The sequence below is a fragment of the Bradyrhizobium sp. HKCCYLRH3059 genome (genome assembly GCF_051168035.1).
GTDB lineage: Bacteria > Pseudomonadota > Alphaproteobacteria > Rhizobiales > Xanthobacteraceae > Bradyrhizobium.
This window is the reverse complement of the sequence record NZ_JBNPUF010000001.1, coordinates 453,940-509,486: the sequence shown is the minus strand read 5'-3', so window position 1 is coordinate 509,486 and position 55,547 is coordinate 453,940. Positions and strand designations below refer to the sequence as shown.

Here is a 55,547-nt window from a genome sequence, read left to right as displayed (position 1 = left end):
GTCAGGACCCGGTTCTCGACCTGTCCGTCTTCACCGACCAGAACGACGAGCGCGCGCTCGGGCTCGAGCCTGACGAACTCGATGTGCTTCAGGCGGGTGTTGGATTTGGCGGTGAGAACCACGGCAGCGGCACGGGTCAGACCCGACAGCCGGGTCAGCGCTTCGTCCAGCGCCGCTTCGACCGACTGCGCCTGGCCGACGGCCGCGAGCTGGCTCTGGATCGACTGCCGCTCGGCCTCCGTCATGTCACCGACCTGCATCAGGGCGTCGACGAAGAAGCGCAGGCCAGCCTCGGTCGGCAACCGGCCGGCCGAGGTGTGCGGCGCGTAGATCAGGCCGAGCTGCTCGAGATCGGCCATGACGTTGCGCACCGAGGCCGGCGACAGCGGAACCGCGATCAGCCGCGAAATGTTGCGCGAGCCGACCGGTTCGCCGGTCGCCAGATAGCTTTCGACGATCTGCCGGAAGATCTCGCGCGAGCGCTCGTTCAGATGCGCCAGACCGGCCGGCGGTGTCATCAGGTTGATCGGATCGTGGTGGGCCACCAGATGCACTCCTCCCAGCTGCCTATAATGTGTCCATGCGGCGGCTCGGTGGCAAGCCGGTCGGCGCTCGCGGGCGAAGCCATGATAAACCCTTGCCGCTGCCGTTCCCGGCTCCTACAAGGCCGGTCAAAGTCGGTCTTTCGCGCGCTTTCACGGAGAGAATCATGCGGCCGAGCCGCCGTGCACCGGATGAACTGCGGGCCGTGAGCCTGGAACGCGGCGTCGTCAAATACGCCGAGGGCTCCTGCCTGGTGAAGTTCGGCGACACCCATGTCCTGGTCACCGCCACGCTCGAGGACCGGCTGCCGCCCTGGCTGAAGGGCCAGGGACGCGGCTGGATCACCGCCGAATACGGCATGCTGCCGCGCGCCACGCTGGAACGGACCCGGCGCGAGGCCTCCGCCGGCAAGCAGACCGGCCGCACCGTCGAGATCCAGCGCCTGATCGGCCGCTCGCTGCGCACCGCGATCGACCTGGAAGCGCTCGGCGAGCGCCAGATCACGGTCGATTGCGACGTGCTGCAGGCCGATGGCGGCACGCGCACGGCGTCGATCACCGGCGCCTGGGTGGCGCTGGCCGACTGCATCAAGTGGATGAAATCGCGCAACATGATCAAGACCGAGGTGCTGCGCGCCAACGTCGCCGCAATCTCCTGCGGCATCTACAACGGCACGCCGGTGCTGGATCTCGACTACGCCGAGGACTCCGAGGCCGAGACCGACGCCAATTTCGTCATGACCGGCGACGGCCGCATCATCGAGGTGCAGGGCACGGCGGAGAAGACGCCGTTCACCGAGGCCGAATTCCTGGCGCTGATGGCGCTCGCCCGCAAGGGCGTCGCGCGGCTGGTCGACCTGCAGAAGATGGCGGTCGCGTGAGCAGCCCGCACCGCAAGCTCACCGGTCGCATCATCATTGCGACCCACAATCCCGGCAAGCTTGCCGAGATGCGCGAGCTGCTCGCTCCCCATGGCGTCGAGGCGGTGTCGGCCGGCGATCTCGGCCTGGACGAGCCGGATGAGACCGGCGAGACCTTCCAGGCCAACGCCCGCATCAAGGCGGTCGCCGCGGCCAGAGCCGCGCAGCTTCCTGCCTTTGCCGACGATTCCGGCATCGTGGTTCATGCGCTCGATGGGGCGCCGGGGATCTATTCGGCGCGCTGGGCAGGACCGGACAAGGATTTCGCCGGCGCGATGACGCGCATCGAGCGCCTCCTGCAGGAGCGGGACGCGACTGGTGCCGACAAGCGTAGCGCCCATTTCGTCTCGGCGCTGTGCGTGGCGTGGCCGGACGGTCACGTCGAGGAGGTCGAGGCGCGGGTCGACGGCACCCTGGTCTGGCCGCCGCGTGGCACGGCGGGCTTCGGCTACGACCCGATGTTCCTGCCCGAGGGCCACGACCGGACCTTCGGCGAGATGACCAGCATCGAGAAACATGGCCTGCCGCCGCTCGGGCTCGGCCTGTCGCACCGGGCGCGCGCCTTCGTGAAACTCGCGGAGATCTGTCTTGAGCAGCGCTGACAGCGAAGCGTTCGGCGTCTATGTGCACTGGCCGTTCTGCCTGTCGAAATGTCCGTATTGCGACTTCAACAGCCACGTCCGGCATGCCGCCATCGATCAGGACCGCTTCGCCCGCGCCTTTGCGCAGGAGATCGCGACCACGGCCGCCCGCATTGGGCCGCGCACCGTCACGTCGATCTTTCTCGGCGGCGGCACCCCGTCGCTGATGCAGCCGCAGACGGTCGGCGCCATTCTCGACGCGATCGGCCGGCACTGGCACGTCGCTGGCGATGTCGAGGTGTCGCTCGAAGCGAACCCGACCAGCGTCGAGGCGACCCGCTTTGCCGGCTATCGCGCCGCCGGCGTCAACCGGGTCTCGCTCGGCGTCCAGGCGATGGACGATGCGTCGCTCAAGATGCTCGGCCGCCTGCACACCGCTGAAGAGGCGATGAGGGCGGTGGCGATCGCGCGCCATGCATTCGAGCGCTATTCGTTCGATCTGATCTACGCGCGGCCCGACCAGACGCCGCAGATGTGGACCGAAGAGCTGACGCGGGCGATCGGCGAGGCGGCTGAGCATTTGTCGCTGTATCAACTGACCATCGAGGAAGGCACGCCGTTCTTCGGCCTGCACGCCGCAGGCAAGCTGAAGACGCCGGACGAAGGCCTGGCGCGCACCTTGTACGACGTCACGCAGGAGATCTGTGGCCGTCACGGACTGCCGGCCTATGAGATTTCCAATCACGCCCGGCCCGGCGCGGAGTGCCGGCACAACCTCGTCTACTGGCGCGGCCAGGAATATGCCGGCATCGGCCCGGGCGCCCATGGCCGCCTCGACATCGGCGGCATCAGGCACGCGACAGCGACCGACAAGCGGCCGGAAGCCTGGCTGATGCGGGTCGAATCCAACGGTCATGGTGTCATGACCGACGACGAGCTCAACCGCGAGGAGCGCGCCGACGAATTCCTGCTGATGGGGCTGCGACTGGCCGAGGGCATCGACCCGCAGCGCTACGCAAGGATCTCCGGCCGCAGGCTCGATCCGCGCCGCATCGCGCTGCTGCGCGAGGAGGGCGCGATCGCGGTCGATCCGGACGGGCGGCTACGGGTAACCCAGGACGGCTTTCCGGTGCTCGACGCGGTCGTCGCCGACCTCGCCGCCTGAGAAGTGCTGCGACTCACGTCGCGCTGAAGCTCTTCGGCGCGCCGGCGACCGCCTGTCCGCCAGCCGAACCGACGCGCATCACCGCAAGCCCGCGCTCATTGGTGCCGTCGCTGCGGAACCGGAACAGCCCGTCGATGCCGGCGAAGCCGGATGCATTGGTCAGGACATCGGGCGCGAAACGCTGGTTGCCCTGGGTGCGCGCCAGCGCGGCCACGAGCGCCACCGCATCATAAGCGAGGGTCGCCGTACGCACGGGATCGCCGCCGAATCGCGTCCGGTAGCGGCCGGCAAAGGCGCGGAAGCCGGAGGGATCCGGCGCGGCATAGAGGCCGCCCTGCAGGCTGGCGCTGGCATAGACGCGCGGATTGTCCCACAGCCCTGTGCCGAGCAACTGGATGTTGCGCAGATTGGCGCCGGCAGCGGTCAGCGCATCGGCCGTCGCCGCGACCGATTCGCCGTCATCGGCCAGCAGCAGCGCATCGGCGCCGCCGAGCGCCTGCGCCACCGTGCGCGCAGGCCCAGTGCGGTCGCCGGAATATTTCTCGAATGCCACGATGCGTCCGCCGCGGCGGCTGACCGCGGTCTTGAACGCCCCCTCGACGACGGTGCCGTAGGCATTGTCGGGCAGCAGCGCCGCGAACGAGCGTTTGCCGACGCTGGCGGAATATTCGACGATGCGGCTGGCATCGGACTCCGGCAGGAAGCTGAGCAGATAGACGCCGCGCCCCGCCACGCTCGAATCGGTCGAGAAGGCGATGACCGAGATGTTGCGCGCGCGCGCCACCTGGGCCGTCGCCGGCACCGAGCCCGCGAACAGGGGGCCGAGGATGATCTCGGCGCCTTCGTCGCAGGCCTGTTGCGCGCCCTGCTGCGCCCCTTGCGGGCTGCCGGCGTCGTCCTTGATCAGGAGCTGGATGTTGGGGTTCTGAAACTCGGCCAGCGCCATCTCGGCGGCGTTCTTCATCGATTGCGCGGCGACGCCGGCATTGCCCGACGCCGACAGCGGCAGAATCAGCCCGACCTTGACCTGGCCGTTGCCGGCCACCGCCGGCTGCTGCGGCGGTCCCGCCGGCGCGGTCGGCTGCTCGAACGGATTGAAGCCCTGCTGGACGTTGGAGCACGCCGACAGCAGCGGCGCGCCGACGATCAGGCCCAGCGCCGTTCGCCGGGCGACCCCATGGGGTCCCGGACCGAGAGAGTTGGGATGACGCGGGCCCACCATGGCATCTCTTCGTTCGGCCGAGTCCGGCCAGAAGTTCCCCAAACGCACGTCCCGCAGGCCGTGCAGATTCACTCATATTGTCGACGAATAGTTAAGCAAAACAAAAGGCTGTCAGCGCCACACAGCCGATCAATTCGACGTTTTGCACGGCCTATCCCCTGCTCGTACACACCCTCATCGAGGTGCAGCTTCGAACTTGAAGCTGCGATGAACGGCCCCCCCGTGCCGATCGGCACTTCAAAATCGCTGCGCGGCTGTTCCCCTGTGGCAATCCCGCGGCAGGCCCTTTAAATTACCTCGATGGGCGCGAAGGCAATCCCCAAGACGTCGCCGGATGACGGCAAATCTTCCACCACGTCGACCTATCTGGTGGCGGGGCAGATCGTTGCGGCGCCCAAGGCGCGGCCTGGATTGCATCTGGTGGCGACCCCGATCGGCAATCTCGGCGACATCACGCTGCGCGCGCTGGAAACCCTGGCCGGCGCCGACCTCATCTTGTGCGAGGACACGCGAATCACCCGGCGCCTGACCGAGCGCTACGGCCTCAGCGCGGAACTCGCAGCCTATCATGAGCACAATGCCGAAGCCGTCAGACCCAGGATCCTGCAGCGCCTCGCCGAAGGCGCGGCCATCGCGCTGGTGTCCGACGCCGGCACGCCGCTGATCTCCGATCCCGGCTACAAGCTGGTGCGCGAGGCGTGTGAGGCCGGGCATGTTGTCACCGCGCTGCCGGGACCTTCCGCCGTGCTCGCGGCGCTCAGCGTGGCCGCGCTTCCGACCGACCGTTTCTTCTTCGAGGGGTTCCTGCCGGCCAGGCAGCAGGCGCGGCGTACGCGGCTGTCCGAGCTCGCGCGGATCGACGCGACGCTGGTCCTGTTCGAAGCCGGCAGCCGGGTGCAGGAGACGCTGGCCGACCTCGCCGATGCCATGGCGGGACGCCAGGCCGCGATCTGCCGCGAGCTCACCAAGCTGCACGAGGAGGTGCTGCGCGGCGCCATCGGCGATCTCGCTGCGGAGGCCGGCGATCTCGAAACGCGCGGCGAGTTCGTGCTGGTGATCGGTCCGCCGCCGCGCGGCGCCGGGGTGCTGACGCCGGATGCGCTCGACGCCGTGTTGAAGGATCTGCTGCAGCGATCGAGCGTCAAGGATGCCGTGATGCATGCCGTCGAGCTGTCCGGCCGGCCGCGCCGCGAAGTCTATGCGCGCGCGCTCGAGCTGGTGAAGGACGCGCGGTCAGGGTCGGCCGATGGCGAAGACTGAGCGCGTCTCCCCTGACAAGCCGGCGAAGACGGCGGCACCCGAACGCGTCGCCGCCTTCCGCACCGGGTTATCGGCGGAAGCCCGCGCCGCAGCGCTGCTGATCGCCAAGGGCTATCGCATCCTCGCCAAACGCTTCCGCACGCCCCAAGGCGAGATCGACATCATCGCGCGCAGGCGCGGCCTGGTTGCCTTCGTCGAGGTCAAGGCGCGTGCCTCGCTCGACGATGCCGCCTATGCGGTGACGCCGCGCCAGCAGCAGCGCATCATCGATGCCGCGCAGGCCTGGTTGATGGCGCATCCCGACCATGCCGAATTGGAGCTGCGCTTCGACGCGATTCTGGTTGCGCCGCGCAGCCTGCCGCGCCATCTGGTAGCGGCGTTCGACGCCAGCACCTGACATGAACTGATTGCAGAGAGCAGGGACCTTCCCATGAAACTGAACGTCGCCGTCCAGATGGACCCCATCGCGCGCATCAACATCCGCGGCGACTCGACCTTCGCGATGCTGCTCGAAGCGCAGCGGCGCGGCCATGGCCTGTGTTACTATACGCCCGACAAGCTGTCGCTGCGCGGCGGCGAGCTCTATGCGCCGGTGCAGGCGCTGACGGTGCGCGACCAGGTCGGCGACCATTTCACGCTCGGCGAACCGAAACCGACCGCGCTGACATCCTTTGATGTCGTGCTGCTGCGGCAGGATCCGCCGTTCGATCTCGCCTACATCACCTCGACGCATTTCCTCGAGCGCATCCATCCGAAGACGCTGGTGGTCAATGATCCCGCGAGCGTTCGCAACGCGCCGGAAAAGCTGTTCGTGATGAACTTCCCGCAACTGATGCCGCCGACCTTGATCTCGCGCGATCTCGACGAGATCAACGCCTTCCGCGATCAGCACGGCGCTGTCGTGATGAAGCCGCTGCATGGCCATGGTGGCGCGGCGGTGTTTCGGGTGATGCCGCAGGATATGAATTTCGGCTCGCTGTTCGACATGTTCTCGGTGACGTTCAAGGAGCCCTGGGTGATCCAGCGCTTCCTCCCCGAGGTGAAGCACGGCGACAAGCGCATCATCCTGGTCGACGGCGAGTTCGCCGGCGCCGTCAACCGCGTGCCGGCGGCAGACGATCTGCGCTCCAACATGGTGCGCGGCGGCGCCGCGCAGGCCACCGATCTCAGCGCACGCGAGCGCGAGATCTGCGACACGCTCGGTCCGGAATTGCGCGCGCGCGGCCTGCTGCTGGTCGGCATCGACGTGATCGACGGCAACCTCACCGAGATCAACGTGACTTCGCCGACCGGCATCCGCGCGATCTCGCGGCTCGGCGGACCCGACATCGCCGCCCGCGTATGGGACGTCATCGAGAGCAAACGGCGCTGATCAGGCGCCGTCCCACATGGCTGGGGATAACGCCAACCAACGCGGTCAGTCCGATGCGTCGGAGGCGAGGCGGAGTCGCTGACATCGCCGCAATTCATGGTATGACGCGGGTCTCATGCGTCTCGTCCTGACCACCTGGAACATCAACTCGGTGCGCCTGCGCATCGACCTCGTCGCCAAGCTCATCAAGCAGGTCAGGCCCGATGTGCTGTGCCTGCAGGAGACCAAGTGCATCGACGACGCCTTTCCGCTGAAGCGCTTCAAGCGGCTCGGCTATGAGCACGTCGCGCTGAACGGGCAGAAGGGCTATCACGGCGTCGCCGTGATCTCGAAATGGCCGTTCGAGGAGACCAACGTCCGCACCTTCTGCGACAAGGTGGATTCGCGCCACATCACGGTGGCGTTCGGCGAAAAGGCGCAGCTCGCGCAGCCGCTGGTGCTGCACAATTTCTATGTGCCCGCAGGCGGCGACATTCCCGACCCCGCGCTCAATCCGAAATTCGAGCACAAGCTGCAATTCCTCGACGAAATGAAGGCGTGCGAGCCGCTGCATCCACGCGGCGACGACCGGCATATCCTGGTCGGCGATCTCAACGTCGCGCCGCATGAGCACGATGTCTGGTCGCACAAGCAGCTCCTGAAGGTGGTGTCGCACACGCCGATCGAATGTGAAAAGCTGTTGGCGGCGCAGACCCATGGCGAATGGGTCGATGTCGCTCGCGAGCGCATCCCGATGTCGGAGAAGGTCTACACCTGGTGGAGCTACCGCGCGGCCGACTGGACCGTCGGCGATCGCGGCCGAAGGCTCGACCACATCTGGGTGTCACGCGCACTGAAGGACCGGGTCAGCGATTTCAGGATCCTGCGCGACGCCCGCAGCTGGGAGCGGCCGTCGGATCACGTGCCGGTCACGGTGACGCTGGACGTGTCGTAGCAGACCCGCGCGGTCACGAAGATCACGACGTGAGCTTGGCCCCGGCCGCCATGATGTCGTTGGCGATTCGGCTGGCGCGGTGGGCGAACTCGTCGCGCAGCCGGCGCGCCGCCTTGGCGTCGCTCTCCAACACACGCTGAAACAGGCTGCGCGAGATCCGCACCACGGTCGAATATTCCAGGGCCGCCGCGGTCGCCGGGCGCCGCATCTCGACCAGCAGCGCCAGCTCGCCGATCAGCATGGTCGGCGTGGCGACGATCTCGGCACCGACCTCGTCGCTGATGCGCAATGACCCGCGCTGGACGACATAGCCGCAATCGGCGGTGTCCCCCTCGCGGAACAGGGTCTCGCCACTCTGGATGTTACGCTGCTCGGAGCCGATGGCGATCATGCGCAGCGAGTCGCTTCCCAGCAGGCGCAATGTTGGGACGCGCTCCAATAGCGCAATATCGTCTTCGATCGACATCAAGGGCCCGGGGAAGGCTGAATGGAACCAATATCATAAATGGCGAAACCGCCATCCCCGAACCTATCACGGTACCAACTTGTAGCCACCGGCCTCCGTCACCAGAATCTCCGGATTCGCGGCATCTTTCTCGATCTTCTGCCGCAGACGGTAAATGTGCGTTTCCAGCGTGTGGGTGGTGACGCCGGAATTGTAGCCCCAGACCTCCTGCAACAGCGTCTCGCGCGACACCGGCTGCTGGCCGGCGCGGTACAGGAAGCGCAGGATCGCCGTTTCCTTCTCCGTCAGGCGGACCTTGCGGGCGTTGGCGCCGGTCAGCATCTTCGAGCCCGGCCGGAAGCTGTAGGGGCCGACCGAGAACACCGCGTCCTCGCTGGCCTCGTGCTGGCGAAGCTGGGCCCGGATGCGGGCCAGCAGCACGGCGAAGCGGAAGGGCTTGGCGACATAGTCGTTGGCGCCGGATTCGAGCCCGAGAATCGTGTCCGAATCGGTATCGTGCCCGGTCAGCATGATGATCGGCGCCTTGAAGCCGCCCTTGCGCAGGGACCGCACCACTTCGCGGCCATCGGTGTCGGGCAGGCCGACGTCCATTAGAACCAGGTCGGGTGAATTGGCCTTTGCGGCGGTGGCGCCTTTGGCGCCGGTATCGACGGCCTGGGCTTCGAACTCGTCATGCAGCGAGAGCTGCTCCATCAGGGCATCGCGCAGATCGGTGTCGTCATCCACGATCAGGATCTTGCGGGCATTGGCCATTGTACAATCCTCTAGGTGGCGCCGGCGGGATCGAATGGGTGGCGCCGTCAACGGTGGGCAAACAGGCTCATCAGCCCTGTTCCGTCTTGAAGTAGGGGGCTGTTACCGATTCACAAGCGCCCGGGACTCTACTCCAGAATTGAGCAGGGATTGAGATGATTGTCCTGTTCGACCCTCGCGGCGGACCATTTGCCGACATTAAGGCAATTACCGGGCAATCCATGGCAATGAAAAGGCACGTTGTTTCATGTCGTTAGCGAAGGTGAAGCCTGGCATGCCAGCATCGCGGATCTCGATTCGCACCAAAGCCGGGTCGCGGCAGCGCGGCTGGCTCCATGTCTGGGGCCATGTCATTCCGGTGGCGCTCGGGCGCGGCGGCGTCCTGGCCAACAAGCGCGAGGGAGATGGCGGCACCCCCCGAGGGACCTTCCGGCCCCGGCGGCTGTGGTGGCGGGCCGATCGTCATTCGCGTCCGCGCACCTTTCTGCCGATCCAGCCGATTGGCCCGGAGGATGCGTGGTGCGAGGACCCGGCCGACCGGCACTACAACCAGGCGATCCGGCTGCACGGCGACCATCCCGGAGACCGGCTGGCGCGCCAGGACCATCTGTACGATTTCATCATCGAGATCGACCACAACACGCGGCCGCGGATCGCGGGCCGCGGCAGCGCCGTGTTCCTGCATCTGGCGCGGCCGAATTTCGGCCCGACCGCAGGCTGCGTGGCCATGACCCGGCCGGCGATGCTGCGTCTGTTGCAAAGAATCGGTCCGCGCACCAGAATCGTCATCGAATGAGAAGCGAGTTGGGGGAGGACGTCATGCGCGCACTGGATCAGCCAGCCAGCGCCGCTGGCATCCTGCGCCAGCATTGGAGCGAAGGCAGCAAGCTGGCAGAGCTGCCGACTGAGCTGCGTCCGAGAGATCGCGCCGAAGGCTATGCCATCCAGGCCGAGCTCGAGCGCCACTCGCCCAAGCCATTATTTGGCTGGAAGATTGCGGCGACCAGCGAGGCCGGCCAGCGCCATATCAATGTCGCCGGTCCGATGGCCGGGCGGATCCTGGCCGAAACGGTGCTGCCGGTCGGCGGCACCGCATCGATGGCCGGCAACGCGATGCGGGTCGCCGAGCCGGAATTCGCCTTCCGCCTCGGACGCGATCTGCCGCCCAGACCGACACCTTATGATGTCGCGGAGGTGCTGGCCGCGGTCGACACGCTGCACCCCGCGATCGAAATTCCCGATTCGCGGTTCGCCGACTTCGTCAGCGCCGGCGAGGCGCAACTGATCGCCGACAATGCCTGCGCGCATCTGTTCGTGCTGGGCGAGGCCGCCACCGCCGACTGGCGCAGCCGCGACCTGATCGCGGAGCGGCCGCGCATCGCGCTGCGTGGCGAGACCTTCATCGGCCACGGCCGCAACGTGCTCGGTGATCCGCTGATAGCGCTGGCCTGGCTGGTCAACGAGCTCAGCGCGCTCGGCGTGCCCGCGCGGGCAGGGCAGGTGGTCACGACCGGCACCTGTCATCCGCCGCTGCCGATCGGCAGCGGGGACCACATGGAGGCCGATTTCGGCGATCTGGGGCAGGTATCGGTGCGGTTCGAGTAGGGACCGGCCGCGACCGCGCCCCCCTTCAGCGATGCCCGAAGATCGCCGAGCCGACCCGCACATGCGTGGCGCCGAACTGGATGGCGGTGGCGAAATCGGCGCTCATGCCCATCGAGAGATGCGCGAGGCCGTTGCGGGCGGCGATCTTGGCGGTCAGCGCGAAATGCGGCCCCGGTGCTTCATCGACCGGCGGAATGCACATCAGTCCTGAAATCGCCAGCCCGTAATCCGTGCGGCAGGCGGCGATGAAGGCGTCGGCGTCGCCGGGCGCGATGCCCGCCTTCTGCGGCTCCTCGCCGGTATTGATCTGGACGAACAGCTGCGGATGCCGGCCCTGGGCGGAAATCTCCTTGGCAAGCGCCACGCACAGGCTTGGCCGGTCCACCGAATGGATGGCGTCGAACAGCGCGACCGCCTCCTTGGCCTTGTTGGATTGCAGCGGCCCGATCAGGTGCAGTGCGAGCCCCGGATGCGCGGCCATCAGCGGCGGCCACTTGGCTTTGGCTTCCTGAACGCGATTTTCACCGAACGCGCGCTGTCCGGCCGCGATCACCGGCTCGATCGCGTCGGCATCGAAGGTCTTCGACACAGCGATCAGCGTGACCGAGCCGCGATCACGATTGGCGTCGCGGCAGGCGCGCAGAATCTCCTGCTCGACGGCGGCGAGCGCGGACGGCGAGGACGAGGTTGAGGCGTTCGATTCATCAGGCACGATGGCGTCCGTCGGTAGATTTACGGGTTTGGCTGCAATTTTACAGAGTTCGAGAAAGGGTTCTTGAGCCCTTCTCCTTACCCTTCACGGCCGGGGGTAGGGGGAAGAAATGCCAAGCATCCGGTTCAATCGCAATAGAGTGAAGCTGAACCGGCTGATGGGGATCCGCGCCCGGCTGGCGCTGCTCGCCCTGATCCTGGTCGCGCCGCTGATGCTGGAACGCGCGCGCTCGCTGGAAAGCGCCAGGACAAGGCAGATCGCACTCGCATCGGAGGAATTCTCCGGCCTCGCCCGGCAAAGCGCCGACATGCAGCGCGAGGTCATCATGTCGGTGGAGACGGTGCTGAAGTCGACGGCCTATGTCCGGGCGTCGAGCACCGGCGTGAGCCGCAGCTGCGACATGATGCGCGCCAGCCTGCCGGCGACCCTGCCGTGGATCCGCACCCTGATGATCGCCGGCCGCGACGGCCGCATCCAGTGCTCGACCAACAACCAATATGTAGGGCTCGATTTCAGCGACCGGCCGTATTTCCGTGGCGCCCAGGAATCACGTGATTTCGTGTTCAGCGACTACCTGCTGTCGAAGCCGTCGCACGTGCCGATCGTCATGGCCGCCTATCCGGTCGGCGCGATCACCGGCGAGCCGGACGCGGTGATGCTGGCGAGCGTGAACCTGGAATGGATGTCCAAGATCATGAACAATCTTGGCGGCCGCCCCGGCATCACGGCGGTGCTGGTCGACAGCGAAGGAACCGTGCTGGCGGCGCCCGCCGACCGCAACGAGCTGATCGGCCGGCCGCTCGACAGCGTGCCGTTGTTGTCGGCCGTTGCCGAGACTGCCCTGAGTTCGGGGAAGCCGAGCGAGACGATGAGTTTCACGGCGGCGGATGGTTCTAAGCGCGCGATCACCTTCACTCGGATCGCCGACACCGGATCGCGGCTGATCGTCAGCATCGATGAGACCCGCGTCACCGCCGCCATCGACCGCGAGATCCGCAACGCCTATCTGCAGGCTGGCCTCGTCTGCCTGATCGTGCTGCTCGGCGCGCTGATCGCCGCCGAGAAGCTGATCGTGAAGCCCGTCAGCATGCTCGCCGCGACCGCCAAGCGCTTCGGCCACGGCCACTGGTCGGCGCGCGTCACCACCAAACATCTGCCGTCGGAGTTCGTTCCGCTGGCAAAGTCCTTCAATGCGATGGCCGCCAAGCTCGGCCAGCGCGAGCGCGAGCTGGTCGCCGCCAATGACCGGCTGACGGTGATGGCGTCGATCGACATGCTCTCGGGCCTCGCCAACCGCCGCGGCTTCCAGAACCGCATCGACGTCGAATGGAGCCGCGCGCAGCAGGCCGGCACCGAGCTGTCGCTGCTGATGATCGACGTCGACCACTTCAAGCTCTACAACGACACCTATGGGCACCCTGAGGGTGACGCCTGCCTGTCACGTCTCGGCGAGACGCTGTCGCAGATCGCCGGCGCCATGACGGCTTTCGCCGGCCGCTATGGCGGTGAGGAGTTCTGCCTGTTGTTGCCGGGCATGGGTGCCAGAGAGGCGCTCGCGGTCGGCGAGCAGGTGCGCGCCACGGTGCTGGAGCTCGAGCTGCCGCACGCGACGTCGGCGCATCGGTGCGTCACCGTGAGCGTCGGTGTCGCCTCGACCCGGCCGAACGAGTCGCTGATGCCCTCCGACCTGATCGAAGCCGCCGATGCCGCGCTCTATGCGGCCAAGCATCGCGGCCGCAACACGGTCATCGCGCATGGCTTCGCGGATGTCGCGGATGACAGGAGCGGCGTGGCACGCGCAGGATAGGGCTGCGGCGGCGGCCTGCGATCAGCCGACCGCGAGCTTCTGGTCGAGCTCGAGCTCGCTGACCACGCGGTTGCGGCCGAGCTTCTTGGCGAGATACAGCGAGCGGTCGCAACGGTCGATCAGATCAGCCATCGATTCGCCGAACTGGAACTGGCCGACGCCGATCGACACCGTGATCTGCGGCAACACCTCGCCGGTCGAGCGCCGCGTGAACTGACAATCGGCGATGGTGCGCCGGATGCGCTCGGCGATGACGGTGCAACCTTCGAGGTCGGTCTGCGGCAGCACCGCGATCAGTTCCTCGCCGCCGTAGCGTGCGGGAAGATCCTTGTCGCGGACGCGCTCGCGCAATGCCTTGGCGACGAGGCGCAGCACCTGATCGCCGACGCCATGGCCGTAATTGTCATTGAACTTCTTGAAGTGGTCGACGTCGATCAGGAGAATGCTGAGCGGTTCGTCGCGCTCCATCGCCTCGACCTGCGCATGGCGGAAGAACTCTTCGAGCGCGCGCCGGTTCGGCAATCCTGTCAGCGTGTCGGTGCGGGCGCGCTGCTCCGACTTGTTGAGCGAGTCTCGGATGGTGTCGAGCTCGCGTGACTTCTCGGCAAAGCTCGCTTCGAGTTTCGCCGCACGCGCTGTCGCCTGGGCGAGCTCACTGACCAGGTTCTCGATCAGGATCTTCGGATCGACGCCCTGCTCGCTGCGTTCGGCGACGCCATCGATCGCCGCCATGTGCGTGCGGTTGTCGGCGATCGCGGCCGTCAGATACTGCTTGGCGGAGTCCATCACGCCATGCAACTGCTGCGAGACTTTGTGGACGACAGCCGCTTCCGTACCCTGCTGGCCGATGTACGTGTCGAACAGCGCCTGGTTGGTGGTCTTGTCGAACTTGCGCTTGTTGCTGACCAGGATGTCGACGGCGCGCTTGAGATCCGACGCCGAGCCCAGTGAGTACTTGAACCACAGATGGAAGTTGTTAGGCGTCGGTGGCACGCGCTGTTGAGCCATGGATTTCATGGCCTTTTCCGCGACCGTCGTCGCGTACTCGAAGTCAAGCTCGTCGAACGTAGCGCCGGACACGATGTGGAGTGATCCCAGATGCGGGCTGATGCCTGGATGTATGCACTCAGTCTCCCATTCAAGTCTTAACCGTGCCTCAATCGAACCTTCGACACTGCCGGCAGAGGCTGCAAAAAAACTCACGATTACCGTCGCTTAGCGGATGCCCAAAATGGTATCATCATCTGTCGCCCCATTGACCGGGCTGCCGCTTTTGTGGCCTAGTCCGCCGTCTTCAAACGACGCGAATCCTCGAAAATTACAAGCGATTCCATGACATCCGAACGCTACAACGCCCGTGAAGCCGAGCCGCGCTGGCAGCGCCAGTGGGACGAAAAGGCGATCTTCGCCACCAGGAACGACGATCCGCGTCCGAAATACTACGTGCTCGAGATGTTTCCCTATCCGTCGGGACGCATCCATATCGGCCATGTCCGTAATTATACGCTGGGCGACGTGCTGGCGCGCTTCATGCGCGCCAAGGGCTTCAACGTGCTGCACCCGATGGGTTGGGACGCGTTCGGCCTGCCGGCGGAGAACGCAGCGATCGAGCGCAAGGTGGCGCCGAAGGCGTGGACCTACGACAATATCGCGGCGATGAAGAAGCAGCTGCGCTCGATCGGCCTGTCGCTCGACTGGGCGCGCGAGTTCGCGACCTGCGATCCATCCTACTACAAGCACCAGCAGAAGATGTTCCTCGACTTCATGCAAGCGGGGCTGGTCGAGCGCGAGAAGCGCAAGGTGAACTGGGATCCGGTCGACATGACCGTGCTCGCCAATGAGCAGGTCATCGACGGTCGCGGCTGGCGCTCCGGTGCGGTGGTCGAACAGCGTGAGATGAACCAATGGGTGTTCAAGATCACGAAGTACTCGCAGGAGCTGCTGGACGCGCTCGATAGTCTCGACCGCTGGCCCGACAAGGTGCGGCTGATGCAGCGCAACTGGATCGGCCGCTCCGAAGGCCTGCTGATCCGCTTCGCGCTGGATCCCAAGACGACGCCGGCGGGCGAGACCGAATTGAAGATCTTCACGACGCGGCCGGACACGCTGTTCGGCGCCAAGTTCATGGCGATCTCGGCGGACCATCCGCTGGCGCAAGCCGCGGCCGCCAAGAACCCGGAGCTCGCCGCGTTCATCGCCGAGATCAAGCGGATCGGCACCGCGCAGGAGGCGATCGACACCGCGGAGAAGCAGGGCTTCGACACCGGCATCCGCGCCGTGCATCCGTTCGACCCGAGCTGGACCTTGCCGGTCTATGTCGCGAACTTCGTGCTGATGGAATACGGCACCGGCGCCATCTTCGGCTGCCCGGCGCATGACCAGCGCGACCTCGACTTCGTCAACAAATACGGTCTCGGCAACACGCCGGTCGTGTGCCCGGAGGGCCAGGACCCGGCGAGCTTCGTCATCACCGACACCGCCTTCGACGGTGACGGCCGCCTGATCAATTCACGCTTCCTCGACGGCATGACGATCGCGCAGGCCAAGGACGAGGTCGCCAGGCGGCTCGAGAGCGAGCAGCGCGGCGGCGCAGCTGTCGGTGAGCGCCAGGTCAATTTCCGCCTGCGCGATTGGGGCATCTCGCGCCAGCGCTATTGGGGCTGCCCGATCCCGGTGATCCACTGCCCGACCTGCGATGTCGTGCCGGTGCCGGCCAAGGACCTGCCCGTGGTGCTGCCGGACGACGTCACCTTCGACAAGCCGGGCAATGCGCTCGACCACCATCCGACCTGGAAGCACGTCACCTGCCCCGCATGCGGGGGCAAGGCGCAGCGTGAGACCGACACCATGGACACCTTCGTGGATTCGTCCTGGTACTTCGCGCGCTTCACCGATCCATGGAACGAGGCCGCGCCGACGACGCCGGCCGTGGCCAACCGGATGATGCCGGTCGACCAGTATATCGGCGGCGTCGAGCACGCGATCCTGCATCTGCTCTACAGCCGGTTCTTCACCCGCGCGATGAAGGCTACCGGCCACGTCGCGATGGACGAGCCGTTCGCCGGCATGTTCACACAGGGCATGGTGGTCCACGAGACCTATCAGAAGGCCGACGGCACCTACGTCAACCCGGCGGAGGTCAAGATCGAGATCGGCGGCAACGGCCGCCGCGCCGTGCTGGCCGCCACCGGCGAGGACATCACGATCGGCCCGATCGAGAAGATGTCGAAGTCGAAGAAGAACACCGTCGACCCCGACGACATCATCGAGAGCTACGGCGCCGACGTCGCGCGCTGGTTCATGCTGTCGGACTCGCCGCCGGACCGCGACGTGATCTGGAGCGACGAGCGGGTGCAGGGCGCGGCGCGCTTCGTCCAGCGGCTGTGGCGGCTGGTCAACGAATCGGTCGCGGCAGCGGCCGAGGCCCCCTCCTCCCGCCCGGCCGCGTTCGGCCCCGACGCGCTGGCGCTGCGCAAGGCTGCCCACGGCGCCCTGGACAAGGTGACCGGCGGCATCGAGCGGCTGCACTTCAACGTCTGCCTGGCGCATATCCGCGAGTTCGCCAATGCGCTGGCCGACGTCCTGGCGCGGCCGGCCAAGCCGGCGGCCGACCTGGCCTGGGCGATTCGTGAGGCCGCCGGGATCCTGGTGCAGCTGTTCTCGCCGATGATGCCGCATCTGGCCGAAGAATGCTGGCAGGTGCTGGGCCAGACCGGGCTGATCTCGGAGGCCTCCTGGCCGCAAATCGAACGAGATTTGCTGGTTGAGGACAGCATGACCCTGGTCGTCCAGGTCAACGGCAAGAAGCGCGGAGAAGTCACAGTCGCCAGCAACGCGCAGAATCCGGAAATTGAGGCTGCCGTTTTGGCCCTCGATGCAGTAAAACTGGCGCTGGATGGTAGACCCGTCCGCAAGGTGATCATTGTTCCCAAGAGGATCGTGAATGTCGTCGGCTAGGTTTCGGATCGCTGCTCGGCTTGTTGCCGTGGCCGCTTTGGCCGCGCTGACGGCAGGCTGCTTCCAGCCGATGTATGCAGAGCATACCGACGGCACGCCCGGCCTGCGCGAAAAGCTGATGGGCATCGAGCTGCCGCCGGTCGACAAGCCGAACGCCTCGCCCGAGGCGCGCATCGGCGTCGGCATCCGCAACGCGCTCGCCTTCAAGCTGTACGGCACCGCAACCGGCACGGCGCCGACCCACAAGCTGGTGCTGCGATTGCAGACCAGCCGGTCCTCGCTGATCGTCTCACAGACCACCGGCCTGCCGACCACCGAGAATGTCGGCCTCGACGTGCAGTACAATCTGGTCGAGTTGGCGACCAACAAATCGGTCATGACCGGAACGACCTTCGCGCGCACCTCCTATGACATCCCCGGCTCGTACCAGCGCTTCGCCCGGCAGCGGGCCTTCCGTGACGCTGAGGATCGCGCCTCCGAGGAGGTCGCCGAGAAGATCAAAACGCGGCTCGCGGCCTATTTCACCGCGGGCACCTGACGCACGGCTGACATCGCCGTGGTCGCGCTGCGCGGACGAGACATCGATGCCTTCCTGGCCAAACCGGACGCCGCTCGTCCGCTGATCCTGTTGTACGGTCCGGATACCGGCCTGGTTCGCGAGCGCGCCGAGGCCCTCATCGCTTCGGCCGTCGACAACCCCGATGATCCCTTCTCCGTGGTCAGGCTCGACGGTGACGAGCTCTCCGCGGAGCCGTCGCGCCTCGTCGACGAAGCCATGACCGTGCCGCTGTTCGGCGGCCGCCGGGCGATCCGGGTGCGCGCCGGCTCGCGCAATTTCGCCAGCGGCGTCGAGACGCTCAGCGAGATGAACGTGCGGGACTGCCGCGTCGTGATCGAGGCCGGCGACATCCGCCCCGATTCGCCACTGCGCAAGATTTGCGAGAAGGCCAGAACGGCGGTGGCGATCGGCTGCTACCCGGACACCGAGCGCGATCTCGCCAAGCTGATCGACGACGAATTGCGCTTGGCCTCGCTGCGCATCTCTCCGGAGGCCCGCGCCTATCTGATGGCGCTGCTCGGCGGCGACCGCCAGGCCTCCCGCAACGAGCTGCGCAAGCTGACCCTGTTCGCCCACGGCGAAGGCGAGGTGACGCTCGACCATGTGATGGCCGTGGTCGCCGACGCCTCGGAGATGAAGCTCGATCCGATCGTTGACGGCGCCTTCGGCGGCAAGCCGGAAATGGTCGAGACCGAGTTCGGCAAGGCGATGATCGCGGGCACCTATCCCGGCGTCATCATCTCCGCCGCGCAGCGACATGCCGCATGGCTGCATAAATCGGCGCTCGCCGTCGCTTCCGGCACGCCAGTCTCGTCCATCCTCGAAGGCGGCTTCCCCCGGCTGCACTTCTCGCGCAAGCCGAGCGCCGAGACGGCGCTGCGCAATTTCTCCCCTGCCCGCCTGCTGCCGATCATCGACCAACTGGCGACAGCCGCGCTCGACATGCGCAAGCAGCCGGGATTGGCGGCAGCGATCGCGCAGCGGACGCTGCTGTCGATCGCGGTCGCGGCACGGCGGAAGGGGTGATGGTCGGTGCGCCGGCTCCCTGAATACGGCGTCGAGAACTTCAGCCCGAGTGGACCCGAGATCGCTCTCCAACCTCAGCCGTCATTCCGGGGCGCCCGAAGGGCGAGCCCGGAATCCATCGGGCTACAGGATCTGCTGAGAGATGGATTCCGGGTTCGTGCTTCGCACGCCCCGGAATGACGGAGGAGAGAGTCGTGTGCTCGCTTTGGCAATCGCGACGAAAAACACAGCCGTAGCTCTTCCAAATTATTAGCTCGTCATGCCCGGGCTTGACCCGGGCATCCATCCGCTTCGTCCAAAAAAATGGATGGCCGGGTCAAGCCCGGCCGTGACGTAGGTGAGAGCGGAGCAACGAACTCATGGAGGCCCGAGGCACAGCCGCGGCGGCGCAATGAGCGCCACGACCTAACAACCTAGCCCTGCTCCAGCCGGCGCATCACCTCGTCGAGCTGCTCGAGGCTGCGGTAGGTGATCTGCACCGTGCCGCCGGGGTCGCGGTGGCTGATCGACACCGAAAGGCCGAGTGCATCGCCGACGCGCTTCTCCAGCGCGATGGTGTCGGCGTCCTTCTTCTCCGCCGGCGCGCTGCCGCTGCTGCGCGGCTTCTGCGGCTTGCGCTCCGGCACGCCCTCCTCATGCGCCAGCGCCTCGGTCTGCCGGACGTTCAGCCCTTCCGCGATGATCTTCTTCGCCGCCGACATCGGATCCGGCAGGTTGATCAGCGCTCGCGCATGGCCGGCCGAGATCTGCCCGGTCGCGATGAAGCCCTGCACCTCGGCCGGCAGCTTGGTCAGCCGCATCATGTTGGCGACGTGACTGCGGCTCTTGCCGACGATCTTGGCGATGTCTTCCTGATTGCGTTTGAACTCGTTGGCGAGCGCGTGATAGCCCTGCGCCTCCTCCATCGGATTGAGATCCTCGCGCTGCACGTTCTCGATGATCGCGAGCTCCAGCGCATCGCTGTCGCTGACATCGACCGGAACGATCGGCACCTCGTGCAGGCCGGCGGCCTGCGAGGCGCGCCAGCGCCGCTCGCCGGCGATGATCTCATAGCGGTCGTGCTGGCCCTTCACCGGACGCACCACGATCGGCTGGATCACGCCATGCTGCTTGATCGAGGCCGAGAGCTCGGCGAGCTCGCCGTCGGAAAACGTCTTACGCGGATTGCGCGGGTTCGGCTTGAGGAATTCGATCGGCACCTTGCGCTGATTGCGCGGCCGCTCCGGCGGCGCGCCGGCCTCGCGGCCGACGTCACCGATCAGACTTGCGAGACCCCGGCCCAATCGCGATCGCGACTCGTCGGCCATCGCCTTCTCCTTTGGATTCACGTCACGCTCCGCTTGCGTCTGCTGCCGATCGGGTCCCGCCGGCACAATGAACGAGGGAGCGGATTCATTTCGGAATCCGCTGCCGTCCTCGAATGAGATCCGGGCGACGAGGTCCCCCGGAGCAGAGGCAAAGTCAGTTCGTGCGCAGGTCACGCTCGCGCTGAATGACTTCGGTCGCGAGCTTGAGATAGGCCTCGCTGCCGACGCACTTCAAGTCGTAGACCAGCACCGGCTTGCCGTAGGACGGCGCTTCCGAGATGCGCACGTTGCGCGGGATCATCGTGTTGTAGACCTTCGATCCCATGAACTGGCGGACGTCGGCGACCACCTGGTTCGACAGGTTGTTGCGCGAGTCGAACATCGTCAGCACGATGCCGTGGATCGAGAGGTTCGGGTTCAAGGTCGAGCGCACCTGCTCCACGGTCTGCAACAGCTGCGACAGACCTTCGAGCGCGAAGAACTCGCACTGCAGCGGCACCAGGATCGCGTCGGACGCGGCCATCGCATTGACCGTCAGCAGGTTCAGCGACGGCGGACAATCGACCAGCACGTAGGTGTAGTCGTTCTCCGGCGAGACGTTGTTGTTGAGGCCGGCGATCGCATCGCGCAGACGGAAGGCGCGGTTGGCGGTGGAGCCGAGCTCGAGCTCGAGCCCCGACAGGTCCATCGTCGAGGAGGCGATGTGCAGCCGCGGCACGGCCGTCGCAACGACGGCGTCGCGCAGCGAGGCCTCGCCGATCAGCACGTCATAGGTCGAGCAGTTGCGGCTGCCACGGTCGATGCCGAGGCCGGTCGAGGCGTTGCCCTGCGGATCGAGATCGACGATCAGCACCCGCTCGCCGATCGCGGCCAGCGCCGTACCGAGGTTGATCGCGGTCGTGGTCTTGCCGACCCCGCCCTTCTGATTGGCGAGCGCCAGGATGCGCGGATGCCCCTCCGGGTGCGGGGCTCTATCTTCTTGATAAATCTGATCAATTACGGCCATGCGCGATCGCCATTGGTTGTCGTCTTGACGGAATTCAGCTCTGTCGCTCGATGCAATCGATTGCGACGATCCAGCCCTGCCCGCCCGTCCGGCTGGAGTGAAGTTTCGACTCAATTTTCCAATACTTAGTAGATTCGGTCAATTCCGCTTCTACATCTTGACCCTTGAGAAACAGCGCTCTCGCGCCTTTTTTCACCAGGGGCTCCGCAAAGCCGATGAGCTGATGTAGCGGAGCGAGCGCGCGTGCGGTCACGCAATCGACTCGCCCGCTCCACTTCTCCACGATATCCCCGATCTCTGACAAATGCACGATCCCCGGAGCGCCGGTGACGCGAATTGCTTCGCGCAGGAAGGCGGCCTTCTTGGCGTTGCGCTCGACCAGATGGACCTGGGCACCATCCCGCTCGGCCAGGGCGCAGGCGAGGACGACGCCCGGGAAGCCGCCGCCGCTGCCGAGATCAATCCAGATCCGGGCGTCGGGCGCGAGGTCCAGGAGCTGAAGCGAGTCGGCGATGTGGCGCGTCCAGAGATGCGGCAAGGTCGACGGCGCGATCAAATTGGTCTTCGCCTGCCACTCCAGCAGCAGTGCGACGTAGCGATCGAGACGCTGCTCCGTTTCACGTGAAACGGGAGTCAGCGCGAGCGCTGCCGCCTTGTCCGATTCGATCATCTTGGATGCCACCGCTGGCGATGCCTGTTTCACGTGAAACGCCTCAACCCGTGGCCTTGCTTCGACGCGCTTCGCGGCGGAGATAGGCCGCAAGGATCCCGAGCGCCGCCGGCGTCATGCCATCGATCCGGCCGGCCTGCCCGATCGTCCACGGCCTGGCCGCCGTCAGCTTCGCTCGCGCCTCATTGGAGAGACCTGGGACGAGCGCATAGTCGACGTCACCGAGCACCAGGCTTTCGTCGCGCCGGAAGGCGTCGACGTCCTGGCTCTGCCGGCGGACATAGACATCATATTTGGCATCGATCTCGAGATGGATGACGATGGCGGGATCGATCGCGCCGAGCTCCGGCCAGATCGCCCTCACCTCGGAGAAACCGATCTCCGGATAGGCCATCAGTTCGAAGGCCGAGCGGCGCTGGCCATCCTTGTTGAGCGTGAAGCCATGCTTCGCCGCCTCGTTGGGCGTGATCGTCAGCGACCTCGCCATCGCGCGGGCAGCCTCCAACGCGCCCATCTTGCTTCGATGGAAACGCGCACGATCAATGCCGACACAGCCGAGCGCGATGCCTTTGTCGGTCAGCCGCTGGTCCGCGTTGTCCGCCCGCAGCGTCAGCCGATACTCGGCGCGCGAGGTGAACATCCGATACGGCTCGGTGATCCCCCGCGTGACGAGGTCGTCGATCATCACCCCCAGATAGCCATCGGCGCGATCGAATACGGCCGGCCCGCCGCCGCCCGCGGCCAGCGCGGCATTGAGGCCCGCGACCAGACCTTGAGCTGCGGCCTCCTCATACCCGGTCGTGCCGTTGATCTGGCCAGCGAGGAACAGACCCTTCATCCGCTTGGTCTGTAGGGTCGGTTCGAGCTCACGCGGATCGACGTGGTCGTACTCGATGGCATAGCCCGGCCGGATCATCCGGACCCGTTCGAGACCCGGGATGGTCGGCAGCAGCGCGAGCTGGACCTCCTCCGGCAGCGAGGTCGAGATGCCGTTCGGGTAGACCGTCGTATCGTCGAGCCCTTCGGGCTCCAGGAAGATCTGGTGACCGTCGCGGTCACCGAAGCGGACGATCTTGTCCTCGACCGAGGGACAGTAACGCGGCCCGGTCGACTTGATCTGCCCGGAGTACATCGGCGAGCGATGGACGTTGGCGCGGATCACCTCGTGGGTTGCAGTCGTCGTCCGGGTGATGCCGCATTGGATCTGCGGGGTGGTGATCCTCTCCGTCAGGACGGAGAACGGCTCCGGCGGATCGTCGCCGGGCTGCATCTCGACCGCGCTCCAGTCGATCGTCGATCCATCCAGGCGCGGCGGCGTGCCGGTCTTGAGGCGGCCGAGCCGAAATCCGATGGCTTCGAGCGACTGGGACAGCCCCAGCGCCGGCGCTTCGCCGACCCGGCCGGCCGGCCAGGTCCTCTCACCCAGGTGGATCAGACCACGCAGGAACGTGCCGGTCGTGATGACGACAGCGCCACAGATGAAGGTCCGGCCGTCAGCCAACCGCACCCCTGCCACCCGTCCGCCGGTAGCGATCAGTTCGTCCGCCTCGCCTTCAATGACGGTGAGGTTCGGGGTCTCCCGGATCGCCGACTGCATCGCCGCGGCGTAGAGCTTGCGGTCGGCCTGGGCGCGTGGACCTCGAACGGCCGGTCCCTTGCGGCGATTCAGCACGCGAAACTGGATGCCGCCGGCGTCGGCGACGCGACCCATCAAGCCGTCGAGAGCGTCGACCTCGCGAACCAGATGTCCTTTTCCCAGTCCTCCGATGGCCGGATTGCAGGACATGGCCCCGATCGTCGCGAACTGATGCGTGATCAGCGCGGTTCGGGCGCCCATGCGCGCCGCGCCCGCCGCCGCTTCACAGCCGGCGTGGCCGCCACCGATGACGACGACGTCGTAGGATGTCAGATGCTGGATCATGGGGCTTATCTAACGCTCGCAGACAATGCTCGGAAGACGTTTCACGTGAAACATTCGCCGACATCGAATCCTCGTTGTTTCACGTGAAACATGACCAACTCCGCGGTCCCATCGTGTTTCACGTGAAACATCCCTGACGGCGTCCGTACATCCTGTTTCACGTGAAACAATTGACGATCGATTAACCAAGCAACGCTTCATTAAGTATATCCGACCCGGTTCGTCGGGAACCGCGGCTACTTGCCGATGCAGAACTCGCGAAAGATCACGTCGAGCAGGTCTTCGACATCCACTCGTCCCAAAAGACGCCCTAGCGCAAGCGCGGCGATCCGCAGCTCCTCCGCAGCAAGCTCCTCGCCCAGGTCGATCGCCGAGATGCTACGCTGAAGCGCAGCGGCGGTGTCGGCGAGCAGAGTCCGCTGCCGCTGCCGTGTGATCAGGCCGCTCTCAGTTGATCCAAAATAGTCCCGGGCAAAGCCAACCAGCGCATCCAGCAGCTCGACCAGCCCTGCCCCGCTTCGCGCGGAGATCTGAAAGACCGGGTTATCTCCGCTGGACGATGGACGACTCCCCTCCCGACCTCTGCTCAGATCGATCTTGTTACGAACGAGCCAGACGGGAGCCGCGCTTTGGCGCTCAACCTCGGCCTGCTCATCCTCCGACAGCCACAGCACCAGATCCGCCTGCGCCGCTCGGTCTCGCGCGCGCCGAACACCCTCCTGCTCGACCGGATCGTCCGTCTCGCGAATGCCCGCGGTGTCGATCACCGTCACTGGATAGCCGTCGAGATCGAGCTGAACCTCGATGAGATCGCGCGTGGTGCCGGCCTGCGGAGAGACGATCGCGACCTCGCGACGCGCAAGCTGGTTCATCAAGGTCGACTTGCCCGCGTTCGGCGGTCCGGCAATGACGACCGTCAGGCCGTCGCGCAGACGTTCGGCCCGGCCCTCGGCCGACAGCACCGACTCGATCTCGGTCAACAGCCGGCCGATCCGGGCGAGCGCCGGCGCCATCAGCTCGGTTGGCACGTCGCCTTCATCGGCAAAGTCGATCCCGGCCTCGATCAGCGCCGCCGCCTCGATGATCTGCTCACGCCAGCTCCGCGCCTTGTCGCCCAACAGGCCCTTCAGCTGCCGCAACGCCTGGCGCCGCTGGCGGTCCGTGTCGGCGTGGATGAGGTCGTCGAGACCTTCGGCCTCGGTCAGATCGATCTTGCCATTCTCGAACGCGCGCCGCGTAAACTCGCCCGGCTCAGCAGGGCGCATCTGCGGCATCGTCGACAGCACCGAGAACATTGTCGCCAGGACGGCTCGACTGCCGTGCACATGCAGCTCGGCAACATCTTCGCCGGTGGCGCTTGCGGGTCCGGGAAACCACAGCACGACGGCATCGTCGATCGGCTCGCCACTACCATCCCGCAGCAAGGCGCGCGTCGCCATCCTCGGCAGCGGCAGTTTCCCCGCAAGCATCTGAAGGGCGATGCCGGCGTGAGGCCCGGAGAGTCTGACGATCGCAATCGCACTCGGCAGGCGTCCGGAGGACAGCGCGAAGATGGTCTGGTCGTGAGGATGCATGATCCTCAGTTGGGCTCACCGGCAGCGAAAGACAATCGGTTTGCAGCGGCATGCTTTACGCCGGCGAACCATGGCGGGCGGATAAGCATCGAGGTCTTCACGCGGGGCGCAGCGACAAACACGTCAAACAAAAAGGGCGCTCCGGAGAGCGCCCTTTGCAGATTGAAGCAGTGCCTCGATCAGGTGTTCATCGACTCGAAGAACTCGGCATTGCTCTTGGTGCTGCGGAGCTTGTCGAGCAGGAAGTCGATCGCGTCCATGGTGCCCATCGGGTTGAGGATGCGGCGGAGCACGTACATCTTCTTGAGGTTCTGCGGCTCGGTGATGAGCTCTTCCTTGCGGGTGCCGGAGCGGGCGATGTCGATCGCCGGGAAGGTCCGCTTGTCCGCGACCTTGCGGTCGAGGATGAGCTCGGAGTTGCCGGTGCCCTTGAACTCCTCGAAGATGACCTCGTCCATGCGGCTGCCGGTGTCGACCAGCGCGGTCGCGATGATCGTGAGCGAGCCGCCTTCCTCGATGTTGCGGGCGGCGCCGAAGAAGCGTTTCGGACGCTGCAGCGCGTTGGCGTCGACACCGCCGGTCAGCACCTTGCCGGAGGACGGCACGACGGTGTTGTAGGCGCGGCCAAGGCGGGTGATCGAGTCCAGGAGAATGACGACGTCGCGGCCGTGCTCGACGAGGCGCTTGGCCTTCTCGATCACCATCTCCGCGACCTGGACGTGACGGGCGGCCGGCTCGTCGAAGGTCGAGGACACGACCTCGCCCTTCACCGAGCGCTGCATGTCCGTGACTTCCTCGGGGCGCTCGTCGATCAGCAGCACGATCAGATAGCACTCGGGATGATTGGCGGTGATCGAGTGCGCGATGTTCTGCATCAGCACCGTCTTGCCGGTGCGCGGCGGCGCGACGATCAGCGCACGCTGGCCCTTGCCGATCGGCGCGACGATGTCGATGACGCGTGGCGACAGATCCTTGCGGGTCGGATCCTCCAGCTCGAGCCGGAAGCGCTCGTCCGGAAACAGCGGCGTGAGATTGTCGAAATTGACCTTGTGCTTGGACTTCTCGGGATCCTCGAAGTTCAGCGTGTTGACCTTGAGCAGCGCGAAATAGCGTTCGCCTTCTTTCGGGCTGCGGATATGCCCTTCGATCGTGTCACCGGTGCGCAGGCCGAAGCGTCGGATCTGCGACGGCGAGACATAGATGTCGTCGGGACCGGGCAGGTAGTTCGCATCCGGCGAGCGCAGGAAGCCGAAGCCGTCGGAGAGCACCTCGACGACGCCCTCACCGATGATGTCGGTTTCCTGGATCGCGAGCTGCTTGAGGATGGCGAACATCAGCTCCTGCTTGCGCATCGTGCTGGCGTTCTCGACCCCGTTTTCCTCCGCGAAGGAGACGAGCTCGGCCGGCGTCTTTGACTTGAGGTCCTGTAGTTTGATTTCCCGCATTGGGGTGGTCCTGTGGAAGCGACTTGGGAGGGATGCGAGGTGGCTGTGGGAAGGCGGACGAAATGAGGTCCGCAGGTCTGAGCAAGGTTGGCGCCGATGAGGCACCAGACCTGATGCGGCGGCCGGTCAAGCCGGAACGCAACCACATCCGCCTGCGTGGGGTGGGATATCGATAATATAGAAAATCGCGCCGTCGTCTGCAAGGCATCTGCAGCGGAGCGGTATTCCGTGGGAAGCGGTCAGAACGGCTTGACGATGACGAGAATCACGATGCCGATCATCAGCACCGTTGGTACCTCATTGATATACCGGTAGAATTTCTGGCTGCGGGTGTTCTTGTCGGCGCCGAATTCTCTGACCCAACGGGTGAACAGTCCGTGGACCCCGGACATGATCAGGACCAGCAGAAATTTCGCATGAAACCAACCGCTGGTATACCAGTGGCCGGCCCAGGCCAGATAGAGTCCGGCAAGCCACGTCACGGTGATTGCCGGATTGATGATCGCCTTGAGCAGGCGCCGTTCCATGACCTTGAACGTCTCGGATTGCTTCGAGCCGATCTCGGCGTCGCAATGATAGACGAACAGCCGCGGCAGATACAGCATGCCGGCCATCCACGCGATGACAGCGATGACGTGAAGGGCCTTGATCCACTCATACATCGGAAACGCGTGATCCTCTCGGCTGGCGATCAGCTTGCGTGTCGAGACATATCCGCTCGCTCAGTCCCCTCCAAACCAAATAATTTTAGAATCTTAAGGTTTGAGTCTAGGTAGCGGTGGATTGGACTCATGCAATGTCATCCGCAGTCTGCCCGCAGCTTGTTCACATCCCTCAACATGCGAGCTGCGCACGCCGGATCGCCCCAGAGTCTGATGTGATTCAGACGCTTGTCGAAATCCTTCGACAGCTTATCCAGAGACAAATGGGCCTCGTCCCGATATCATCGCGCTGCTGCCTGACGTTGTCCCGGACGGCGACCATGTGCAGAACAATCGGGGTTATACAAAGGGAGCGGTCCGAGGCGACTTTTTGGCCCCATCCTTCACAGGGATTCACAGATCGTTAAGGATTTGATGCCCACCACCGGCAACTACTTTCACCTCCATCTGGTTTCCGATTCGACGGGCGAAACCCTGATCACGGTCGCGCGTGCGGTCGCCGCGCAATACACCAACGTGACCCCGGTCGAGCACGTGTACCCGCTGGTGCGGAGCCAGAAGCAGCTCGACCGCGTGCTCGACGAGATCGAGGAAGCGCCGGGCATCGTTCTGTTCACGCTGCTCGAGAAGGATCTGGTCAGCCGGCTCGAAGCCAAGTGCCAGCAGATCAACATCCCGAGCCTGTCGATCATCGGTCCGGTGATGCAGCTGTTCGAGGCCTATCTCGGCGCATCGACCGCCGGCCGCGTCGGTGCGCAGCACGTGCTCAATGCCGAATATTTCGCCCGCATCGATGCGCTGAACTACACGATGCTCCACGATGACGGGCAGATGGTCGACGGTCTCGAAGACGCCGAAGTGGTGCTGGTCGGCGTCAGCCGGACGTCGAAGACTCCGACCTCGATCTATCTCGCCAATCGCGGCGTGCGCACCGCCAACGTGCCGCTGGTCCCGGGCATTCCGATCCCGCATCAGCTCGAGACATTGAAGAAGCCGCTGGTGGTCAGCCTGCATGCGACCCCGGAGCGGCTGATCCAGGTGCGGCAGAATCGCCTGCTCAGCATGGGTGCGGAATCCGGCAATGAGAACTATGTAGACAAGCAGTCGGTGACGGACGAGGTCGCCTATGCACGCAAGCTGAGTGCGAAGTTCAACTGGGTCATGCTCGACGTGACGCGGCGCTCGATCGAGGAGACGGCTGCCGCGATCTTGAAACTCTATACCGACCGGCAGCGGCAGCGGCTTCCGGACTAGTGAGCGGATCAATGTCCATCTGGTGCAGTGACGAGCCTCTCATTCTGGCATCGCAGAGCCGCGCGCGGCGGATGCTGCTCGCGAACGCAGGACTCGCGTGCGAGGCGCTTCCGGCCGATATCGACGAACGCGCGGTGCAGGCCGAAGCCGGTCTGGTCGCGCCCTACGAGATCGCGTTGCACCTTGCCAACGCGAAGGCCGCAGCGGTCTCGGCAAACAGGCCCAATTCATATGTGGTGGGCGCGGATCAGACGCTGGCATTGGGTGAGCGCATGTTCAACAAGCCGGCCGGCCGCCAGCATGCCATGCAGCAACTGTTGGCGCTGGGCGGACGCACCCATGCGCTGCACTCGGCCATCGCCGTGGTCCGCAATGGCGAGGTGCTGTTCTCGCACGTCGCCGTCGCCTGGATGACGATGCGTGCCCTCACCGAAACCGAGATCGCAGCCTATCTCGATGCCGCCGGCGAAACCGTCACATCCAGCGTCGGCGCCTACCAGCTGGAAGGGCTCGGCGTGCACCTGTTCGACCGCATCGACGGCGATCACTTCACCATCCTCGGCCTGCCGCTGCTGCCGCTGCTCGCCTATTTTCGCGAAGCGAAGCTGCTCAGGATCTGAGGCCGACCGCAGCCACGCGCAAGGGGGAGTGACCGCGGATGAGAGTGCTGGGTCTGACCGGCTCGATGGGCATGGGCAAGTCGACGACCGCAAAGCTGTTCGCCGAAGCCGGCGTCCCGGTCTATGACGCCGACGCGACCGTTCATAAGGTCTATGAGGGCGAAGCCGCGCCGGCGATCGAAGCCGAATTTCCCGGGACCACGGTGGACGGCAAGGTGGATCGGGCCAGGCTCTCCGCCAAGGTCGTTGGCGATCCCGACGCGATCCGCAGGCTCGAAGCGATCGTGCACCCGATGCTGCGCTCCTATCATCAGAAGTTTCTCGACGACGCCGAGCAGTCCGGCGTGCCCGTTGCCGTCGTCGATGTCCCCTTGCTGTTCGAGACCGGCGGCGACAAGCGCGTCGATGCCGTGGTGGTGGTGTCGACCGCGCCCGAGATCCAGCGTCAGCGCATTCTGGCGCGCGGCACGATGACGGAAGAAGCGCTCGATACGCTGCTCGCACGGCAGATGCCGGATGCCGAGAAGCGCAAGCGCGCCGATTTCGTCGTGGATACCTCGCACGGGCTCGATCCGGTGCGGGCACGCATCCGCGACATCCTGGCGGAGGTCGTTAGAATGCCGCAGCGCCGGGGCTGATTCGCGAGCGCCGGCCGCGCGGAATTCGACGGATCAAATCAGATGCGTGAGATCGTTCTCGACACCGAAACCACCGGCCTCGACGCCTTGCGCGGCGACCGCCTGGTCGAGATCGGCTGCGTCGAGATCATCAACCGCATGCCCACCGGCCAAGTCTACCACCGCTACATCAATCCCGAACGTGACATGCCGGCGGAAGCGTTCGCGGTTCACGGACTGTCGAGCGAGTTCCTCGCGGACAAGCCGCTGTTTCACGAGATCGTGGAGGAGTTCCTGGAATTCATCGGCGATGCCCCGCTGGTGATCCACAACGCCTCGTTCGACATCGGCTTCATCAACGCCGAGCTCGACCGGGTCAAGCGCGCGGCCATTCCGAGGGACCGTCTGGTCGACACGCTGCTGCTGGCACGTCGCAAGCATCCCGGCGTGTCGAACCGCCTCGACGACCTGTGCTCACGCTATGCGATCGACAACTCACGCCGCACCAAGCACGGCGCGTTGCTCGACGCCGAGCTGCTGGCGGAGGTCTATGTCGATCTGGTCGGGGCGCGGCAGTCGCAGCTGATCCTGACCCAGGACAGCCAGGAGATCCGCATCGGATCTGCCGGCGAGACGCCGCGCCGTCAGCGCGAGCAGCCGCTGTTGCCGCGGGTCACAGATGCGGAGCGAGAGGCGCATCGCGCCTTCATCGCCACGCTCGGCGACAAGCCGATCTGGATGGAGTTTCTCGCCGGCACGTGATCCGCCTGATCGGCAGCGGATCACGCCCTGCAAGCATCAATCGTAAGCTGAACCGGATCAGCTCGACAGCACCTGGCCGCCCTGGGCCGCCGCCTGGCGCTCCATGTTCTGGCGGTACAGGCCGACGAAATCGACCGGGTCCAGCATCAGCGGCGGGAAGCCGCCGTCGCGCACCGAATTGGCGACGATCTCGCGGGCGAACGGGAACAGCAGGCGCGGGCATTCGATCAGCAGCATCGGCGACAGGTTCTCGCGCGGAATGTTGACCAGCCGGAACACGCCGCCATAGACCAGCTCGAAGCTGAACATCACCTGGCTGCCGCTCTCGGCCTTGCCCTCGATCGTCAGCGTCACCTCGTATTCGGTGTCATTCAGAGCATTGGCGCCGACATTGATCTGGATGTTGATCTGCGGCGGCTGGCCCTGCGGCGCCAGGGACTGCGGAGCGTTCGGATTCTCGAACGAGAGATCCTTGATGTATTGCGCTAGCACGTTCAGTTGAGGAGGAGGAGCCGCCTCGGGAGTGGCGCCGTTACCGTTGGTCATCGCAGTGTTCTCCAGGCAAAAAGGGCGGGTCGTTGCGGCGCGTGGCTACCATAGGGCCGGCTTGTTCCACAAGGACGAGGCACGGACGCCGCAAAAGGCCGAGGCAGAGGGTTGATCCGGCCGGCATGCCTCTATTTGTCGCATCGCCCCGGGGGCGGAACCAGCGACCGTCTACTCTGTTCCAATCCAAGGTCGATCGGATTTCCCCTTGAGAGGGAAAAGGGTTAGGATCACCGGGCCACAATGTGCCATTGGCCGGGCCCAATTCGATGACTACATCCGGGTCGACCGAGGGATTCACGGGTCTTTACCCGGATCCTGTAGAACGGGTGCCCGGTGGCCGGGCTCCGCGTTCGGCTCGACAAGTCAGAAAGCGAACACGAAGTGGACATTTATACCATCATCTTCCTGGCGCTGGCGGTCTTCATCTTCATCCGCCTGCGCGCCGTGCTCGGGCAGCGCACCGGGAGCGAGCGGCCGTTCGATCACGCCGCCCGAAACGCGGTCCAGGGCGCGCCGGACAACCACGTCATGCCGGTTCCCAACAAGCCCATCGATCCCTCGGCTGCGGTCCCCGGCGGCGAGATGCCGGCGCCGGGCGATCGCTGGCGTGGCCTGGCCGAGCCGGGCACACCGCTCGCCCGTGGCCTCGACGCGATCGTCGCCGACGACTCGTCGTTCGATCCGCGCCATTTCCTGACCGGCGCGCGCAGTGCCTACGAGATGATCGTGCTGGCGTTCGCCAATGGCGATCGCCGCGCATTGCGCGACCTGTTGTCGTCCGAGGTCTATGAGAGTTTCGACGCCGTCATCAAGGAGCGCGAGAAGCAGGAGCAGAAGACCGAAACCCGCTTCGTCTCCATCGATACCGCCGAACTGGTCGGTGCCGAGCTGCGCGACCGCACCGCGCAGGTGACGGTGCGCTTCGTCTCGCAAATGATCTCGGTGACACGCGACAAGGGGGGCAACATCGTCGACGGCAATCCGGACAAGGTGGCCGACATCACCGACATCTGGACTTTCGCCCGCGATACCGGCTCGCGCGATCCCAATTGGAAGCTGGTCGGCACCGGCAGCCATTGATGGAATAGGTTGCCGCCGCCGGCGTTACATCGGGAGATCGCCCGCTCTCGATGTCGACCCAGTTCTGCAAGGAGGACGACGAGCTCCATCCTCGGCTTTTTGACCCGGATCTTTTCAGCATCCCGTTTTCTCTGAATTTCGCGTTGAGTGGTACTTTGATGGTGCAAGCATGGTTCGCGAAATTTGGAAGCGGGGTTTCACCGCTCATCGCCTGAAATACTGGACGCCGGCGCTCGCCCTGAGCGTCGCCGCCGTGGCGCTCGCCCCTTATGCGGCCGAGGCGGTGCGCTCGCGCCACCGGGCGGCGGCGCCCCCGGTGCGCCACCTGCCCTACCCGCAACTCGACTGGCCGCTCGAGATCAGCAACAGCCAGTACCTGCCATTGGCCTGGAACGACGTGCCCGGCTGGAACGACGACGACCAGCTTGCGGCCTATCGGACGTTCCGCGCCAGCTGCAAGCCGATCGCCGCAAAGACGGATGCAGCGCCGGATGCCAAGGCGGATGGCAAGCCGCTGGGTGATTCCCTGCGCGACCCCTGTCGCGACGCTCGGGCCACCGATCTCGCCGACAATGCTGCGGCAAGGGCTTTCTTCGAACGGCACTTCGAGCCGCTGAAGATCTCCAAGCTCGGCGATGTCGATGGCTTCGTCACCGGCTACTACGAACCCGTCATCGAGGGCTCGCGGACCCAGAACGAGGTCTACAACGTTCCGGTCTATCGTCGCCCCTCCAATCTGTTCGTCCGTGGCTTCAAGCAGGACGCGACGAGTCTGCCCAACAAGGGTCCCGTCTATCGGAAGATCGGACGGCGCAAGCTGGTCCCCTATTACGACCGCGCGGAGATCGAGGACGGCGCCATCGAGGGCCGCGGCCTGGAGATCGCGTGGCTCAGGAATCAGACTGACCTGCTGTTTGCCCAGATCCAGGGATCGGCGCGCATCAGTCTCGACGACGGCTCGACCATCCGCATCAACTACGATGCCTATAATGGCCTTCCCTACACACCGGTCGGCCGCATCCTGATCGAGCGCGGCATCATTCCGCGCGAGCAGATGTCGATGCAGCGTATCCGCGACTGGATGGAGCAGAATCCGGAAGGTGCCAACGAGCTGCGGCGGATGAACCGCTCCTACATCTTCTTCCGCGAGGTGCAGCTGTCGGAGAAGGACGAGGCGGTCGGCGCGCAGGGCATCCCGCTGACGCCCGGCCGTTCGATCGCGGTCGACAAGTCGCTGCACGTCTATGGCACGCCGTTCTTCATCACCGGCGAGCTGCCGATCGAATCCGAGAAGTCGAAGACCGCGTTCCACCGGCTGATGATTGCGCAGGATACAGGCTCGGCGATCGTCGGACCTGCGCGCGCCGATCTCTATTTCGGCGCCGGCCAGGACGCCGGCAAGGTCTCCGGCCGTCTCAAGCACAGCATCCAGTTCGTGATGCTGGTGCCGAAGAGCCTCGATCCGGTCGCGCGTGGCCGCAAGATGCCGCTGCCGGATGCACGCCCGTCGGAGAAGATCGCAAAACTGTTTCCGCAGGTGCTGCCGAAGGAGGCCGCCAAAGCCGCCGCCTCCCCGGTCAACGATGCGAAGGCCCCTGCTTCCGCCGCGAGCGCAATCCCGGCAACCACGGTGGCGCAGAACGTTGTGGCGCCGCAGCCCGTGCCCCTGCCCGAGGCCCGCCCCCGTATCGAAAGTGATCGCAATATCCGCCGATTGCGTTATGGCAGGCGCCATCGCAACCGCCGATGACAAGCCGTCTCCATGTCTGAAGATCCCGAGCCGCCGCGCGGCCGTCGCAAGCGTGGCCTCTCCGAGGACGAGCGCACGCTGTGGGAGACGGTGGCGCGCCAGGTCAAGCCGCTGCGCAAGACGCACCGTCCGGTGCGGCCGCATCCGCCGATGGTGACGGCCGAGCCGCAGCCGGACAAGCCGATGATGACACCGCGGCCGGTCGCGCCGGTGGTCGTGCCCAAGCCGGCCCGGCCGGCGATCCCGCCGCTGGTCTCGCTCGGCCGCAAGGAGCGGTCGAAGCTGTCGCGCGGCCGCAGCGAGATCGATGCGCGGCTCGATCTGCACGGCATGACCCAGAGTCGGGCGCATCAGGCGCTGCATCATTTCCTGCATCGCGCCCAGCATGACGGTCTCACCTTCGTGCTGGTCATCACCGGCAAGGGCACCATCGGGGCGGATCCCGAACGCGGCGTGCTCCGGCGGCAGGTGCCGCATTGGCTTAGCCTGCCGGAATTCCGCTCGCTCATCGTCGGCTTCGAGGAGGCTCATGTCGGCCATGGCGGCGCCGGCGCGCTCTATGTCCGGATCAGGCGCGCCCGCGGCTGAGCGTCAGAACGGGCGGATGATCCCGATCCGCGGTACGGCGGTGACGATCCAGCCCAGGATCGTCGTCATGCGGTCGTCGGCGTCGATCGGAGTGATCGGCTTGGTCGCAGGAAGCGTCTTCAGCGCGTGCAGCATCAGTACCATGCAGACCACCCAGCTCGAGATCCAGCGCGAATAGTCGAACACCATGGCGAACATGACGAGGTAAGCGGAGCTGATGACGATCAGCGCGGCGATGACGATCTGGCGATGGCGCTTGTCAGCCAAGGCGCCGATGAGATCCTTGAGATTCCGCCACAGCGGCGCGTGCAGCCACAGCAGCAGCGCATAGATGGGCAGGCCCAGCAGGTTCGACGGCAGCCGCGCCCAGGTGTCCTGCACCTCCTTGGCGAGCGGCTGATACCAGACATAGGCGAACTGCAAGAGCTCGGTGCGCGACGGATCGACCATGCGCGAGCGCAAGTAGGACACGAAGTCGGCCTCGGGCAGCGGCATGGTGCCGAGGAATTGCGCCGCGAGGAACAGCGCGCCGAGGCCGAGCAGCGCGCTGGCGCCGACTGCAATATCCAGGCGAGTGGGGGGACGTGTCAGGTAGTAGCGCAGCACGACGATCGCGGTGATGGTCGGCACGTACATCAGCAGATGGATGTGATGAATCAGCACGAGCAGGGCCGAGATCAATGCCGCAAGCAGCACGTAGGCCAGCGAGCGCGCCGGCACCAGCAGCAGGACGATCGCGCCGAGACAGCCATAGATGTCGAAATGGCCGAGCGTGAACAGGAAGTTCTTGAACACGAACGGCGAGCAGGCGGTGAAGATGAACAGCGGCAGCTGCGCGCGATCGAAGCCGAACGTGCGGCGGAAGAGCTGCGCGAACAGCGCGAAGGTGATGAGCCAGACGCAACCGGCCAGCGCGAACACCAGCCAGACCGGCACCTTCGCGGCGAACAGGCCGACCATGGCACCGATCAGCGCGCGCTTGATGAAGCCGAAGTGATAGTCGACCAGCAGATGGATGTACGGAATGTAGGGCGGCAGCGTGAGCTTGTGCAGGAAGACGCCGAGCATCACGGCGGCGTTGACGGCGAGCATCAGGCGCCAGTGTTTGCTGGAGGCGGCGGTCATGCGGCGTCCGAGCGGTGATAGATGGAGACGAGGTCGTCGCCCCGTCCACCACTGTCGCCCCGGCCTTGAGCCGGGACCCATAGCCGCCGCCGTTCGTGGTGAGGCAAGGCTGGAGCCGCCATCGTGAGTCACAATCAGCTTTGGTGGTTATGGGTCCCCGCGTTCGCGGGGACGACAGCGGATTTTGACGCCGCGCCGGAGCGAAGAAGCTCAGCGCTTGCTAGGCGCAGCCGACTACAAAATGAACCGGCTGAGATCCGCGTTCTTGGCGAGGTCGCCGATGTGTTGCTGCACATACGCAGCGTCGACGCGCATGGTTTCGCCGTTACGATCGGACGCCGTGAAGGAGATCTCGTCGAGCACGCGCTCCATCACCGTCTGCAGCCGGCGCGCGCCGATGTTCTCGACCGTCGAATTCACCGCGACCGCGATGTCGGCGAGCGCGTCGATCGCATCGTCGGTGATGTCGAGCGTCACGCCCTCGGTCTGCATCAGCGCGACATATTGCTTGATCAGCGATGCCTCCGGCTCGGTCAGGATGCGCCGCATGTCGTCGCGCGTCAGCGCCTGCAGCTCGACCCGGATCGGCAATCGTCCCTGCAGCTCCGGCAAGAGGTCCGAGGGCTTGGCGATGTGGAACGCGCCGGAGGCAATGAACAGGACGTGGTCGGTCTTGACCGCGCCATGCTTGGTCGAGACCGTCGTGCCCTCGATCAGCGGCAGCAGGTCACGCTGCACGCCCTCGCGCGAGACGTCGCCGCCGGCGCGGTTCTCGCGCACGCAGATCTTGTCGATCTCGTCGAGAAACACGATGCCGTTGTTCTCGACCACGCTGATTGCTTCCTGCACCAGCTGCTCGCTGTCGAGCAGCTTGTCGGATTCTTCCGCGATCAGGATGTCGTGCGAGGCCTCGACCGTCACGCGCCGCGTCTTAGTGCGGCCGCCGAGCTTGCCGAAGATGTCGCCGATCGAGATCGCGCCCATCTGGGCTCCCGGCATGCCGGGGATCTCGAACATCGGCAAGCCGCCGCCGGAGGACTGCGTCTCGATCTCGATCTCCTTGTCGTTGAGCTCGCCGGCGCGCAGCTTGCGGCGGAACGAGTCGCGCGTCGCAGCACTCGCATTGGCGCCGACCAGCGCGTCGAGGACGCGCTCCTCGGCGGCGAGCTGCGCGCGGGCGGCGACGTCCTTGCGCTTGCGCTCCCGGACCTGGGCGATCGCGACCTCGACGAGGTCGCGGATGATCTGCTCGACGTCGCGGCCGACATAGCCGACCTCGGTGAACTTGGTCGCCTCGACCTTGAGGAACGGTGCGCCCGCAAGCTTGGCCAGCCGCCGCGCGATCTCGGTCTTGCCGACGCCGGTCGGCCCGATCATCAGGATGTTCTTCGGCAGCACCTCTTCGCGCAGGCCTGCATCGAGCTGCAGCCGGCGCCAGCGGTTGCGCAAGGCAATGGACACCGCCCGCTTGGCGTCGGCCTGGCCGACGATGTAGCGGTCGAGTTCGGAGACGATTTCGCGGGGTGAAAAGTCGGTCATGGGGCTCTAGCTAGGTTTGGATCGCAATCAGGGCAAGTCGCCGGGCTGGCTCACCATCAGCAGCGCAGAGCCCTCCGGCGTTTCGACGAGCCGATCGCGTCTGAATCCGGCCTTCTCGTAGGCGCGCACGGCACGGGCGTTCGCCGGATCTGGATCGGTCACCACGCGTGGCGCGGCCGATCGCAGCAGGTCTTCGACGAACTGCCGAATGAAACGCGCCCCATGGCCGCGCCCGATCATGTCGGGCTCGCCGATGAACTGATCGATGCCACGCGTGGCGGGCGGTTGAGGCCCGAATCCATGATCCCATGCTGAGAGCGCATAGCACTGGAGATATGCGAACGGCCGGCCATCGATCGCGACGATAAATTGGTCCATGTCAGGATGAGCGAGATCGCCGCTCACCAGCGCATATTGCTCGTCGGGCTCTCCCCACCACCGCATCACGTCCGGCGTGCCAAGCCAACGGCGTATCAAGGGCAGGTCGGCGGCAGCCATTGCGCGGATGGCGTAATCCTGAGCCATTAATCCCGCACCATGGCTGAGCCGCCCTGCAAGGTCTCGATGGTGATGTTGCGGTTGGTGTAGACGCAGATGTCGGCGGCGATGTCGAGCGAGCGCCGCACGATGCTCTCGGCGTCTTTGTCGGTGTCGAGCAGGGCCCGCGCCGCGGCCAACGCGTAATTGCCGCCTGAGCCGATCGCCATCACGCCGGCCTCAGGTTCCAGCACATCGCCGGTGCCGGTCAGGACCAGCGAGACGTCCTTGTCGGCGACGATCATCATGGCTTCGAGCCGCCGCAGATAGCGGTCGGTGCGCCAGTCCTTGGCGAGCTCGACAGCTGCCCGGGTCAACTGCCCCGGATATTGCTCCAGCTTGCTCTCCAGCCGCTCGAACAGGGTGAAGGCGTCGGCGGTGGCGCCGGCGAAGCCGCCGATGACGTCGCCCTTGCCGAGCCTGCGCACCTTGCGGGCGTTGGACTTGATCACGGTCTGGCCGATCGAGACCTGGCCGTCGCCGCCGATCACCACCCTGCCCCCCTTGCGGACGGTCAGGATCGTGGTGCCGTGCCAGACGGTGGGCTCGTTCGCGGATGCGTGCATGGGGGGTCCCTGGTTGATCCTCTGATTTAGGCGTTCAGGCGTCGGGATACAATTACCGGGTCCCTGCCCTGCCCTGGCGGGCCTTGAAATCCGCTCACCATGGCCCGAGATCAAGGCCGAGGGGCGTCATCCCGCAGTAGCTAAGGTGTCATCCGCCTGATAAAAGGGCCGCGTTTTCAAGGGAAAGCTGACCCCATGCGTAGCGCGACCATCAAGCGCAAGACCAAAGAGACCGAGATCGAGGTGTCCGTGAACCTCGACGGCACCGGCGTCGTGAACATCGCGACCGGGATCGGCTTCTTCGATCACATGCTGGATCTGCTGGCCCGGCATTCCCGCATCGACATGACCGTCAAGGCGGTCGGCGACCTCCATATCGATTTCCACCACACCACCGAGGATGTCGGCATCGCCCTCGGCCAGGCCGTGCGTCAGGCGCTCGGCGACATGGCCGGCATCACCCGTTACGCCTCGATCCACATGCCGATGGACGAGACCCTGACGCGCGTCGTGATCGACGTATCGGGCCGGCCGATGCTGGTATTCCGCACGACCTTTGCGCGCGACAAGATCGGCGAGTTCGACACCGAGCTGGTGCGCGAGTGGTTCAACGCCTTTGCCATGAACGCCGGCATCACCCTGCATGTCGAGACGCTGTACGGCGAGAACGCCCATCATATCGCCGAATCCTGCTTTAAGGGTCTGGCGCGGGCCCTCCGCGCAGCCCTTGCGATCGATCCTCGCAATCAGGGCGAAGTGCCATCCACCAAGGGTCAGCTCGGCGGCTGACCTCCCTCCTCCCAAGGGATTATCGACATGCCCGTCTATACGGTTCACGCTCCCCTGGCCGCCGGGGTCGATCTGCGTTCGACCGATCGCTTTGTCTTCATCCGCGACGGCTTCCATTTCTGGGCCGCCGTGCTCGGCGCCGTCTGGCTGGCCTGGCATCGCCTCTGGCTTGCGATGCTCGTCTGGGCCGTGCTGATGATCGCGCTCGACGTCATCCTGGCGCGCGTCGGCGTCAGCGGCGGCGCGATTGCCGGCATCGATCTGTTGCTTGCGATCCTGCTCGGGCTCGAAGCCTCGAGCCTGAAGCGCTGGAGCTACTCGCGCGGCAATTGGCGCCAGATCGACGTCGTCGTCGCCGACGATCTCGATGCCGCCGAGCGCCGCTTCTTCGAGCGCTGGGCCGCCCGGCGCAGCACGCTCGGCTACGACAATCACACCGTCGATCGCGGCGCGGCGCCGCCGACACGCGACAATGGCAATGGGCAGCACCCGCCGCCGCTGCCGCATGCCAGCATCATTGGCTTGTTTCCCGAACCCGGAGGTGGACGATGAGTGTTGCGATCATCGATTACGGCTCCGGCAATCTGCATTCCGCCGCCAAGGCGTTCGAGCGGGCTGCGCGCGGCATGGCGGATCCGCAGAAGGTCGTCGTGACACGCGATCCCGATACGGTCTATCGCGCCGATCGCATCGTGTTGCCCGGCGTCGGCGCCTTCGCCGACTGCCGCCGCGGGCTCGACTCCGTCGACGGCATGCTGGAGGCGATGACCGAAGCCGTGCGCCACAAGGCGCGGCCGTTCTTCGGCATCTGCGTCGGCATGCAATTGATGGCAACGCGCGGCAAGGAGCACGTCACCACCGACGGCTTTGACTGGATCTCCGGCGACGTCGAGAAGATCACGCCGCGCGACGAAAGCCTGAAGATCCCGCATATGGGATGGAACACGCTCGATGCGCTGCAAGAGCATCCGGTGCTGGAGCGGCTGCCGCTCGGACCGAAGGGCCTGCACGCCTATTTCGTGCACTCCTATCACTTGAATGCCGTCAACGAGAGCGACGTTCTGGCACGCGCCGATTACGGCGGACCGGTCACCGCGATCGTCGGCAAGGACACCGCGATCGGCACCCAATTCCATCCCGAGAAGAGCCAGCGTTTCGGTCTCGCCCTCATTTCCAACTTCCTGAAGTGGAAGCCGTGAGCGCAGCGCGCCTGTCCGTCCAAGAGGCGGGCAGGGCGCTTGCCTGAAAGACAGCTCCGATGATCCTGTTTCCTGCCATTGATCTGAAGAACGGCCAGTGCGTGCGCCTGGAGCAGGGCGACATGGCGCGCGCCACCGTGTTCAACCTCGATCCCGCCGCGCAGGCCAAGAGCTTCGCCGACCAGGGGTTCGACTATCTCCACGTCGTGGATCTCGACGGCGCCTTCGCCGGCAAGCCGATGAATGCGCACGCCGTGGAAGCGATGTTGAAAGTCGTCAAGATGCCGGTGCAGCTCGGTGGCGGCATCCGCGATCTCAAGACGGTGGAGGCTTGGCTCAGCAAAGGCATCACCCGTGTCATCATCGGCACCGCGGCGGTGCGCGATCCCGAGCTGGTGAAGACCGCAGCCAAGGCCTTCCCCGGCCGCGTCGCCGTCGGGCTCGATGCGCGCGACGGCAAGGTCGCCGTCGAGGGCTGGGCCGAGACATCCGAAGTGACCGCGCTCGACATTGCCAAGCGCTTCGAGGACGCCGGCGTCGCCGCGATCATCTTCACCGACATCGCACGCGACGGCCTGCTCAAGGGCCTCAACCTCGACGCCACGATCGCGCTCGGCGACGCCATCTCGATTCCCGTGATTGCCTCCGGCGGCCTGGCCTCGATCGAGGACGTCAAGGCGATGCTGACACCGCGGGCGAAAAAGCTCGAAGGCGCCATCGCCGGCCGCGCGCTCTATGACGGCCGCCTCGATCCCGCGGAAGCACTGGCGCTGATCCGCGCGGCGCGTGCGTAGGAGGAAACAGGATGTTCAAGGTCCGTGTCATTCCCTGCCTCGACGTCAAGGACGGACGAGTCGTCAAGGGCGTCAACTTCGTCAATCTGCGCGATGCCGGCGATCCGGTCGAAGCCGCGATCGCCTATGACGCGGCCGGCGCCGACGAGCTGTGCTTCCTCGACATCACCGCCACCCATGAGAACCGCGGCATCATGCTGGACGTCGTCCGGCGCACGGCGGAGGCCTGCTTCATGCCGGTCACGGTCGGCGGCGGCGTGCGCACCATCGACGACATCAAGACCCTGCTCCGTTCCGGCGCCGACAAGGTTTCGATCAATTCGGCCGCGGTGAGCAGGCGCGAATTCGTCAAGGAGGCGGCCGAGAAGTTCGGCGAGCAGTGCATCGTGGTGGCGATCGACGCCAAGTCCGTGTCGCGGCCGGGCGGCGGCAGCCGCTGGGAGATCTTCACCCATGGCGGCCGCAAATCGACCGGCATCGATGCCCTGGAATACGCCCAGGAGGTGGTCGCGCTCGGTGCCGGCGAGATCCTGCTGACCTCGATGGACCGCGACGGCACCCGCCAGGGCTTCGACCTGCCGCTGACCCGGGCAGTCGCCGACAGCGTCCCGGTGCCGGTGATCGCCTCCGGCGGTGTCGGTAACCTCGATCATCTGGTGGACGGCATCCGCGAGGGCCACGCGACCGCGGTGCTGGCGGCGTCAATCTTCCATTTCGGGGAATTTACCATCCGGCAGGCCAAGGAGCACATGGTGCGCCAGGGGCTGCCGATGCGGCTCGATCCCTGACGACATTGCGTCGCAAAAATGTTAGATGAACGCTGGTCCGGCCGCCGTGGTCGGGCAGGCGTTCCGAGTACCGGCTGATGTCCCGCTTCACGCTTCACGATCTGGCTGCCATCATCGACGCGCGCGCCGCGGCGGGCGGCGAGGCGTCCTATACGCGCAAGCTGCTCGACAAGGGTCCGCCGCAATGCGCCAAGAAGATGGGCGAGGAGGCGGTCGAGACGGTCATCGCCGCACTTGGCACCGACCGTGAGCATCTGATCTCCGAAAGCGCCGACCTGCTGTTTCATCTGTTGGTGTTGTTGAAGTCGCGCGACGTCCGGCTCGAGGAGGTCGAGGCGGCGCTCGGCAAGCGGACCGGCCAATCGGGGCTGGAAGAAAAGGCGTCGCGCAAGACGGAGTAGGGCGCGACGGCGGGGGAAACGAAGGGCAGCGTCATGGACATGCGCACCACCGAACAACAATATAATCCGTACCGCGTCTTCACCCGCGAACAATGGGCCGAGCTGCGCAACGACACGCCGATGACCTTGGAGCCCGGCGAGTTCTCCAAGCTGCGGTCGATGCACGATCGTCTCGACCTTCAGGAGGTCGAGGACATCTACCTCCCGCTGTCGCGATTGCTGTCGATGTATGTCGATGCGGCGCAGCGGCTGTACTACGCGCAGCGCCAGTTTCTCGGCATCCGCGACCGCAAGATGCCCTACATCATCGGCGTCGCCGGCTCGGTGGCGGTCGGCAAGTCGACCACTGCGCGCGTGTTGCAGGCGTTGCTGACCCGCTGGTCGCCGCGGCCCAAGGTCGATCTCATCACCACCGACGGCTTCCTGTATCCGAACGCGGTGCTGGAGCGGCAGGGCCTGATGCAGAAGAAGGGCTTTCCGGAAAGCTATGACCTGCCGCGGCTGCTCGGTTTTCTCTCCGACATCAAGGCCGGCCGCCATCCGGTGCGCGCACCGGTGTATTCCCATCTGAGTTACGACATCGTCCCCAATCAGTGGGCCGAGATCGACCAGCCGGACATCCTGATCGTCGAAGGCGTCAACGTGCTGCAGACCGGACCGCTGCCGCGCGACGGCCAGGCCGTGCCGGTCGTCTCCGACTTCTTCGACTTCTCGGTCTACATCGACGCCGACGAGGCGATCCTGCGCAAATGGTACGTCAAGCGCTTCCTGTCGCTGCGCGACACGGCGTTCCATGATCCGCGGTCCTACTTCAACCGCTACGCGCTGCTGTCGGACGAGGAGGCCATCGCCACCGCGATCGCCATCTGGGAGCGCACCAACCTGGCCAATCTCGAGGACAACATCCTCCCGACACGGCCGCGTGCGACCTTGATCCTGAAGAAGGGCGCGGATCACGAGATCGAGACGGTGGCGCTCAGGCGGTTGTGAGCGGGGCCCGCGAGCGCGGCGCCGAGCTGATCCGCTCCAACTAATGACCTACGCTGGCACCTGTCGTGCCGCCGCCAGATTCGCCAGCGCCTCGTCGAGCTTGTCGCGATCGATCGGCTTGACCAGGAACCCATCCATGCCCGCCTCGAAGCAGGCGTAACGGTCCTCGACCAGAGCATTGGCCGTGAGCGCCAGGATCGGGGTGCGGCCGCCGGGCTCGCTGGCCTCGATGGCGCGAATGCGCCTGGCGGCGGCAATGCCGTCGAGCTTCGGCATCTGCACGTCCATCAGGATCAGATCATAGGGCGCGCCGGCCGAGCGCGCCGCGAGCCAGGAGTCCAGCGCGGCTTCGCCATGCACGGCGATGTCGGCGTGGTGGCCGAGCTTGCTCAGCAGCGAGCGCATCAGCAGTGCGTTGATGTCGTTGTCCTCGGCGACCAGGATGGACAGTCCCGTGCCGGCCTGGGCCGCGATCGGCGGCGCGATGGTCGGGATCGGATCGTCGGCCATGACCGTGCCGTCGGTGTCGAAGTTCACGCGCGCGGCGAGCGAGGCAGCCCGCAGCGGCTTGACGAGGTAGCCGTTGAATGGCGCCCCCGGCGCCAGCTCGTGGCGGCTCGCCGGTGTCACCAGCACGATCAGCCGCGTCGTATGATGTCGCGCGACCCCGCCCACACGCAGCGATTCATCGCCGCCGATGCTGTCGTCGACCAGCACGGCGTGCCAGGCGCGTTCGGGCAGCAGGGCCTCCGCCACCTCGGCCTCGGCGACCAGGCAGGTCTGCGCGCCCCAGTTCTGCAAGCGCCGCTCGATCAGCTCGGCCTGCAGCCCGGCCGGCGCCACAAGCATGATCGACCGTCCTGCGAGATCGGGGCCGCGGAAGCTGTTCTGCTCGCCGCGCTCCAGCGCCGGCGGCAGCGGCACCGACACCTCGAAGGTCGAGCCGGCGCCGAGCGCGCTCTGCAGCGCGATGCGGCCGCCCATCCGCTTGACGATCCGGTCCGAGATCGCAAGGCCAAGCCCGGTGCCGCCGAAGCTGCGCGCGACGCTGTCGTCGGCCTGCTCGAATTCGCGGAAGATGCGCTCCTGCGCGTCGGCTGCGATGCCGATGCCGGTGTCGCACACTTGGAAGCTGATCTCGTTCGGCCAGATGCCGGGCTCGGCGATCAGGGCAACGCCGCCCGTCGCGGTGAACTTGATGGCGTTGCCGGCGAGGTTGAGCAGCACCTGGCGCAGCCGCGCGGCGTCGCCCGTCACCCAGGTCGGCAGCCGCTCGTCGAGATAGGCCGCGATCTCCAGTTGCTTGGCCTGCGCCCGTGGCGCCAGCAGCTCGGTGATCTCCTCGATCAGCGCCGCCAGCGAGAACGGCTGCGCCTCGAGCGCCAGCTTGCCGGCTTCGATCTTGGAATAGTCGAGCAGCTCGTCGATCAGCGACATCAAGGCCTCACCCGAGGTGCGGACCGCCTTGGCGTAGGTCGTCTGCTCCGGCGTCAGCTGCGTTTCGAGCAAGAGTCCGCTCATGCCGAGGATGCCGTTCAGCGGCGTGCGGATCTCATGGCTGGCCATCGCCAGGAACCGCGACTTGGCGCGGTTCGCGGCGTTGGCCTGATCGCGCGCGTCCGCCAGCGCCCGCTCGGTCTCGGTGCGGTCGGTGACGTCGCGGCCGACACATTGCAGCACGGCGGGCTGGCCGGCGTCGGAACGCACCAGCGCCTCGCGCCACGCGATCCAGCGCGGCCCGATCGCGCTCTCGATGCGCTGGTCGTGGACGCGCGTGCCGTTCGGCTCCAGCGCGCTGTCGCCCTGCTCGATCAGCTCGAAGGTGAACGCGCTGCCGAGCAGGTTGTCGCGATCGAGGCCCGCCATCCGGCAATAGGCGTCGTTGACGAAGATGATGCTGCCGCCGCGCTCGCGCATGACGATGAGATCGCCCTGCTGCTCGAACAGATTGCGGGCGCGCTGCTCGGCTTCCTGCAGCTCCCAGTTCCGGTCGGCCAGCACCTCGTTGTGGAGCGCAATCTTGTGCATCTTCCTGGCGACGAAGCGCAGCCGCATGCTGAGCGTGGCCAGGCCGACGCAGGCGAGCGCGAACAGGAAGCTGGCGCCGATCGCGAACGTGTGCGGGTTATAGCCGGAGTTCTCGGAGATGCTGGCCTTGATGAAGCCGTACGCGCCGCCGAAGCCGGCGGAGAAGATCATCAGCGAGCGCAGGATGGCGAAGATGGTGCGGTGACGGCGCATGAACCGGCGCAGGCGCAGCCTGACGTGAAAAATCCGTCCCATCTCGATCACCCCCGACGATTTCGATCCCAATGTCATGGCCGGCCCGCACCATGCGGCGTCGGTATTGCTGAGACTTTGAAAGGTCATGCACGCGCGATGAAGCCGTGCTGAGATGGTGAACCGGGCGTTAGCCCGACTCACAGAACCGGATCGGCGGGCGGTGAGTCGTGGCCGCGGGCCGAGACGATGAGCGCGGCGGCGTGAGCATCTGCTGCACTGTCCTTGGCGAGATGGATCCGGAGCGCGCCAGGATGCGGATCGGCGGCGATCGCGACGACCGCGGTCGCGGCAGTCATGCCGCAGCCACGATCCTCCTTGGCGAGCACATCGTCGACCACGACGAAATCGGCCGTCTCCGGACTGTCGGCCAGCGCCACGCGAACGGTGGCGAGCGCCGGGTCATCGGTGAAGTCGACATGGAGATCGGCGGTAAACGGCGCCGAGCCGAGCGAGATGCTGTCGGCACCGACGGCAATGCAGGGCTGCGGGGAGGGCGCCAATTCGAGTCTGGCGATGACCGCGGCCGCGATCAGCGGCACGGCCGAGACAAGGACCTTGAAACGCAACATGATACGCACCGACGCGGCAGGCCTAATGACGGAACGCGGGCCTTATGGTTGTCGGAGCGTAAAGAGAAGTCGTTACCAGAGTGTTGAGGGGGAGGGGGCGCCCTTACGCCGCGTGGCGATTGTCCTCCGCCAGCGCGCGATACGACAGCGCCTCGGCCAGATGCAGCCGGCCGATCGCATCAGTGTGGTCGAGATCGGCGAGCGTCCGCGCCACGCGCAGCACGCGGTGATAGCCGCGCGCCGACAGCCGCATCGTCTCGGCGGCTTCGCGCAGCAGCTTCTGGCCGGGCGCGTCGAGCCTGGCGATTTCGTCGAGCACGGCGGCGGGGGCCTCGGCGTTGGTCCGGATGTGCGGCAGGCCGGCTTTGGCATAGCGGGCGCGCTGCAGGTCGCGCGCGGCGGCGACGCGGGCGGCCACCTCGGCCGAGCCTTCCTTGGCGGGCGGCAGGATGAGGTCGGCGGCGGTGACGGCGGGGACCTCGATGCGCAGGTCGATGCGGTCCATCAGCGGGCCGGAGATGCGCGTCTGGTAGTCGGACGTGCAGCGGTCGATGCGGCCGCGCTTGCAGGCATAGCCGGGCTCGAACGCGTTGCCGCAACGGCACGGATTCATCGCGGCGACCAGCATGAAGCGGGCAGGGTAGGTGACGCGGTGGTTGGCGCGCGAGATCGAGACCTCGCCGTTCTCGAGCGGCTGGCGCAGCGAATCCAGCACGCGCGGATCGAACTCCGGCAGCTCGTCGAGGAACAGCACGCCCTGATGCGCCAGCGAGATCTCGCCGGGGCGGGCGCGCAGGCCGCCGCCGGTCAGCGCCGCCATGCTGGCGGAATGATGCGGGCTGCGGAACGGCCGGCGCGACGTCAGCGCGCCGCCCTCGATCTCGCCGGCGACCGAGGCGATCATCGAAACTTCCAAGAGCTCTGCCGGCGACAGCGGCGGCAGGATCGACGGCAGCCGCGCCGCCAGCATCGACTTGCCGGCGCCGGGCGAGCCGATCATCAGCAGATGATGCCCGCCGGCGGCCGCGATCTCCAGCGCGCGCTTGCCGCTCTCCTGGCCCTTGATGTCGCGCAGGTCGAGCAGGCTGGCGGGTGCCTCCTGGATCTTCGGCTGCGGCCGCGACAGCACCTGCGTGCCCTTGAAATGGTTGGCGATCTGGATCAGCGACGTCGCCGCGATGATCTGAAGGTCCGGGCTCGCCCAGGCCGCTTCGGCGCCGCAGGCGGCCGGGCAGATCAATCCTTCCTCGCGCGCATTGGCGCCGATCGCCGCCGGCAGCACGCCGGCGACCGGCGCAATCGAGCCGTCGAGCCCGAGCTCGCCGAGCACCGTGAAGCCGCCGAGCGCATCCGGCGGAATGGCGCCGATCGCGGCCATCAGGCCGAGCGCGATCGGCAGATCGTAATGGCTGCCTTCCTTGGGCACGTCGGCCGGCGCGAGATTCACCGTGATCCGCCGCGCCGGCAACGCGAGGCCCGAGGCGATCAGCGCCGAGCGCACCCGCTCGCGGGCTTCCGACACCGCCTTGTCCGGCAGGCCAACGATGGCGAAGGCCGGCAGGCCGGGCGCGACCTGGACCTGCACGTCGACCGCGCGGGCCTCGATCCCCTCGAAGGCGACGGTGGAAACGCGCTGGACCATGATGCCCCTCCCGGACAAGGAGGCTAGCGGAAGCCGGCATCGTTCGCAAGAACAATACGGGAACACTGTTGTTGCCGCGCTCTGCCGCAATCCATTAACGACAGCCGCGTGGGGTTTCAGCTCCGTCCGCTGCGCTTAACGCCCCTTTAGTCCGGCCTTCGCATTCTTCCTCAATTGAAGATCGACCCGCGCCTCCGTCACAGCCGAGGGAGGCGCCCAACGAGGGACGTGCGATGCCTCCAGCGCCTGCGGCAGCTCCGACCGCCAAGACGCCCCCCGGTGATGCGCGGACGGTGTCCGAGCTCGCCACCGACATGCTGCGCCGGACCACCAGCCTGTTCCTGGCCGGTCCGCGGCCGGCCTCGGCCGAGCAGCTCGATCTCTACGATCAGATGTTCGCCCGGCTGATGCCGCAGGTCGCGACCGAGCTGCTGGCCGAGCTGAGCATGGCGCTCGCCGGCGTCGAGCGCGCGCCTTACGCGACGGCGCGGATGCTCGCCGTTCACCCCGAATTGCGCGTCGCCGGGCCGATGCTGGCCAAGGCGGCGGTGCTGACCGAGCGCGACCTCGCCGAGTTCATCCGCACCGGCAGTCCGGCGCATCTCGTTGCGATCGCCAGCCGCAGGGGCATCGGCGACGGCCTCACGACGCAGCTGATCGCGCGCGGCTTTCCGGCGGTGCGCATGGCGCTGGCGCAGAATCTTTCCGCCCGGCTGTCCGAGGACGGCTATCGCAGCCTGTTCAAGATCGCCGAGCGCGACGAGGATCTCGCCGAGAAGCTGGCGCTGCGCACCGACCTGCCGGCCAAGCTGTCGCGGGCCTTCGTCGCCGCGGCCAGCGAGGGCGCCCGCGCCCGCTTCATCAAGGCCGCGCCGCCGGCGACCCGCGCCACTCTGCAGGCGACGCCGACCCGCTCGCCCGGCGCGGCAATGCGCGCGATCTGGGATTATCAGCAGGTCAAGGCCGAGGTTGCCGCCCTTAGCCGGACCGGCAAGCTCGGCGACTCCGCCGTCAACCGCTTCTGCGCCACCGGCGATTTCCCTGCCGTGATAGCAGCGCTGGCGCTGCTCTGCGTCGTCACCATCGAGACGATCGAATCGCTGCTGGAGGAGGACCGCATCACGGACCTGCTGCTGGCCTGCAAGGCCGCGCGGCTCAGCTGGGCGACGACGTCGATGATCCTGCGCGACCGGCCCGGCTGCGACGCGCTTCCGGCCGATGACCTCGAAGAGGCGCGCAAGCGCTTCGAGAAGCTCGCACTGTCAGAAGCGCAATGGAAGGTGCGCGGGCTCGAATCGCGCTGAGCGAGCGCGAGAGGCGGCGTCAGCCCGGCGGCGTGCTCGGATAGGCCGTGAAGTCGATCTTGAACATCGCCGGATCGAGCTTCTTGGTCGTATCCAGATTGTAGACGGCAATCGTGGTGTCGTAGCCCTGCGGATCGGTCACGGTCCACTGCTTGAGCTGGCCGTCCTTGGCGCCGAGCATCAGCATCAGCCGGCTGGTGCCGATCAGGGCCTGCTTCTCCTCGATCGTGATCGTGACGTAAAGGTCGTCGGCGGCGACCGCGATCACGTTGGTGTCCTTCAACAGGTCGATGCGGTCGGACAGCAGATAACGCAGCGGCGTCTGCGACAGCGGATAGACGTCCTGGGTCGCGAGCTTGCGGTCGCGCACCACCAAGGAAGAGCCGTCGGCGATGATGTCGATCGGCGTCGGCGGCTCGTATTCGAAGCGGACCTTGCCCGGCTTCTGGATGTAGAAATCGCCCTTGGTCTTGCTGCCGTCCGGGCCGACCTGGACGAAGTTCCCGACCAGGGTCTGCAGCGACGACAGATAGGCGCTGACCTTGGCCGCCTGCGCCTTCTGGTTGGCGTCGAACGAGGTGAAGATGCTGGCCGGCACGTTGCGCCGGGGATCGGGAATGACCGGGTTTGGCGGGGCCGTCTGGGTGGTCGAGGGGCTCTGGCCGGCCCGCTGCTGGTCGGAGGCGCTGAGCTGGGAGCCGCTCTTCGGGCCTGATTTCGGAGCCGGCGTGCCCTGCGCGGCGGCGTGACCGGACGCACCGGCGACAGAGCATATCGTCACGGCGCAGGCGACCAGCCAAGCGCCGATCCGGCGCCCGCGCCAAGCTGCGTGATACGAAAACGTGCTGTTCAACAAGGAGCTTTTCAAAACGACGTCCTGAGGTTTTACGCGTTCTATCCCGGTTCGGCCGGGCAGCGTGATCGTAATCGCGTGAAGATCGGGCACTGAAGCGGCGTTTCTGCGGCCATCGGGGCCGTCAGAACCCGCCTTCCTCCTCGGGCACCAGGATCTCGCGCTTGCCGGCGTGGTTGGCCTGGCCGACGATGCCTTCCTGTTCCATCCGCTCCATCAGCGAAGCGGCCTTGTTATAGCCGATCTGCAGCCGGCGTTGAATGTAGCTGGTGGAGGCCTTGCGGTCGCGCTTGACCACGGCGACCGCCTGGGAGAACAGGTCGTCGCCGCCGCCACCGCCGCCCATGCCGGTGGCATCGAACACGGCGCCATCCTCCTCGCTCGGCTCCTCGGCGGTGACCGCCTCGAGATATTCCGGCGAGCCCTGTGCCTTCAGGTGCTTGACGACCTTCTCGACCTCCTCGTCGGAGCAGAACGGGCCGTGCACGCGGCTGATGCGGCCGCCGCCGGCCATGTAGAGCATGTCGCCCTGGCCGAGCAGTTGCTCGGCGCCCATCTCGCCGAGAATGGTGCGGCTGTCGATCTTGGACGTGACCTGGAAGGAGATGCGGGTCGGGAAGTTCGCCTTGATGGTGCCGGTGATGACGTCGACCGACGGGCGCTGCGTCGCCAGGATGACGTGCAGGCCGGCGGCACGCGCCATCTGCGCGAGGCGCTGCACCGTGCCCTCGATGTCCTTGCCGGCGACCATCATCAGGTCGGCCATCTCGTCGACGATGATGACGATGTAGGGCAGGGGATCGAGGTCGAGCTTCTCTTCCTCGTAGATCGCCTTGCCGGTCTCCTTGTCGAATCCGGTATGGACGGTGCGCGTCAGCTCCTCGCCCTTGGCGCGCGCTTCGCCCAGACGGGCGTTGTAGCCGTCGATGTTGCGCACGCCGAGCTTGGCCATCTTCTTGTAGCGTTCCTCCATCTCGCGCACGGCCCATTTCAACGCGACGACGGCCTTCTTCGGATCGGTGACGACAGGCGTGAGGAGATGCGGAATGCCGTCATAGACCGACAGTTCGAGCATCTTGGGGTCGACCATGATCAGCCGGCACTGGTCCGGCCTGAGGCGATAGACCAGGCTCAGGATCATGGTGTTGATGGCGACCGATTTGCCCGAGCCGGTGGTGCCGGCGATCAGCATGTGCGGGGTGCGGGCGAGGTCGATGATGATGGATTCGCCGCCGATGTTCTTGCCGAGGCACAGCGGCAGCTTGGCGACGCTCTCGGTCGCCTCCTTGGCGACGAGCAGCTCGCGCAGGTACACCTTCTCGCGGTGCGCGTTGGGCAGCTCGATGCCGATGGCATTGCGGCCGGGCACGACCGCGACGCGCGCCGACAGCGCGCTCATCGAGCGGGCGATGTCGTCGGCAAGACCGATGACGCGGGACGATTTGATGCCCGGCGCCGGCTCCAGCTCGTACAGCGTGACGACCGGGCCGGGATGCGCCTTGACGATCTCGCCGCGCACCCCGAAGTCCTGCAGCACACCTTCCAGCGCGCGCGAATTGGCCTCCAGCTCGCTCTTCGACAGCGGCTGGCGGTCGGAGGATTTCGGCGCCGCCAGCATCGAGACCGAGGGCAGGTCGTATTTGTCGTTGGCCTTGCGCGCCGGCGTCTTGGCCGCGGGCTTCTTGCGGGCGCGGGGAGCGGGCTCCTCCTCCTCTTCTTCGTCCTCGCCTTCGTCGGCCTCGTCCTGGTCGCCGCCGTCCTCGTCCATCTCGGGCGCGAGCGTCGGCTTGCCGCGACCCAGGCTCGGCTCCTGCCGGCCTGCGGCGGCGGCGCGCGGCTGCGGGCCGGAGGAGACCAGCGCACGATAGGCCGTGCTCAGGAACCAGACGACCTGGGCCTTGGCGCTCATGATGGCGTGGAACACCCAGCCGAGCCGGATCGCCTTGCGGTCGTCGTCGTCCTCGGGGTCGGCCAGCGGCGTGTCGTCGTCCTCATCCGCGAGCAGGCTCGGATCGGCTTCCTTCGCGCCCATGCCGCCGGCCACCAGCAGGCAGCCGATCATCGCAACCAGAAGAAGGGCGCCGAGCACCAGCCGATAGATCACACCGGGCGGACCGAACACCACGGCCGGTGCGCGCACCAGGGCGTCGCCGACCACGCCGCCGAGACCGGTCGGCAGCGGCCAGGCGTGCGAGCGCGGCCAGCAGCTGGCAAAGCCGGCGGCGATGACGGCGCCGAGAATCCAGGCGCCGAAGCGCAGCGCCTCGCGGTCGAACGGCCGGTGCGTCATCATCCGCCAGCCGCGGATCGAAAGCGGCAGGATCGCCATGATCGAGCCGAGACCAAGGATCTGCATCAGCAGATCGGCGCTGATCGCGCCGGGATAGCCGACGATGTTGCGGATGGCGCGCGAGGTGGCGTGGCTCAGGCTGGGGTCCTGCACCGACCACGTCATCAGCGCCGCCGCGGCCACGCCGCACAGCGCGATCAGGCAGAGGCCCGCGAGCTCGCGCAGCCGCCGCACCAGCGCGTCGCGCAGCGACGTCGGCAGGTGGTTGACCAGAGGGATGACTCGTTCGATCGCCGGCATCTGCATCAGCCCCGCGATTATCCCAGGACCTCGACCAGCCGGTGCAACGCCTCACCGGTGGATCCGGCGTCCGCCACCAGCGCCAGCCTGATGTAGCCCAGGCCCGGATTGAACCCGTCGGCTTGCGGCCGCGCCAGGTAGCTGCCGGGCACCACGCGCACGCCGGCGTCGCGATACAGCCGCAACGTCACGTCCTCGTCGCCGCCGCGATCAGCCACGTCGAGCCAGACGCAGAAGCCGCCATCGGGACGCTTGTAGCCATAGCGGTTGCCGATGATCTGGTCGGCGAGATCGAACTTGGCGCGGTACAGCCGCCGGTTCTCCTCGACATGCGCCTCGTCGGCATAGGCGGCGACGGCCACGTGCTGCAGCGGCACCGGCACCTGCGGCGCCGCGACGTTGCGCAGCTCGTGAAAGCCCGCGAGGAATCGGCGGTCGCCGGCGGCGAAGCCGATCCGCATGCCCGGCACGTTGGAGCGCTTCGACAGCGACTGGAACGCGACCACGTTGGTATAGTCGGGTCCGGCATGCTCGAGCATGCTGCCGGGCGCCGCCTTCGTGTAGATCTCCGAATAGCATTCGTCGCTGAAGATCAGGAAGCCGTAAGCGTTGGCAAGCTGGACCAGCTTGCGCATGTAGTCCGCTGATGCCACCGAGCCTTGCGGGTTGGCCGGCGTCGCGAGGTAGAACGCGATCGTGCGCGCCAGGGTCGCCTCGTCGATCGCATCGAGATCGGGCAGGAAGCCGTTGTCGCGCGTGGTCGGCAGATAGATGGAGTCGCAGCCGGCGGTGCGGGCGCCGACGCCATACACCGGATAGAACGGGTTCGGCATCAGGATCGCCGGCCGTCCGCGGCGCGGGCCGACATGGCGGAGCGCCGCATGGGCGGCGAAGAACAGGCCCTCGCGGCTGCCGTTCAGGACCAGAATCTCGTGCTCGGGATCAACAGCGCGCGGCAGCGCGAATCGGCGCGACAGCCAGCCGGCGGCCGCCTTGCGGAACGGCTCGATGCCCTTGGCGGCCGGGTAGCGGCCGAACTCGGCGATGTGCTGGGCCAATACAGGCCCGACGAAGTCCGGCACCGGATGCTGCGGCTCGCCAACGGCGAGTGTGATCATCGGCTTGCCCGGCTTGTAAGGGGCGAGCAGCTCGTTCAGCCGCGCAAACGGCGAGCGTTCGCTCTCCGAATGGCTGGCGCCAGCGGGCGCGGGGGATGAAGCGGTCATTGCCATACGTAAAACGCGCGCCAAACCAGTGGAAGCCGCCGATCGCCCATGAACCGGTGCCTGTCTGGTCACCATAGGTGGGGCGAGGTTAAGACGCGATTAACCATCGGCGCTGCCGCCCGTTTTGATCGGTTTTCCCGCCCCGATCCAGAGGCAATTTCGCAACAGCGGCGGACATTGTGGTGATTCGGGTGGGGCGGCGGGAACCGTGGGAGGGCAAGGCGGCCGCCGAAGGCGGCGGCCGGCACACCGCCGCGCAGCGCATTCGCGCTCAGACCGTGGGCATGGCGCTGCCGCGACCTCGGATGGAGCCGCGGCACGACCGCCTCCGCCCATCCTACGGGCCATCGGCTCGCGCGCGAGGGAAAACGGGCGGCCCGGTGCGCCGGAATATAAATGGGAATCTACGCGCACCGGGCCTTGGCCGAACTACTTGGGGGCTTAGTTCGGATGACGATCAATTAGCACCCTCGTTTTTCCCTCGTATTGCCAATTTCCGAAGATTTGTAGAATTTGATTTCGGAAGCCACCGAATGCGGCGCGGCCGGGCCGATTGCTTAACGGAGATGTCCGTCTCAGCCGTGGCTTTCCGGTCGCAGCGCGGGCGACGCACTTATTAGCTGCTCATGCCCTCTGCCGCTCGGTTGGCCCGAGAATCTTGTCTGACCGGAAATACTCAGTCACATCCAGCATCATCAGACATTTCACGAAACGAGATCGGCGCATCGCGACCATCTTTGACGGGCATCAGCGATTCCGGTGGCGTGCCGACGAACGTCTGCGCGCCGAGGACTCTGACTTTCGAAAGAGCGTCGATGATGCGTCTGAGACTGCTGGGCGTGCTTGCCCTGATGCTGCTGGCCATGCCCGTTTCCTCGCTGCCCCGCATGGCCGCGGCGGCACCCGCCGTCGCCAGCGCGATCACCGTCGAGGGTAACAGGCGCGTCGAATCCGACACCATCCGCTCCTATTTCAAGCCGGGTCCCGCCGGCACGCTCGATGCCGGCCAGGTCGACGACGGCCTCAAGGCCCTGGTCCAGACCGGCCTGTTCGCCGACGTGAAGATCGACCGGCAGGGCGGCCGGCTGATCGTGCGCGTGGTCGAGAATCCCGTGATCGGCCGCGTCGCCTTCGAGGGCAACAAGAAGGTCAAGGACGAGCAGCTCTCGGCGGAAGTGCAGTCGAAGCCGCGCGGCACGCTGTCCCGTCCGATGGTTCAGTCGGACGCGCAGCGCATCGCCGAGATCTACCGCCGCTCCGGCCGCTACGACGTCCGCGTCACGCCCGAGATCATCGAGCAGCCCAACAACCGCGTCGACCTCGTCTTCACCATCGAAGAGGGCGTCAAGACGGGCGTGAAGTCGATCAGCTTCGTCGGCAACAACGCCTATTCCGCCGCGCGCCTGCGCGACGTCATCAAGACGCACGCAACGAACTGGCTCAGCTTCCTCGGCAACAACGACGTCTACGACCCCGACCGCGTCGAGGCCGATCGCGACCTTATCCGCCGCTTCTATCTGAAGAACGGCTATGCCGACGTTCAGGTCGTCGCGGCGCTCAGCGAATATGACCCGGACCAGAAGGGCTTCCTGGTCACGTTCCAGATCGAGGAGGGCCAGCAATACCGCGTCAGCTCGGTGCAGTTCCAGTCGAGCGTCGCGGCGCT

At 66.1% G+C, this 55,547-nt stretch carries 54 protein-coding genes (2 of these 54 only partly in view); 29 read left to right on the top strand and 25 right to left on the bottom strand.

What is annotated here, in order from left to right; all coding sequences use genetic code 11:
* A protein-coding gene (hrcA, locus tag ACQR13_RS02385) for a heat-inducible transcriptional repressor HrcA (protein WP_315716823.1) crosses the window boundary here: on the bottom strand, window positions 1–545 show its 5' portion. 544 nt of this gene lie to the left of the window's left edge; the window shows 545 of its 1,089 coding nt (coding positions 1–545); the start codon lies at window positions 543–545; the stop codon falls past the left edge of the window.
* A 164-nt stretch (window positions 546–709) separates the two neighbouring features.
* Here hrcA and rph point away from each other — a divergent pair, with 164 nt between their 5' ends.
* From rph to hemW, 3 genes are read left to right on the top strand one after another with little or no spacing between them, the layout of a single operon-like run.
* Complete coding sequence (gene rph, locus ACQR13_RS02380) at window positions 710–1,423, top strand: ribonuclease PH (protein WP_315716822.1); 714 nt, start codon at window positions 710–712, stop codon at window positions 1,421–1,423.
* Window positions 1,420–2,064, top strand: a complete 645-nt coding sequence (gene rdgB / locus ACQR13_RS02375; protein WP_315716821.1) for an RdgB/HAM1 family non-canonical purine NTP pyrophosphatase — start codon at window positions 1,420–1,422, stop codon at window positions 2,062–2,064. Before rph ends, rdgB begins: the two co-directional genes overlap by 4 nt.
* The gene (gene hemW, locus ACQR13_RS02370) at window positions 2,051–3,208 is read left to right on the top strand and encodes a radical SAM family heme chaperone HemW (protein ID WP_316225993.1); all 1,158 of its coding nucleotides are present in this window, start codon (window positions 2,051–2,053) and stop codon (window positions 3,206–3,208) included. The genes rdgB and hemW overlap by 14 nt, the downstream gene beginning before the upstream one ends.
* Window positions 3,209–3,221: 13 nt before the next feature.
* Here hemW and ACQR13_RS02365 read toward each other — a convergent pair whose 3' ends face one another.
* Entirely contained in the window at window positions 3,222–4,430 is a 1,209-nt protein-coding gene (locus ACQR13_RS02365; RefSeq protein WP_315750503.1) for a penicillin-binding protein activator, read from the bottom strand.
* 300 nt (window positions 4,431–4,730) lie between these two features.
* Here ACQR13_RS02365 and rsmI point away from each other — a divergent pair, with 300 nt between their 5' ends.
* The 4 genes from rsmI (at window position 4,731) to ACQR13_RS02345 (ending at window position 7,996) form a co-directional block, all read left to right on the top strand.
* Entirely contained in the window at window positions 4,731–5,690 is a 960-nt protein-coding gene (rsmI, locus tag ACQR13_RS02360) for a 16S rRNA (cytidine(1402)-2'-O)-methyltransferase (protein WP_316225991.1), read from the top strand.
* Window positions 5,677–6,087: a YraN family protein gene (locus ACQR13_RS02355; protein WP_315716817.1), complete on the top strand. Its 411-nt coding sequence runs from the start codon at window positions 5,677–5,679 to the stop codon at window positions 6,085–6,087. Before rsmI ends, ACQR13_RS02355 begins: the two co-directional genes overlap by 14 nt.
* Window positions 6,088–6,120: 33 nt before the next feature.
* Entirely contained in the window at window positions 6,121–7,062 is a 942-nt protein-coding gene (gene gshB, locus ACQR13_RS02350; protein WP_315716816.1) for a glutathione synthase, read from the top strand.
* Between the two features lie 115 nt (window positions 7,063–7,177).
* On the top strand, window positions 7,178–7,996 hold the full coding sequence (locus ACQR13_RS02345) for an exodeoxyribonuclease III (protein ID WP_315716815.1): 819 nt from the start codon (window positions 7,178–7,180) through the stop codon (window positions 7,994–7,996).
* A 22-nt stretch (window positions 7,997–8,018) separates the two neighbouring features.
* On the opposite strand, the gene ACQR13_RS02340 is transcribed toward ACQR13_RS02345, so the two are convergent.
* Both ACQR13_RS02340 and ACQR13_RS02335 read right to left on the bottom strand, forming a co-directional pair.
* Complete coding sequence (locus tag ACQR13_RS02340; RefSeq protein WP_316225990.1) at window positions 8,019–8,462, bottom strand: cyclic nucleotide-binding domain-containing protein; 444 nt, start codon at window positions 8,460–8,462, stop codon at window positions 8,019–8,021.
* A 66-nt stretch (window positions 8,463–8,528) separates the two neighbouring features.
* Window positions 8,529–9,215 carry a response regulator transcription factor gene (locus tag ACQR13_RS02335; protein WP_315716813.1) on the bottom strand — a complete coding sequence of 229 codons (687 nt, stop codon included), beginning with the start codon at window positions 9,213–9,215 and terminating at the stop codon, window positions 8,529–8,531.
* A 274-nt stretch (window positions 9,216–9,489) separates the two neighbouring features.
* On the opposite strand from ACQR13_RS02335, the gene ACQR13_RS02330 reads away from it, so the two are divergent.
* Together ACQR13_RS02330 and ACQR13_RS02325 are read left to right on the top strand one after the other, a co-directional pair.
* Complete coding sequence (locus ACQR13_RS02330; RefSeq protein ID WP_316225989.1) at window positions 9,490–10,011, top strand: L,D-transpeptidase family protein; 522 nt, start codon at window positions 9,490–9,492, stop codon at window positions 10,009–10,011.
* 23 nt (window positions 10,012–10,034) lie between these two features.
* On the top strand, window positions 10,035–10,820 hold the full coding sequence (locus ACQR13_RS02325; protein WP_316225988.1) for a 2-keto-4-pentenoate hydratase: 786 nt from the start codon (window positions 10,035–10,037) through the stop codon (window positions 10,818–10,820).
* 25 nt (window positions 10,821–10,845) lie between these two features.
* Here the strand turns inward: ACQR13_RS02325 and ACQR13_RS02320 are convergent, their stop codons facing one another.
* A complete protein-coding gene (locus ACQR13_RS02320) occupies window positions 10,846–11,532 on the bottom strand; it encodes a YggS family pyridoxal phosphate-dependent enzyme (RefSeq protein ID WP_316225987.1) in 687 nt (228 codons plus the stop codon).
* A gap of 109 nt (window positions 11,533–11,641) precedes the next feature.
* Here ACQR13_RS02320 and ACQR13_RS02315 point away from each other — a divergent pair, with 109 nt between their 5' ends.
* The gene (locus tag ACQR13_RS02315) at window positions 11,642–13,339 is read left to right on the top strand and encodes a sensor domain-containing diguanylate cyclase (RefSeq protein ID WP_315750507.1); all 1,698 of its coding nucleotides are present in this window, start codon (window positions 11,642–11,644) and stop codon (window positions 13,337–13,339) included.
* 21 nt (window positions 13,340–13,360) lie between these two features.
* Here the strand turns inward: ACQR13_RS02315 and ACQR13_RS02310 are convergent, their stop codons facing one another.
* Window positions 13,361–14,347 carry a GGDEF domain-containing protein gene (locus ACQR13_RS02310; RefSeq protein ID WP_315750831.1) on the bottom strand — a complete coding sequence of 329 codons (987 nt, stop codon included), beginning with the start codon at window positions 14,345–14,347 and terminating at the stop codon, window positions 13,361–13,363.
* Window positions 14,348–14,671: 324 nt separating this feature from the next.
* Here ACQR13_RS02310 and leuS point away from each other — a divergent pair, with 324 nt between their 5' ends.
* Genes leuS through holA form a run of 3 tightly spaced genes read left to right on the top strand, consistent with a single transcriptional unit; the run spans window position 14,672 to window position 18,881 of the window.
* Window positions 14,672–17,296 (top strand): leucine--tRNA ligase, encoded by a 2,625-nt coding sequence (leuS, locus tag ACQR13_RS02305; RefSeq protein WP_434862547.1) that lies wholly within the window; start codon window positions 14,672–14,674, stop codon window positions 17,294–17,296.
* Window positions 17,283–17,834: an LPS assembly lipoprotein LptE gene (gene lptE, locus ACQR13_RS02300; RefSeq protein WP_315716807.1), complete on the top strand. Its 552-nt coding sequence runs from the start codon at window positions 17,283–17,285 to the stop codon at window positions 17,832–17,834. Before leuS ends, lptE begins: the two co-directional genes overlap by 14 nt.
* Window positions 17,835–17,852: 18 nt before the next feature.
* Entirely contained in the window at window positions 17,853–18,881 is a 1,029-nt protein-coding gene (gene holA, locus ACQR13_RS02295; protein WP_315716806.1) for a DNA polymerase III subunit delta, read from the top strand.
* A gap of 413 nt (window positions 18,882–19,294) precedes the next feature.
* Here the strand turns inward: holA and ACQR13_RS02290 are convergent, their stop codons facing one another.
* The 7 genes from ACQR13_RS02290 to hemJ form a co-directional block, all read right to left on the bottom strand.
* Window positions 19,295–20,188 (bottom strand): ParB/RepB/Spo0J family partition protein, encoded by an 894-nt coding sequence (locus ACQR13_RS02290; protein WP_315716956.1) that lies wholly within the window; start codon window positions 20,186–20,188, stop codon window positions 19,295–19,297.
* Between the two features lie 154 nt (window positions 20,189–20,342).
* Window positions 20,343–21,194 carry a ParA family protein gene (locus tag ACQR13_RS02285; RefSeq protein ID WP_315716805.1) on the bottom strand — a complete coding sequence of 284 codons (852 nt, stop codon included), beginning with the start codon at window positions 21,192–21,194 and terminating at the stop codon, window positions 20,343–20,345.
* 34 nt (window positions 21,195–21,228) lie between these two features.
* A complete protein-coding gene (gene rsmG, locus ACQR13_RS02280; protein ID WP_409977904.1) occupies window positions 21,229–21,897 on the bottom strand; it encodes a 16S rRNA (guanine(527)-N(7))-methyltransferase RsmG in 669 nt (222 codons plus the stop codon).
* A gap of 10 nt (window positions 21,898–21,907) precedes the next feature.
* Window positions 21,908–23,785, bottom strand: a complete 1,878-nt coding sequence (gene mnmG / locus ACQR13_RS02275; RefSeq protein ID WP_434862546.1) for a tRNA uridine-5-carboxymethylaminomethyl(34) synthesis enzyme MnmG — start codon at window positions 23,783–23,785, stop codon at window positions 21,908–21,910.
* A 236-nt stretch (window positions 23,786–24,021) separates the two neighbouring features.
* A complete protein-coding gene (gene mnmE / locus ACQR13_RS02270; protein ID WP_434862545.1) occupies window positions 24,022–25,359 on the bottom strand; it encodes a tRNA uridine-5-carboxymethylaminomethyl(34) synthesis GTPase MnmE in 1,338 nt (445 codons plus the stop codon).
* A 179-nt stretch (window positions 25,360–25,538) separates the two neighbouring features.
* The gene (rho, locus tag ACQR13_RS02265) at window positions 25,539–26,804 is read right to left on the bottom strand and encodes a transcription termination factor Rho (RefSeq protein WP_008965552.1); all 1,266 of its coding nucleotides are present in this window, start codon (window positions 26,802–26,804) and stop codon (window positions 25,539–25,541) included.
* 239 nt (window positions 26,805–27,043) lie between these two features.
* Entirely contained in the window at window positions 27,044–27,466 is a 423-nt protein-coding gene (gene hemJ / locus ACQR13_RS02260; RefSeq protein ID WP_315716802.1) for a protoporphyrinogen oxidase HemJ, read from the bottom strand.
* Between the two features lie 414 nt (window positions 27,467–27,880).
* Between hemJ and ACQR13_RS02255 the strand changes: the two genes are divergently transcribed.
* From ACQR13_RS02255 to dnaQ, 4 genes are read left to right on the top strand one after another with little or no spacing between them, the layout of a single operon-like run.
* Complete coding sequence (locus ACQR13_RS02255) at window positions 27,881–28,720, top strand: pyruvate, water dikinase regulatory protein (RefSeq protein ID WP_315716801.1); 840 nt, start codon at window positions 27,881–27,883, stop codon at window positions 28,718–28,720.
* An 11-nt stretch (window positions 28,721–28,731) separates the two neighbouring features.
* The gene (locus ACQR13_RS02250; RefSeq protein WP_315716800.1) at window positions 28,732–29,340 is read left to right on the top strand and encodes a Maf family protein; all 609 of its coding nucleotides are present in this window, start codon (window positions 28,732–28,734) and stop codon (window positions 29,338–29,340) included.
* Between the two features lie 38 nt (window positions 29,341–29,378).
* Complete coding sequence (gene coaE, locus ACQR13_RS02245; RefSeq protein WP_434862544.1) at window positions 29,379–29,978, top strand: dephospho-CoA kinase; 600 nt, start codon at window positions 29,379–29,381, stop codon at window positions 29,976–29,978.
* A gap of 42 nt (window positions 29,979–30,020) precedes the next feature.
* Window positions 30,021–30,719 (top strand): DNA polymerase III subunit epsilon, encoded by a 699-nt coding sequence (dnaQ, locus tag ACQR13_RS02240; protein WP_434862543.1) that lies wholly within the window; start codon window positions 30,021–30,023, stop codon window positions 30,717–30,719.
* A gap of 57 nt (window positions 30,720–30,776) precedes the next feature.
* On the opposite strand, the gene secB is transcribed toward dnaQ, so the two are convergent.
* A complete protein-coding gene (gene secB / locus ACQR13_RS02235; protein WP_315716797.1) occupies window positions 30,777–31,265 on the bottom strand; it encodes a protein-export chaperone SecB in 489 nt (162 codons plus the stop codon).
* A gap of 384 nt (window positions 31,266–31,649) precedes the next feature.
* Here secB and ACQR13_RS02230 point away from each other — a divergent pair, with 384 nt between their 5' ends.
* The 3 genes from ACQR13_RS02230 (at window position 31,650) to ACQR13_RS02220 (ending at window position 34,686) form a co-directional block, all read left to right on the top strand.
* A complete protein-coding gene (locus tag ACQR13_RS02230) occupies window positions 31,650–32,348 on the top strand; it encodes a Tim44/TimA family putative adaptor protein (RefSeq protein ID WP_315750514.1) in 699 nt (232 codons plus the stop codon).
* Between the two features lie 169 nt (window positions 32,349–32,517).
* A complete protein-coding gene (gene mltA, locus ACQR13_RS02225) occupies window positions 32,518–34,098 on the top strand; it encodes a murein transglycosylase A (protein WP_316166409.1) in 1,581 nt (526 codons plus the stop codon).
* Between the two features lie 12 nt (window positions 34,099–34,110).
* The gene (locus ACQR13_RS02220) at window positions 34,111–34,686 is read left to right on the top strand and encodes a Smr/MutS family protein (protein ID WP_315716794.1); all 576 of its coding nucleotides are present in this window, start codon (window positions 34,111–34,113) and stop codon (window positions 34,684–34,686) included.
* A 3-nt stretch (window positions 34,687–34,689) separates the two neighbouring features.
* Here the strand turns inward: ACQR13_RS02220 and ACQR13_RS02215 are convergent, their stop codons facing one another.
* The 4 genes from ACQR13_RS02215 to hslV form a co-directional block, all read right to left on the bottom strand.
* A complete protein-coding gene (locus tag ACQR13_RS02215) occupies window positions 34,690–35,811 on the bottom strand; it encodes a hypothetical protein (RefSeq protein ID WP_434862542.1) in 1,122 nt (373 codons plus the stop codon).
* A gap of 234 nt (window positions 35,812–36,045) precedes the next feature.
* Window positions 36,046–37,350 (bottom strand): ATP-dependent protease ATPase subunit HslU, encoded by a 1,305-nt coding sequence (gene hslU / locus ACQR13_RS02210; RefSeq protein ID WP_315716792.1) that lies wholly within the window; start codon window positions 37,348–37,350, stop codon window positions 36,046–36,048.
* 27 nt (window positions 37,351–37,377) lie between these two features.
* The gene (locus ACQR13_RS02205) at window positions 37,378–37,875 is read right to left on the bottom strand and encodes a GNAT family N-acetyltransferase (RefSeq protein WP_315825695.1); all 498 of its coding nucleotides are present in this window, start codon (window positions 37,873–37,875) and stop codon (window positions 37,378–37,380) included.
* Window positions 37,875–38,453: an ATP-dependent protease subunit HslV gene (hslV, locus tag ACQR13_RS02200; RefSeq protein WP_315825696.1), complete on the bottom strand. Its 579-nt coding sequence runs from the start codon at window positions 38,451–38,453 to the stop codon at window positions 37,875–37,877. Before hslV ends, ACQR13_RS02205 begins: the two co-directional genes overlap by 1 nt.
* Window positions 38,454–38,648: 195 nt before the next feature.
* On the opposite strand from hslV, the gene hisB reads away from it, so the two are divergent.
* The 7 genes from hisB to coaA all read left to right on the top strand — a co-directional run bounded on the left by hisB (window position 38,649) and on the right by coaA (window position 43,414).
* The gene (gene hisB, locus ACQR13_RS02195) at window positions 38,649–39,242 is read left to right on the top strand and encodes an imidazoleglycerol-phosphate dehydratase HisB (protein WP_315716789.1); all 594 of its coding nucleotides are present in this window, start codon (window positions 38,649–38,651) and stop codon (window positions 39,240–39,242) included.
* Window positions 39,243–39,269: 27 nt separating this feature from the next.
* Window positions 39,270–39,794: a DUF2628 domain-containing protein gene (locus ACQR13_RS02190; RefSeq protein ID WP_315716788.1), complete on the top strand. Its 525-nt coding sequence runs from the start codon at window positions 39,270–39,272 to the stop codon at window positions 39,792–39,794.
* Window positions 39,791–40,441 carry an imidazole glycerol phosphate synthase subunit HisH gene (gene hisH, locus ACQR13_RS02185; RefSeq protein WP_315750522.1) on the top strand — a complete coding sequence of 217 codons (651 nt, stop codon included), beginning with the start codon at window positions 39,791–39,793 and terminating at the stop codon, window positions 40,439–40,441. Before ACQR13_RS02190 ends, hisH begins: the two co-directional genes overlap by 4 nt.
* A 59-nt stretch (window positions 40,442–40,500) precedes the next feature.
* Window positions 40,501–41,235 carry a 1-(5-phosphoribosyl)-5-[(5-phosphoribosylamino)methylideneamino]imidazole-4-carboxamide isomerase gene (hisA, locus tag ACQR13_RS02180; RefSeq protein WP_315716786.1) on the top strand — a complete coding sequence of 245 codons (735 nt, stop codon included), beginning with the start codon at window positions 40,501–40,503 and terminating at the stop codon, window positions 41,233–41,235.
* A gap of 11 nt (window positions 41,236–41,246) precedes the next feature.
* Window positions 41,247–42,023: an imidazole glycerol phosphate synthase subunit HisF gene (gene hisF, locus ACQR13_RS02175; protein WP_315716785.1), complete on the top strand. Its 777-nt coding sequence runs from the start codon at window positions 41,247–41,249 to the stop codon at window positions 42,021–42,023.
* A 77-nt stretch (window positions 42,024–42,100) separates the two neighbouring features.
* A complete protein-coding gene (locus tag ACQR13_RS02170; RefSeq protein ID WP_315716784.1) occupies window positions 42,101–42,424 on the top strand; it encodes a phosphoribosyl-ATP diphosphatase in 324 nt (107 codons plus the stop codon).
* Window positions 42,425–42,457: 33 nt separating this feature from the next.
* A complete protein-coding gene (gene coaA / locus ACQR13_RS02165) occupies window positions 42,458–43,414 on the top strand; it encodes a type I pantothenate kinase (RefSeq protein WP_315716783.1) in 957 nt (318 codons plus the stop codon).
* Window positions 43,415–43,462: 48 nt separating this feature from the next.
* Here coaA and ACQR13_RS02160 read toward each other — a convergent pair whose 3' ends face one another.
* From ACQR13_RS02160 to ACQR13_RS02150, 3 genes are all read right to left on the bottom strand, one after another.
* Window positions 43,463–45,697 (bottom strand): ATP-binding protein, encoded by a 2,235-nt coding sequence (locus tag ACQR13_RS02160; RefSeq protein ID WP_434862541.1) that lies wholly within the window; start codon window positions 45,695–45,697, stop codon window positions 43,463–43,465.
* 137 nt (window positions 45,698–45,834) lie between these two features.
* On the bottom strand, window positions 45,835–46,266 hold the full coding sequence (locus tag ACQR13_RS02155) for a hypothetical protein (RefSeq protein WP_316200452.1): 432 nt from the start codon (window positions 46,264–46,266) through the stop codon (window positions 45,835–45,837).
* Window positions 46,267–46,369: 103 nt separating this feature from the next.
* Entirely contained in the window at window positions 46,370–47,908 is a 1,539-nt protein-coding gene (locus ACQR13_RS02150) for a YifB family Mg chelatase-like AAA ATPase (protein WP_434842462.1), read from the bottom strand.
* Between the two features lie 233 nt (window positions 47,909–48,141).
* Here ACQR13_RS02150 and ACQR13_RS02145 point away from each other — a divergent pair, with 233 nt between their 5' ends.
* A complete protein-coding gene (locus tag ACQR13_RS02145) occupies window positions 48,142–49,212 on the top strand; it encodes a DUF2336 domain-containing protein (RefSeq protein WP_316200450.1) in 1,071 nt (356 codons plus the stop codon).
* 19 nt (window positions 49,213–49,231) lie between these two features.
* Here the strand turns inward: ACQR13_RS02145 and ACQR13_RS02140 are convergent, their stop codons facing one another.
* The 4 genes from ACQR13_RS02140 to ACQR13_RS02125 form a co-directional block, all read right to left on the bottom strand.
* Window positions 49,232–49,993: an outer membrane lipoprotein carrier protein LolA gene (locus ACQR13_RS02140; protein ID WP_315716778.1), complete on the bottom strand. Its 762-nt coding sequence runs from the start codon at window positions 49,991–49,993 to the stop codon at window positions 49,232–49,234.
* 196 nt (window positions 49,994–50,189) lie between these two features.
* Window positions 50,190–52,661, bottom strand: coding sequence for a DNA translocase FtsK (locus ACQR13_RS02135; RefSeq protein WP_315716777.1), 2,472 nt, complete (start codon window positions 52,659–52,661; stop codon window positions 50,190–50,192).
* 11 nt (window positions 52,662–52,672) lie between these two features.
* Window positions 52,673–53,887 carry an aminotransferase class I/II-fold pyridoxal phosphate-dependent enzyme gene (locus ACQR13_RS02130; RefSeq protein WP_316166418.1) on the bottom strand — a complete coding sequence of 405 codons (1,215 nt, stop codon included), beginning with the start codon at window positions 53,885–53,887 and terminating at the stop codon, window positions 52,673–52,675.
* Window positions 53,888–54,557: 670 nt separating this feature from the next.
* Window positions 54,558–54,746, bottom strand: a complete 189-nt coding sequence (locus ACQR13_RS02125) for a hypothetical protein (RefSeq protein WP_315800934.1) — start codon at window positions 54,744–54,746, stop codon at window positions 54,558–54,560.
* On the opposite strand from ACQR13_RS02125, the gene bamA reads away from it, so the two are divergent.
* A protein-coding gene (bamA, locus tag ACQR13_RS02120) for an outer membrane protein assembly factor BamA (RefSeq protein WP_316159334.1) crosses the window boundary here: on the top strand, window positions 54,697–55,547 show its 5' end (the start). The gene runs 1,651 nt beyond the window's last position; 851 of the gene's 2,502 nt are visible here — the first part of the coding sequence; its start codon is at window positions 54,697–54,699; its stop codon lies beyond the right edge, outside the window. The two genes, ACQR13_RS02125 and bamA, sit on opposite strands and share 50 nt — an antisense overlap.

What these genes read in the sequence shown, in the direction of transcription:
- rph (WP_315716822.1), top strand. Translation starts at nt 710, where the DNA reads ATGCGGCCGAGCCGCCGTGCACCGGATGAACTGCGGGCCGTGAGCCTG.
- ACQR13_RS02365 (WP_315750503.1), bottom strand. Translation starts at nt 4,430, where the DNA reads ATGGTGGGCCCGCGTCATCCCAACTCTCTCGGTCCGGGACCCCATGGG.
- rsmI (WP_316225991.1), top strand. Translation starts at nt 4,731, where the DNA reads ATGGGCGCGAAGGCAATCCCCAAGACGTCGCCGGATGACGGCAAATCT.
- ACQR13_RS02355 (WP_315716817.1), top strand. Translation starts at nt 5,677, where the DNA reads ATGGCGAAGACTGAGCGCGTCTCCCCTGACAAGCCGGCGAAGACGGCG.
- gshB (WP_315716816.1), top strand. Translation starts at nt 6,121, where the DNA reads ATGAAACTGAACGTCGCCGTCCAGATGGACCCCATCGCGCGCATCAAC.
- ACQR13_RS02345 (WP_315716815.1), top strand. Translation starts at nt 7,178, where the DNA reads ATGCGTCTCGTCCTGACCACCTGGAACATCAACTCGGTGCGCCTGCGC.
- ACQR13_RS02340 (WP_316225990.1), bottom strand. Translation starts at nt 8,462, where the DNA reads ATGTCGATCGAAGACGATATTGCGCTATTGGAGCGCGTCCCAACATTG.
- ACQR13_RS02335 (WP_315716813.1), bottom strand. Translation starts at nt 9,215, where the DNA reads ATGGCCAATGCCCGCAAGATCCTGATCGTGGATGACGACACCGATCTG.
- ACQR13_RS02330 (WP_316225989.1), top strand. Translation starts at nt 9,490, where the DNA reads ATGCCAGCATCGCGGATCTCGATTCGCACCAAAGCCGGGTCGCGGCAG.
- ACQR13_RS02325 (WP_316225988.1), top strand. Translation starts at nt 10,035, where the DNA reads ATGCGCGCACTGGATCAGCCAGCCAGCGCCGCTGGCATCCTGCGCCAG.
- ACQR13_RS02315 (WP_315750507.1), top strand. Translation starts at nt 11,642, where the DNA reads ATGCCAAGCATCCGGTTCAATCGCAATAGAGTGAAGCTGAACCGGCTG.
- ACQR13_RS02310 (WP_315750831.1), bottom strand. Translation starts at nt 14,347, where the DNA reads ATGGCTCAACAGCGCGTGCCACCGACGCCTAACAACTTCCATCTGTGG.
- leuS (WP_434862547.1), top strand. Translation starts at nt 14,672, where the DNA reads ATGACATCCGAACGCTACAACGCCCGTGAAGCCGAGCCGCGCTGGCAG.
- lptE (WP_315716807.1), top strand. Translation starts at nt 17,283, where the DNA reads ATGTCGTCGGCTAGGTTTCGGATCGCTGCTCGGCTTGTTGCCGTGGCC.
- ACQR13_RS02290 (WP_315716956.1), bottom strand. Translation starts at nt 20,188, where the DNA reads ATGGCCGACGAGTCGCGATCGCGATTGGGCCGGGGTCTCGCAAGTCTG.
- ACQR13_RS02285 (WP_315716805.1), bottom strand. Translation starts at nt 21,194, where the DNA reads ATGGCCGTAATTGATCAGATTTATCAAGAAGATAGAGCCCCGCACCCG.
- mnmG (WP_434862546.1), bottom strand. Translation starts at nt 23,785, where the DNA reads ATGATCCAGCATCTGACATCCTACGACGTCGTCGTCATCGGTGGCGGC.
- mnmE (WP_434862545.1), bottom strand. Translation starts at nt 25,359, where the DNA reads ATGCATCCTCACGACCAGACCATCTTCGCGCTGTCCTCCGGACGCCTG.
- rho (WP_008965552.1), bottom strand. Translation starts at nt 26,804, where the DNA reads ATGCGGGAAATCAAACTACAGGACCTCAAGTCAAAGACGCCGGCCGAG.
- hemJ (WP_315716802.1), bottom strand. Translation starts at nt 27,466, where the DNA reads ATGTATGAGTGGATCAAGGCCCTTCACGTCATCGCTGTCATCGCGTGG.
- ACQR13_RS02255 (WP_315716801.1), top strand. Translation starts at nt 27,881, where the DNA reads ATGCCCACCACCGGCAACTACTTTCACCTCCATCTGGTTTCCGATTCG.
- ACQR13_RS02250 (WP_315716800.1), top strand. Translation starts at nt 28,732, where the DNA reads ATGTCCATCTGGTGCAGTGACGAGCCTCTCATTCTGGCATCGCAGAGC.
- coaE (WP_434862544.1), top strand. Translation starts at nt 29,379, where the DNA reads ATGAGAGTGCTGGGTCTGACCGGCTCGATGGGCATGGGCAAGTCGACG.
- dnaQ (WP_434862543.1), top strand. Translation starts at nt 30,021, where the DNA reads ATGCGTGAGATCGTTCTCGACACCGAAACCACCGGCCTCGACGCCTTG.
- secB (WP_315716797.1), bottom strand. Translation starts at nt 31,265, where the DNA reads ATGACCAACGGTAACGGCGCCACTCCCGAGGCGGCTCCTCCTCCTCAA.
- mltA (WP_316166409.1), top strand. Translation starts at nt 32,518, where the DNA reads ATGGTTCGCGAAATTTGGAAGCGGGGTTTCACCGCTCATCGCCTGAAA.
- ACQR13_RS02220 (WP_315716794.1), top strand. Translation starts at nt 34,111, where the DNA reads ATGTCTGAAGATCCCGAGCCGCCGCGCGGCCGTCGCAAGCGTGGCCTC.
- ACQR13_RS02215 (WP_434862542.1), bottom strand. Translation starts at nt 35,811, where the DNA reads ATGACCGCCGCCTCCAGCAAACACTGGCGCCTGATGCTCGCCGTCAAC.
- hslU (WP_315716792.1), bottom strand. Translation starts at nt 37,350, where the DNA reads ATGACCGACTTTTCACCCCGCGAAATCGTCTCCGAACTCGACCGCTAC.
- ACQR13_RS02205 (WP_315825695.1), bottom strand. Translation starts at nt 37,875, where the DNA reads ATGGCTCAGGATTACGCCATCCGCGCAATGGCTGCCGCCGACCTGCCC.
- hslV (WP_315825696.1), bottom strand. Translation starts at nt 38,453, where the DNA reads ATGCACGCATCCGCGAACGAGCCCACCGTCTGGCACGGCACCACGATC.
- hisB (WP_315716789.1), top strand. Translation starts at nt 38,649, where the DNA reads ATGCGTAGCGCGACCATCAAGCGCAAGACCAAAGAGACCGAGATCGAG.
- ACQR13_RS02190 (WP_315716788.1), top strand. Translation starts at nt 39,270, where the DNA reads ATGCCCGTCTATACGGTTCACGCTCCCCTGGCCGCCGGGGTCGATCTG.
- hisH (WP_315750522.1), top strand. Translation starts at nt 39,791, where the DNA reads ATGAGTGTTGCGATCATCGATTACGGCTCCGGCAATCTGCATTCCGCC.
- hisA (WP_315716786.1), top strand. Translation starts at nt 40,501, where the DNA reads ATGATCCTGTTTCCTGCCATTGATCTGAAGAACGGCCAGTGCGTGCGC.
- hisF (WP_315716785.1), top strand. Translation starts at nt 41,247, where the DNA reads ATGTTCAAGGTCCGTGTCATTCCCTGCCTCGACGTCAAGGACGGACGA.
- ACQR13_RS02170 (WP_315716784.1), top strand. Translation starts at nt 42,101, where the DNA reads ATGTCCCGCTTCACGCTTCACGATCTGGCTGCCATCATCGACGCGCGC.
- coaA (WP_315716783.1), top strand. Translation starts at nt 42,458, where the DNA reads ATGGACATGCGCACCACCGAACAACAATATAATCCGTACCGCGTCTTC.
- ACQR13_RS02160 (WP_434862541.1), bottom strand. Translation starts at nt 45,697, where the DNA reads ATGGGACGGATTTTTCACGTCAGGCTGCGCCTGCGCCGGTTCATGCGC.
- ACQR13_RS02155 (WP_316200452.1), bottom strand. Translation starts at nt 46,266, where the DNA reads ATGTTGCGTTTCAAGGTCCTTGTCTCGGCCGTGCCGCTGATCGCGGCC.
- ACQR13_RS02150 (WP_434842462.1), bottom strand. Translation starts at nt 47,908, where the DNA reads ATGGTCCAGCGCGTTTCCACCGTCGCCTTCGAGGGGATCGAGGCCCGC.
- ACQR13_RS02145 (WP_316200450.1), top strand. Translation starts at nt 48,142, where the DNA reads ATGCCTCCAGCGCCTGCGGCAGCTCCGACCGCCAAGACGCCCCCCGGT.
- ACQR13_RS02135 (WP_315716777.1), bottom strand. Translation starts at nt 52,661, where the DNA reads ATGCAGATGCCGGCGATCGAACGAGTCATCCCTCTGGTCAACCACCTG.
- ACQR13_RS02130 (WP_316166418.1), bottom strand. Translation starts at nt 53,887, where the DNA reads ATGGCAATGACCGCTTCATCCCCCGCGCCCGCTGGCGCCAGCCATTCG.
- ACQR13_RS02125 (WP_315800934.1), bottom strand. Translation starts at nt 54,746, where the DNA reads ATGGCCAGCAGCATCAGGGCAAGCACGCCCAGCAGTCTCAGACGCATC.